This is a genomic window from Chromobacterium haemolyticum, from assembly GCF_002081825.1.
In the GTDB taxonomy this organism is placed as follows: domain Bacteria; phylum Pseudomonadota; class Gammaproteobacteria; order Burkholderiales; family Chromobacteriaceae; genus Chromobacterium; species Chromobacterium fluminis.
The window spans coordinates 1-57,671 of sequence record NZ_MUKU01000008.1; the positions used below are offsets into that span (position 1 = coordinate 1).

The following is a 57,671-nucleotide window of genomic DNA, read 5'->3' on the forward strand; positions in this document are numbered from 1 at the left end:
ATTGAATGTGTTGTGCTTTGCCAGTCTGGCATCAGCAGGTACGTTACCCGCCCAATTGGCGCGCTTACTGGAGCAGTCGAGGCTGTTTGTGCTGCCACCACGCAGACCAGGCCGACATTGCCCGCGAGTCGTGAAGAACAGGGCACACAAATATCCAACGAAAAATGCCAGTCAGCGTTAACTGACTGGCATTACCCGCCAGGGGGCTTTGTTCATCCGCCAGGCGAGCCTTAACCCAGCGGCCAGTTCAATACCACGATCGAATCGTTGTAATCCTGATCCGCGCCGTCTTCCGCGCCCACCAAGGCCAGGTTCAGGCGGTTGGCCAGCACCACCTGGCTGGACACCAGGTCCGATTGCTTGCCGTTCACCGTCACCGCGATCCGCACCGCGCCGGAACCGGAATTGATCACCCGGGTACCCAGGTTGCGGTCGTCCACGCCGCTGCCGCTGAAGGTAGCGCGCGGTTCGTTGTCCACGTACACGGTGATGTTTTGCTGATAAGCCGCATTGGTCAACGCGGTCACGCCGAAGTTGATGCGCGGGGGAAGGGTGAATACGCCTTGTTGTGCCATGATCGTTCTCCTAAGGATTCAAACGTCCAACTCGCGACCGCCGTCATCAGCGGCCGCTGCCTCCATTACCGTAGGCAAGCGCGCCCGCATATTCACCGGACCCAAAGGCCAGCAAGAAAAAACCGCAGCCTGGGCTGCGGTTTGACGCGTATTAGAACGTGTTTACGATCTCGCGAGCTAAGGTGAGACAAGGCGAAAACAGCTGAGAAAGCGGAGTGTACACACGGTACATGAGCATTTCGAAGTTGCACTCACCGAGCCACGTTTCACGACGCGCAGCAGATCGTAAACAGGTTCTTAACGGAAAATCGCGCTTAGTTGCGCGTCACCGCGTCGCCGGGCGCGTAAGCCGCGGCGTCTATGGGCGAATGCGCGGCGATGTATTCGCGCAGCATCTCGGCGTCGACGAAACCGGTGTTGACGTAGCCCGGATGCTTGTTCATCAGCGGGTAGCCGTCGCCGCCGGCGGCGATGAAGCTGTTGATCGCCATCCGGTAAGTCTTGGCCGGATCGATAGCTTGACCGCCGATCAACGCTTGCTGCAACTGGCCGCCGACGATGCGCAGCTTGACGCCGGCAAACTGACCGAAGGCGCCCGCGCCGGGCGTCATGCTCGCGGCGGTCTTCAAGTAGTCCAGCGCCTCCCGGCCGTTCAGGTCCACGTAGGCCAGGGTGCTGCCGAAGGGGAACACCTTCAACACGTCGCGGTAGTTGATCGCGCCTGCCGGCAACGAATCGCGGATGCCGCCGGAGTTGGATACGGCGAAGTCCGCCTTGACCTTGTCCATCATCACCCGGCCGACGAACACGCCCAGATTGGTGGGCTGGCTGCGCACCACGCCGCGGTCGCCGTCCAGCTTGGCGCTGGTCCGGCCCACCGGCACATCCAGCGCCGCCTGGCCCTTGTTCTGATAGCTTTGCAGGAAGTTGCGCAGCTTGCCGTCTTCTTCGATCAGCTGGGTATACGGCACTTTCCGTTCCTTGCCGTCCCCGCCCTTGACGGTTTTTTTCAGATTCACCGGCATCAACTGGTATTTGGAGAGCTTGAGCTTGCCGTTGCGGAACTCGAAATCGGCGCGGCCCACGTATTTGCCCCACTCGTGCGCCTGCACGATCCAGGCGCCGTTCTGACGATCCGGCGCGCAGGGAGCGCCCGGCACGTAGGCGTCGTCGCGCTGATTCTCCGCCTTCATGCACACCGGGTTCTGGCTGTGGCCGCCCACAATCAGGTCCAGCCCCTTCACCGCGCGCGCCATTTCCACATCGCCCGGCGCGTTCACGCCGTGCTGGCCGTCGGTGTAATGGCCCATATGGGTGGCGGCGATGACGATGTCGGCCTTTTGGCGCAACTCCGGCACCAGCATGCCGGCCTCGGCGATCGGGCTGCGGAACTCGATGCCCTTGACCTGCTCCGGGTTCACCATCTTGGCAGTGTCGTCGGTGGTCAGGCCCAGCACCGCCACTCTCACCCCGCCCAGATTGAACATCGCGTAGGGATCGAATAGGCGCTTGCCGTCCTGGTAGATATTGGCGGACAGCATGGGGAAGTTGATCCACTGGCGCTGCTTCATCAGCACCGGCACCGGCTTGTCGAACTCGTGGTTGCCCACCGCCATCGCGTCGTAGCCTATGCGGCTCATGCCGCGGAAGTCCGGCTCCGCGTCCTGCAGATCGGATTCCGGCACCCCGGTGTTGATGTCGCCGCCGGACAGCAGCAGCATATAGCCGCCGTCGGCCTTGACCTCGGCGCGCACTTGATCCACCAGCGTCTTTTGCGCGGCCAGCCCGTATTCGCCGTCGCTATTGGGCCAGAAACGACCGTGGTGGTCGTTGGTGTGCAGGATGGTGATTTTGTAAGTCTTGTCTTCTACGTAATTGCCCTTGCCCGGCGTGGCGGCGCAGGCGGAGAGCAGGCCGGCGGCCAGCAGGGACAGGGCAAGCGGTTTCACGGACAGTTTCATCGTTAATCCTCGTTCTTATGCATGCGGCGGCTTGCGCAAGCCGCAAAAATGGCGGACCCGCGAGCCCGCCATTGCTGGAAGTCATACGCTGGCCGGATACGCAAAGCGCCCAGCCAGGCGCCGGCGCTTATTTGCTCCAGCTGTCCTTCAAGCCCACGGTGCGGTTGAACACCGCCTTGTTGCCGGCCTGGTGGTCGTGGCGGTCGGTGACGAAGTAGCCCAGGCGTTCGAACTGGAAGCGGGACTCCGGTTCGGCCTTCAACACCGCGTCTTCGACGTAGGCGGTGACGACGCTCAGCGATTCGCCGTTCAGGAACTGGCGGAAATCGACATACTCGCCGTCTTCGCCGCGCACCGCGTCCGGACGCGGCTCGGTGAACAGACGCTCGTACCAGCGCACTTCGGCCTGGATCGCGTGTTCGGCGGACACCCAGTGAATCACGCCCTTGACCTTGCGGCCTTCCGGGTTCTTGCCCAGGGTGTCGTGGTCGATCGAACACTTCAGCTCAATGACCTCGCCAGCGGCGTCCTTGACCACTTCCTCGCACTTGATCACGTAGGAGTAGCGCAAGCGCACTTCGCCGCCGGCGGTCAGGCGCTGCCACTTGGGCGGCGGCACCTCGGCGAAATCATCCTGTTCAATCCAGATTTCGCGGGCAATCGGCACTTCTCGCTCGCCGAACTCCGGATGATGCGGATGAAAGGGCGCGCTGCGGCTGGCGGTCACGGCGGCGTCGTAGTTGGTCAACGTCACTTTCAAGGGTTTCACCACCGCCATCACGCGCGGAGAGTCGTTTTCCAGCGTCTCCCGCACCGCGCCTTCCAGCACGCTCATGTCAATGATGTTCTCGCCCTTGGACACGCCGATGCGTTGAGCGAACAGACGGATGCCGGCCGGGCTGAAGCCGCGGCGGCGCATGCCTTCCACCGTGGGCATGCGCGGGTCGTCCCAGCCGCTCACCAGGCCGTCGTGAACCAGCGCCTGCAGCTTGCGCTTGGAAGTCAGCGCGTACAACAGTTCCAGCCGCGAGAACTCGTACTGACGCGGATGGCAGCCGATGCTGATGTTGTCCAGCACCCAGTCGTACAAGGGGCGGTGGTCTTCAAACTCCAACGTGCACAAGGAGTGGGTAATGCCCTCGATGGCGTCGGAAATGCAGTGGGTATAGTCGTACATCGGATAGATGCACCACGCGTCGCCGGTACGGTGATGATGCGCGCGGCGGATGCGGTAGATCACCGGATCGCGCAGGTTCACGTTGCCGGAAGACATGTCTATTTTCAGGCGCAGCGTCTTGCTGCCGTCCGGGAACTCGCCGGCCCGCATGCGGGCGAACAGGTCCAGGTTCTCTTCCACGCCGCGCTCGCGGAACGGGCTGTTCTTGCCCGGCTCGGTCAGGCTGCCGCGGTACTGGCGCATTTCTTCGGCGTTCAGATCGCAGACGAAGGCTTTGCCGCTCTGGATCAACTCCACCGCGTAGCCGTAAAGCTGCTCGAAATAATCGGAGGCGAAACGGACGTTGCCGGCCCAGTGGAAGCCCAGCCACTCCACGCTGTCCTTGATCGACTGCACGAACTCGTCGGACTCTTTCTCCGGATTGGTGTCGTCCATGCGCAGATTGCACTCGCCCTTGTAATCATCGGCCAGGCCGAAGTTCAGGCAAATGGATTTGGCGTGACCGATGTGCAGGTAGCCGTTGGGCTCCGGCGGGAAGCGAGTGACGATGCCGCTGTGCTTGCCGGAAGCCAGGTCCTCGTCAATGATGTTGCGGATGAAATTGCTGACAACCGGCGCGTTGTTTTCCGTGCTCATTGTTTTGTGCAGTGCGATTATGACTAATCGAAGATTGTAACCGATTTCGCCCCGACTGGGAGCGGACCGGCCTCGCCCGCCTCCCGTTTGATCACCTTACACCAAGACCTTGCCCGTCAACTGCTCCAACAGCGCCAGCGGCGACTGTTGCGGCTGCGCCATCTCCGCCACCGGCAACCAGAAAGTCTGCTCCAGCATGAACTGACCGGACATCACCGCGTGAGACGCATGATCGGAGAAACAGACCCAGGCGCAGCCGGGCGGAAACGGCATGGTTTCCTGCGGACATTGGCGCTGGTAATCCAGATCCGCCTTCATCGCGTCGTGCAGATGCAACATGATGTGATCGTAAGCACTGCGCTTGCGCTTGGTGATCTTCAAAGCCGCCAGCAAGGCCGCCGAACCCGGCCATTGCCGCGGCACCCGCGGCAGCATGCGCCGCGCCATATCGGCAAAGGGCTCGCCCACCCGCCACACCCTGGGCTCGCCATGCGGGTTGATGTTGCAGAACACCCGCAGAATGCGTTCGCCGTAATTGGGGCGGGACGGAAACGCGTCCACATGCAGCCGGCTGTCGTCCTTGCGCCAGGACGTCCGGCGGTTCTCCACCCGCATCAACCGCAGGCTGGTGGGCGCAGCGCGCAGCTTGCCCTGATATTCCGGCAACAATCGCGCGGCCAGGTCCGCGGCGGCCCGCTGGTAACGCGAGATCAAGCCGCGCACCTCAGCCTCTCGTGCCGCGCCGCCCGCCACACCATGCAAGGCGCCGTTGTCCGGCTCCAGGCTGATGTTCTTGCGCTTGGGATCGGCGATGGCCGGGTCCAGCAAGCGCTCCTCCTCGGCCTGCAACTTGAAATCGAAACGGGGCAGATACAAAACCTTGCCCTGCTCCAATTCATCCACATAGCGGCCTTGCGCCGCCTCATCCACCAATACGATCTGGCTCGTCATATTGAGCTCCCACCTAATACAATGATTTCCCTCGCGGAAGGAGCGGCGGATATAAGGGACTGGCGCCCAGGCCGGCCCGACTTTACCTGCCTCTCTCCTCCGGCCCCGCCATGGCGGCCGCTCGGCAAGCCGTTTCCGGCCTGGCGAATGGGCCGCTAGGATACGCCTGCGGCAGGGGAATGTCATGCGGGAACCCCGGCGTCCCGTTCCTGCGGCCAGGACGCGCAGCGCCTTGATTTTGATAAGCAAAACCTCCCCTCCGGCAAAACCCTACTGCAACCAAGGCAATTCCCAATAAAAAACAAGCGCTTATTCCACAAGCAAGGCGCAACTATGGCATAATGTCGGGTTGCTCGAACTTCAGTCCATTGCCAGCATGACGACCGCACACGCCGCCAAACCGATCACCTCCTACCGCAAGTACTGGGCCAGCCGCTTCGGCCCCGCCCCGTTCCTGCCGATGACCCGCGCCGAAATGGACCAGCTGGGCTGGGATTCCTGCGACATCATCCTGATCACCGGCGACGGTTATATCGACCACCCCAGCTTCGGCATGGCGCTGGTGGGCCGGCTGCTGGAAGACCAGGGCTTCCGCGTGGGCATCATCTCCCAGCCGGACTGGCACTCCGCGGACGCCTTCCGCGAACTGGGCAAGCCCAATCTGTTCTTCGGCGTCACCGCCGGCAATATGGACTCGATGATCAACCGCTACACCGCGGACCGCCGTCCGCGCTCGGACGACGCCTACACCCCGCACGCCGCGGCCAACAAACGGCCGGACCGCGCCGTCACCGTCTACGCTCAACGCTGCCGCGAGGCCTACCCCGGCGTGGGCGTGATGGTGGGCAGCATTGAGGCCAGCCTGCGCCGCATCGCCCACTACGACTACTGGAGCGAGAAAGTGCGCCCGTCGGTGCTGATCAACTCCAAGGCCGACCTGCTGCTGTACGGCAACGCCGAGCGCGCGTTGGTGGAAGTGGCGCACCGCGCCGCCAGGGGCGAAAAGCTCAGCGAGATCCGCGATGTGCGCGGCACCGCCTTCATCGTGCCGCACGGCTGGCATCCGGACGAAGAATGGCAGGAGATGGATTCCAGCGTGGTGGATCTGCCGGGCAAGGTGGACGCCCACCTCAACCCTTACCAGGAAATCCCGGAACAGGCGGCCGAAGCCACCAAGGACCAGGACCCGTCCAAACCGCAAGTCATCCGCATCGAATCGCGCGAAGAGCGCCTGGCCAAGCGCCGCGCCGAACGCGCCAAGACCGTGATCCGCATTCCGGCCTACGAGGCCGTGGCCCACGACCCGGTGCTGTACGCCCACGCCAGCCGCACCCTGCATCTGGAATCCAACCCCGGCAACGCCCGTGCGCTGGTGCAGATGCACGGCGAGCGCGACGTGTGGCTGACCCCGCCGCCCATTCCGCTCTCCACCGAGGAAATGGACCACGTTTACGGCCTGCCCTACGCCCGCAACCCGCACCCCAGCTACGGCGACGCCAATATCCCGGCCTGGGAAATGATCAAATACTCGGTCAACATCATGCGCGGCTGTTTCGGCGGCTGTACCTTCTGCTCCATCACCGAGCACGAAGGCCGCATCATCCAGAGCCGTTCCGAGGAGTCCATCCTCAAGGAAATCGAGGAAATCCGCGACAAAACCCCGGGCTTCACCGGCCACATCTCGGACCTGGGCGGCCCCACGGCCAATATGTACCGCCTCTCCTGCAAGGACCCGAAGATCGAGCGCTCCTGTAGGAAGCTGTCCTGCGTGTTCCCGGACATCTGTGAAAACCTGAACACCGACCACAGCCACCTGATCCAGCTTTACCGCAAGGCGCGCGCGCTGCCGGGCGTGAAGAAGATCAACATCCAGTCCGGCCTGCGCTACGACCTGGCCGTGCGTTCGCCCGAGTACATCAAGGAATTGGTGCAGCACCATGTAGGCGGCTATCTGAAGATCGCCCCGGAACACACCGAGGACGGTCCGCTGTCCATGATGATGAAACCAGGCATGGGCGCGTACGACAAGTTCAAGGAACTGTTCGAACGCTTCAGCCGCCAGGCCGGCAAGGAACAGTATTTGATCCCCTACTTCATCGCCGCCCACCCCGGCACCAGCGACGAAGACATGATGAACCTGGCGCTGTGGCTGAAGAAGAACAACTTCCGCCTGGATCAGGTGCAAACCTTCACCCCCACGCCGATGGCGATGGCCACCACCATGTGGCACACCCGCCGCAATCCGCTGAAGCGCTTGAGCCGCAGCTCGGAAAAAGTGGACGTGGTGCGCGACGGCTACCGCCGCAAACTGCACAAGGCCTTTCTGCGCTATCACCACCCGGACAACTGGCAGATCCTCCACGACGCGCTGCTCAATATGGGCCGCGGCGACCTGATCGGCCACAGCAAGCACTGCCTGATTCCGCCGACGCCGCCGGGCGACAAGGCCGCCGCCGTGCGCCACCGCATGGGCGCGCCGCTGTCGCGCAACAAGGCCCCAGGCCAGCGCGCCGCCGCCCCCGCCGGACACGGACAGCGCGGCAAGCCCGCGCAGGCCAAAGCCACGGCCAAGCCCGCCGCCGGCAAAGCGCCGGCCGGACGCGGCAAGCCCATGAGCAAACCGGGCGGAAAACCAGCAGGCGCCGGCAAGGGCCGCAGCCGTTAAACCCAGCCGCCCACGGGCGGCTTTTTGCCGGCCGGCGGCCGGGCACTTTGCCCCGCCGCCGGCGTCTCAATCCCATACCCCGCCCAGCGAGCCCGCCATGATCCACATCGACTTCGACCACAGCTACGCCCGCGACCTGCCCGACGCCTGCGCGCCGGTCAAGCCCGACGCCCCGCCCGCGCCGGCCCTGCTGTACTGGAACGCCGCGCTGGCGGAAGAACTGGGCCTGGACAGCGGCCAGGCCGACGCCGCGGAGCTGGCCGCCGCCTTCTCCGGCGCCGCGCTGCCGGCCGGCGCCAAGCCGGTGGCCCAAGCCTATGCCGGCCATCAGTTCGGCGGTCTGTCCCCATCACTGGGCGACGGCCGCGCGCTGCTGCTGGGCGAAGTCATGGACCGCAACGGCCAGCGCCGCGACATCGCCTTCAAGGGCAGCGGCCGCACCCCGTTCTCGCGCCGCGGCGACGGCAAGGCCGCGGTGGGGCCGATGCTGCGCGAACTGATCATAGGCGAAGCCATGCACGCGCTCGCCATCCCCAGCACCCGCGCGCTGGCCGTGGCCGCCACCGGCGAAACCGTCTACCGCGAACAGGCGCTGCCCGGCGCGGTGCTGACCCGCGTCGCCGCCAGCCACCTGCGCGTCGGCACCTTCCAGTACTTCGCCCTCCGCGGCGAGCGCGACATGCTGCGTCGGCTGGCCGATTACACCCTGGCGCGCCACTACCCCGAACTGGCCGACGCCGAACAGCCCTATCTGGCGCTACTGCAAGCGGCGGCGGAACGCCAGGCGGAACTGATCGCCCGCTGGATGCACGCCGGCTTCATCCACGGCGTGATGAACACCGACAATATGGCGCTCAGCGGCGAAACCATAGACTACGGCCCCTGCGCCTTCATGGACGTCCACCACCCGTCCACCGTGTTCAGCTCCATAGACAGCGGCGGCCGCTACGCCTACGGCAACCAGCCGGCCATCGCCCAATGGAATTTGGCCCGGCTGGCGGAAACCCTGCTGCCGCTGCTGGACCCGGACGAACCGAAAAACGCGGTGCCGGCGGCCACCGCCGTCATCGAAGGCTTCACCGAGCGCTACCAGGCCCACTGGCTGCAACAGGCGCGCCGCAAGCTGGGCCTGAACCAGGCTCAGGACATCGACCAGGAACTGGCCGAAGACTGGCTGGCGCTGCTGGCGCGCCAGGACGCCGACCACACTCTGGCCTGGCGCCGGCTGGCCGACGCCGCCGAAGGCCAAGACCAAACACTGACCCAGCTCTTCAACGACCCCGCCGCCGCCGAACCGTGGCTGGCGCGCTGGCGCCAGCGGCTGGACGCCGAACCGCAAGCCGCCGCCGAACGCGCCGCCGCGCTGCGCCAGGCCAACCCGCTCTACATCCCGCGCAACCACCTGGTGGAAGAAGCGCTGGCCGCCGCCAGCGACCACGGCGACATGGGTCCGACGCTGGCGCTGCTGGACGTGTTGCGCCAGCCCCTCACCGAACGCGCCGGCCTGGAGCGCTACACGCTGCCGGCCGCGCCGGAAGTGGCACAGGGATATCGGACCTTCTGCGGTACCTAAGCATTTCCTGACGCGGCAAGGGCAAGCCAGGCGGCTTGCCCTTGTCATGCGTTCACGCCACATCCTTCTAGCCCTGGCTCAAAACGGCCGACACTGCCCCGCGGCATTGACCGTCCTCTAGCACGCTGCTAGATTCGCCATGGTGCTGAACACACCTGTCAGGCGAAACCCGCGCTCGTCAGTCGCGGCTTCTCAGTCCTATTCCGAACGCACCGTTAAAGTGACCCCGGAACGGCATGTCAGGCGTTCATCATGGATAAACATTCCATCCCCGCTGCCCCTCTCTCCAAACTAGAAACCGCGGACGCGCTGGCCAACGGCCTGGAAGCGCTGGATTTGCCGCGCCCGGATCTGGCGCAGCTTAAGGGCCTGTGTCTGGCGGCCGCCTGGATTGCCGACAAGTCCCATAATTATCTGGAGGCAATGTGGCAGGAGGAGACCCGTAGCGGGACCATGCGGTTCTGAACCGGCCGCTGAACGGAAAAGGCGCAAGGCTTGATGCCTTGCGCCTTGCAATTGGCCACTCTTGCAGACTGCTCAACAGCCTTCAAGCCAGCCGTATCTCCATCACATCGTCGTCCATCACAAAGCCGTTGCCAATATCGAACACCGCCTGCTCCCGCAAGGTAAAACCACGCTGCTTATACACCGCGATGGCGCCGGCGTTGTGCTTGTTCACCGTCAAGACCAGGGTATGGCAGCCGCGCTGCCGCGCCGCCTGTTCCACTGCGTCCAGCATATAAGCGCCCAGGCCGCGGCCGCGCGTCTCCGCCAATAAATACAGCTGCTCCAGCTTCATCTCCCCCGGCGTCGCCGTCAGCGCGTAGCTGCAATAGCCCACCGCCCGGCCATCCAGCTTCAATAGCCCAAACCAGCGATCCGGCGCGTCCAGATAGGCGGACAGCTTTTCCGGTACATAACGGCCGGCCAGCATGTATTCGATCTGCTCGCGGCTGATCATGCTGATGAAATGCTGGTGCCAAATCTCGTCGGCCAGCTTGGCCAAGGTGGGAAAATCGGCGGCGGTTAACGGTTCCAGGCAAATGTTTTGGCTCATGCGCGGCACTCTCCAGTTTTCATAGGGTCACTCACTGACAATGCGGACAAATGCCGGTATTCACAAGTCCAAGGCCCGCCAGTTTGGCGCGGCCGTTTCACCCAACCCAACAAGACAGTTGGAATACAAACATCATAAAATGGCGGCCCTTGCCAGCCGCCCACCTTCCCGTAGCGAGACCCCATGCACTTCATCTTCGATATCGACGGCACCCTTTGCTTCAACGGCAGAACCATCAGCCCGGCCATCCAGGACGCGCTGGACAGCCTGCGCCGGCACGGCCACCAGCTCGGCTTCGCCTCCGCCCGTCCCTACCGCGACATCCTGCCCTTGCTGGACACCCGCTTTCACGACACGCTGATCATCGGCGCCAACGGCGCGATGAGCCATCAGCAAGGCCAGCTGCGCCGGCTGACCCCCATCCCGGACCCGGTGTTCGCCGACATCACCCAACTGGCGCAGCGCTTTGCCGCGTCCTACCTGGTGGACCTGTGCTGGGACTACCACTACAGCGGCGACGCCAGCCATCCCTTCCTCAGCAAGGTGGACCCCGGCAAGCTGGCCAAGCGCGTCGGCGCCGAACACATCCGCCAGCCGGCCAAATTGCTGATCACCGCCTGCGCCGACGTCCCCGGCCTGCACCGGGAACTGGACGCCCACGCCGGTGTGGAACTGCACCACCACTCCGACGAACAGATCTTCGACATCACCGCCACCGGCGTTAGCAAGATGGCGGCGCTGCGCCAATGCGGCATCGCCGCCGAGGAACTGATCTGCTTCGGCAACGACAACAACGACGTCAGCATGTTCCTGGAGGCTGGCCACTCGGTGCAGGTGGGCTCCCATCCGCGGCTAGCCGAGCTGGCCAGCGAGCGGCTGCCGCTGGGCCAGGACATCGAAGCGCGGCTGGTGGACACCATCTCGCGGCTGAGCCGCGAGCGCGCGCCGGCGCGGCGGGATTGAAAAAACGCGCTCCGCCGAGGATAAAGAAGGTAAGAGCCGCTCACAAAACGCCTGACGTCGCGTTGTACCGACTTGCCTCAGGTGCTCTGCGCAATTTTGTGAGCGGCTCCAAATAGGTTCCCGCAGTCTCCCTGCCCGCCTCAACCCCGTGGAGCGCCCATGGCCGCCACCTTGAAGCTGTCCGAACTGATCAGCTCGCTCAGCTACGCGCTGGACATCACCGAAGGCCAGCCCGAGGGCCACTGCATCCGCAGCTGCTGGATAGGCATGCATATCGGCCAATACATCGATCTGCCGCCGCAGCGGCTATGGGATTTGTACTACGCCATCCTGCTCAAGGACCTGGGCTGCAGCAGCAACGCGGCGCGCATTTGCGAGCTGTACCAAACCGACGACCGCAGCTTCAAACAAGACTTCAAGCAAGTGGGCGCCAGCCTGCCGCAAATGCTGGGCTTCGTATTCAAGAACACCGGCACCCACAGCGCGGGCTGGACGCGGCGCGCGGCCTCCGTGCTCAAAGTGCTGCGCCACGGCCGGGCGATGGCGGACGAACTGATCAACACCCGCTGCCACCGCGGCGCCGACATCGCCCGCCAGCTGCGCTTCAATGAAAACGTGGCGCGCGGCATCCAATCGCTAGACGAACACTGGGACGGCTCCGGCCGGCCGCTGGGCCTGCGCGGCGACGCCATTCCGCTGAACTCCCGCATCGCCCTGCTGGCCCAGGTGATAGACGTGTTCCACATCACCCACGGCCGCCAGGCGGCGCTGGACCAAGCCTTGCGCCGCGCCGGCGGCTGGTTCGATCCGGAACTGGTGGCCGCCTTCCGTCGGGTGAGCGCCAGGCCGGACTTCTGGCGGCAGCTGGAAGCCGACGACATCGACCAGGCAGTGCTGCGACTGGAGCCGGCCCAATGCGCGGTGCCGCTCGACGAGGACTATCTGGACGAGATCGCCGAGGGTTTTGGCCAGGTGGTGGATTCCAAAAGCCCGTTCACCGCCGGCCACAGCCAAAGAGTGGGCCATTACGCAGACCAGATCGCCGCGGAGCTGGAACTGGGCCAGGCGCGGCGGCGCTGGCTGAAACGCGGCGCGCTCCTGCACGACGTGGGCAAGCTGGGCGTCAGCAACACCATATTGGACAAGCCCGGCAAGCTGGAGGCGGACGAATGGGAGGCGGTCAAACGCCACGCCGGCTACACCGAGGCCATCCTGGGCCGCATCGAACACTTCGCCGAACTGGCCTGGGTGGCCGGCGCCCACCACGAGCGCCCGGACGGCGGCGGCTACCCGCGTGGCCTGTCCGGAGACGCCATCGCGCTGGAAACCCGCATCATCACCGCCGCGGACATCTTCGACGCCATCAACGCGGAACGCCCCTACCACCCGGCCACCCCCGCGCCGCAAACCCTGGACATCATGCGCCAGCATCTGGGCAGCGCCATCGACCCCGCCTGCTTCGCCGCGCTGGAACAAGTGCTGCGCCAGGAAGGCGCCTTGTCTTAAGCGCATGAAAAAACCGCCGGCGCGAAGCCGGCGGTTTTAGTGGCGATCAGCGGTTTTCACTCCAACTGCTCGTTCAGTTTGAGCTTGCCCACCAGCCAGGTGTGATCGTAGCTGACGATCTCGAACGGGTTGCCGAAAGGGTCGACGAAGGACAGCGAGCAGAAGAAGCGATGGTCGCGCACGGAATCCCGAGCTATGGTCTGGCCGTCGCGATTGGTGACGCGTTCGCCGGCCAGCTGGTCTATCCACTCCAGAAAATCCTGGCCGCTCACCACAAAGGCGATGTCGCCCTGATGGTTGGCCGCCCCGCTCTTGTCTTCGCTTACCGCCAGGCGCACCGCCCCGTTGGCGTTGGCCAGCATTACCGCTCCGTGCGGGCCTTCGCGCATGTGCTTATAGCGCGGGTCCGGGGCCATGGCCAGCACGCGCTGATACCATTTCAGGGCCTTGGGCACGTCAGTCACACGAATGTGGATGTGATCGATCTTGCCTAAAGTCAGCATGACTTCCTCATATTGTTTTTGATGCGATGGCCCTTGGGCGACGCGCCGTCCAGCTGGGCGGCGACGCTGTTCGCCCCTTGCCGCCGCCGGTATTTCTTTATAACAGCAAGCTGTCTATCCGCGCATTGTACTTGATTGCCATCAGGCTTGCTCGCGCTGCAACAAGGGCTGCAAATAGCGCCCGGTATGGCTGACCGGATTGGCCGCCACTTGTTCCGGCGTGCCGGTGGCGATGATCTGGCCGCCGCCGGCGCCGCCTTCCGGCCCTAGGTCGATTAGCCAGTCCGCGGTTTTGACCACGTCCAGATTGTGCTCGATCACCACCACGGTGTTGCCGCTTTCACGTAGGCGGTGCAGTACTTGCAACAGCAGATCGATGTCATGGAAATGCAGGCCGGTGGTGGGTTCGTCCAGAATGTACAAGGTGCGGCCGGTGTCGCGCTTGGACAACTCCAGCCCCAGCTTGACGCGCTGGGCCTCGCCGCCGGACAGGGTGGTGGCGCTTTGCCCCAGCCGGATGTAGCCCAGGCCCACTTCCATCAGGGTGCGCAGCTTGCGCGCCACGGTGGGCACCACGCTGAAGAACTCCAGCGCCTGCTCCACCGTCATTTCCAGCACTTCGTGGATGTTCTTGCCCTTGTATTGCACTTCCAGGGTTTCGCGGTTGTAGCGCTTGCCGTGGCAAACGTCGCAGGGCACGTAGACATCGGGCAAGAAGTGCATTTCCACCTTGATCATGCCGTCGCCCTGGCAGGCTTCGCAGCGGCCGCCTTTGACGTTGAAGGAGAAGCGGCCCGGGCCATAACCGCGCTCGCGCGACAGCGGCACGCCGGCGAACAGCTCGCGGATGGGGGTGAACAAGCCGGTGTAGGTGGCCGGGTTGGAGCGCGGGGTGCGGCCGATCGGGCTTTGGTCGACGTTGATCACCTTGTCCAGCTGCTTCAGGCCCTGGATGTCCTGGTAGGCGGCCGGCTCTTCGCTGGCGCCGTTGAGCTCGCTCGCGGTGATCTTGTACAGGGTGTCGTTGATCAGCGTGGATTTGCCGGAGCCGGACACGCCGGTAATGCACACCAACATGCCCAGCGGCAGTTCCAGGGTGACGTTCTTGAGGTTGTTGCCGCTGGCGCCGATCAGACGCAGCATGCGCTCCGGGTCCACCTCGCGGCGCTCTCCGCCCAGCGCGATGCGGCGGCGGCCGGACAAGTAGTCGCCGGTGATGGAATGGCCGCAAGCGGCCACTTCGGCCGGGGTGCCGGCGACCAGCACTTCGCCGCCGTGCTCGCCTGCGCCCGGCCCCATGTCCACCAGATAGTCCGCGGCGCGGATGGCGTCTTCGTCGTGCTCGACCACGATTACGCTATTGCCCAGATCGCGCAGCCGCATCAAGGTGGCCAGCAGGCGGTCGTTGTCGCGCTGATGCAGGCCGATGGACGGCTCGTCCAGCACGTACATCACGCCGGTGAGGCCGGAGCCGATCTGGCTGGCCAGACGAATGCGCTGCGCCTCCCCGCCGGACAGGGTGTCCGCGGAGCGGGACAGATTGAGGTAGTCCAAGCCCACATTATTGAGGAAGGACACCCGCTCGCTGATTTCCTTGACGATTTTTTCCGCCACCGCCTGCTTCTGACCGCTGAACGCCAGTTGGGCGAAGAAGAGCGCGGTGTCCTTCAGCGGCATCTGGTTGATCTCGTACAGGGTCTTGTCGCCGATGAAAACGTGGCGCGCTTCCAGACGCAAGCGCGAGCCCTGGCAATGCGGGCAAGGCTGGTTGTTCTGGTACTTGGCCAGTTCTTCGCGCACCGCCGAGGAATCGGTTTCGCGGTAGCGCCGCTCCAGATTGGGGATGATGCCCTCAAACGGGTGCGCGCGGCTGAACTTGGTGCCCTTCTCCGACATATAGCTGAATTCGATGCTGTCGCGGCCGGAGCCGTGCAGCACCACATTGCGCACTTTTTCCGGCAGGTCTTCAAAGGCGAGCTCCGCCACGGAGAAGCCGTAATGCTCGCCCAGCGACATCAGCATCTGAAAATAGAACTGGTTGCGCTTGTCCCAACCCTTGATCGCGCCGGCGGCCAGGCTCAATTCCGGATGCGCCACCACGCGGCGCGGATCGAAGAAAGTAATTTCACCCAGGCCGTCGCACTTGGGGCAGGCGCCCATCGGGTTGTTGAAGGAGAACAGCCGCGGCTCCAGTTCCGGCAGGCTGTAGGAACACACCGGGCAGGCGAACTTGGCGGAGAACCAATGCTCTTCGCCCTTATCCATTTCCACGGCGATGGCGCGGCCTTCGGCGTGGCGCAGCGCGGTTTCGAAACTTTCCGCCAGCCGCTGCTTCATGTCTTCGCGCACCTTCAGGCGGTCTATCACCACTTCGATGGTGTGCTTCTTGTTCTTGTCCAGCTTCGGCACGGCGTCGATTTCAAACACTTCGCCGTCCACGCGCACCCGCACAAAGCCCTGGGCGCGCAGGTCTTCAAACAGATCAAGATTCTCGCCCTTGCGGCCGACGATGACCGGGGCCAGGATCATCACCCGGCTTTCCTCCGGCAGCGCCAGCACATGGTCCACCATCTGACTGACGGTTTGCGAAGACAGCGGCACGCCGTGCTCCGGGCAGTGCGGCTCGCCCACCCGCGCGTACAGCAGGCGCAAGTAGTCGTGAATTTCGGTGACGGTACCGACGGTGGAGCGCGGATTGTGGCTGGTGGCCTTCTGTTCGATGGAGATCGCCGGAGACAGGCCTTCAATCAGGTCCACGTCCGGTTTTTCCATCAATTGCAGGAACTGGCGCGCATAGGCGGACAGGCTTTCCACGTAGCGGCGCTGACCTTCCGCGTACAGGGTGTCGAAGGCCAGCGAGGATTTGCCGGAGCCGGACAAACCGGTAATCACGATCAATTGGTGGCGGGGCAAATCCAGGTTGATGTTCTTCAGATTGTGCGTGCGTGCGCCGCGAATGCGAATGCTGTCCATATTGGAGCGTAACTCACCGTCGGTCAGGGAACCTGTTAATATACCTGACTTGGCAAGTCTGACTCCACCAGATCTTTAACGCGCGGCGTCATCCGGAACGGCGCCGGACCGTTACTAGAACCATGGGGCGCGGCCCTCAGGCCGCAGCCCGCCAGCAACACAAACGACGCACACAAGAATGAACGCAACAGAACTCCGGGCCAGCCTTGGCCTCGCCGGCATCTACGCCCTGCGCATGCTGGGCATGTTCCTGATCCTGCCGGTATTCGCCCTGTACGCCCAAACCCTGGAAGGCGCGGACAACCACACGCTGATCGGCATCGCGCTGGGCAGTTACGGCCTGACCCAGGCCCTGCTGCAACTGCCGCTGGGCATGCTGTCCGACAAGATAGGCCGCAAAAAGGTGATTTACGGCGGCTTGCTGCTGTTTGCGCTGGGCAGCTTCGTCGCCGCCGGCGCGCACGACATCGCCACCCTGACCGTGGGCCGAGTCATTCAGGGCGCCGGCGCCATTTCCGCCGCCATCACCGCGCTGCTGGCGGACCTGACCCGCGAGGAAAACCGCACCAAGGCGATGGCGATGATAGGCATGTCCATCGGCACCACCTTCGCCGCCAGCCTGGTGCTGGGGCCTCTGCTGGCCAAGTACATCGGCGTCAACGGCATTTTCGCGCTCACCGGCGCGCTGTCGCTGGCGGCGTTGATCGGCGTCTGGCTGATCATTCCGGACCCGGTCAGCTCGCGTTTTCACTCTGACACCGAAGCCAACGCCAAGCGGCTGCCCGCGGTCTTGAAAGACCCGCAACTGCTGCAACTGAATTACGGCATCTTCGCGCTGCACGCGGCGCAGATGGCGATGTTCGTCACCATTCCCTTCGCGCTGATCAAGACCGCCCATCTGGACAAGACCCAACACTGGCAGGTGTATCTGCCGGTAACGGTAATCGGCTTCCTGCTAATGGTGCCGGCCATTATCTACGGTGAGAAAAAAGCCAGGCTCAAACAAGTGTTCGTCGGTGCCATCGCGCTGATGACCGCCGCCCAGATGGGCATGGCGATGGCGCTGGACAGCTTCTGGCAGATCGTGATCTGGCTGGGCTTGTATTTCATCGCCTTCAATATCCTGGAAGCCACGCTGCCCTCATTGATTTCCAAGATCGCTCCGGCCGATGCCAAGGGAACCGCGATTGGCGTGTATAATACCGCCCAATCCCTTGGCCTGTTCTTGGGCGCGGCGGCCGGCGGCTGGTTGTACACCCGCTTCGGTCCGGTCGGCGTGTTCGGCTTCACCAGCCTGCTGATGCTGACCTGGCTGCTGTGGTCGCTGGCCATGCGGCCTCCCAAGCCGGTGCGCTCGGTGATGTTTCACATTGGCGAGGACTGGCGGGGCGACGCCGGCGACCTGTCCCGCCAATTGGCCGGCGTGGCCGGCGTGCATGAAGCCGTGGTCGTGTTGGAAGACCGCGTGGCCTATCTGAAGGTATCGCAGCGGCAGTGGGACGAAGCGACGGTGCAGCGCCTGATCGGAGCCACCTTCTGAACTGCGGCGACAGGCCAAATATTTAGATTTTTATTCGGAGACATCGATGAACAGCATCACCTTTGACGGCCGTCTGGCCGCCGACGCCGAACTGCGCTACACCCCCAGCGGTGAGCCGGTACTGTCGTTCCGCGTAGCCAGCGACATCGGCTTTGGCGAGCGCAAGAGCACCAACTGGTTCAGCTGCCAGGTATGGGGCAAGCGCGGTGAATCGCTGAAGAACTACCTGGCCAAAGGCCAGCAAGTCACCGTTTACGGCCAACTGACCCTGCGCGAATGGCAGGACAAGGAGGGCAACAAGCGCTTGTCCCCGGACGTGCGCGTCAACGAATTGAGCCTGCAAGGCGGCCGCAACGAGATGGGCGGCTCCGGCGGCGGAATGAGCGGAGGCGGCATGGACGACGGCTACGGCTACAACGCCCCGGCCCCGCGCCAGGAGGCCCCGGCCGCGCCGCGCCGCCAAGAACCGCGCCCGGCGCCCAAGCAGCTGGACGATATGGACGACGACATTCCGTTCTGATCCTCCCGGATCGTCAACTGTCGCACAAGACCGAAATGCACGGCGCCCTCAGCGGATGGCGTCGGACTTCGGTCTTTTTCTTTGCGCGTCGAATTCAATTCTCCGCCGCCCCCCGGCCACAGGCGTCAACCGGATGGGGTAGCAGCCCAAGCGCCTTTCTTGCCCGCGCGTCAGCGCCGCCTCCCATTTACCGCCCCGCGGCATAATCGCCCCGCCCGCCTTCCCAGCCAGCACAAGTTTGCTGCAACGCACCGTTTTGCCGTAGAGCTGCCATAGCCTTTAAACGCGCGCATTGAGCAAGATTAATGTTTTGTCGGCTCTCTAAAAATGTGCGTTTGCACAAATGAGACAAATCTCTCTTGCCGACATATGTCGAGTGAATTTTCCTGTGTCAATTTCATGCCGTATTGATATAATTTCCGCGTATTATCAAAACGACATATTCGGCCTGTCTTATACGACATGTGCAGGGCAACCATGAAAAACGCCATAACACGCACCTATCATCCCCGGCCACGCCAATCCACGGCGTCGCCGACAGATCCTCCCTTCCCCGCGCCCATCTGCCGCCAGTAAACCAAGCCATGCACCAAGAACATTTTTACGATCTCGCGAGCTAAGGCGAGACAAGGCGAAAACCGCTGAGAAAGCGGAATGTACACAGGGTACATGAGCATTTCGAAGCGGCACTCACCTTGTCACGTCTCACAACACGCAGCAGATCGTAAACAGGTTCTAAGGGCGGCTAGCAAACCCCTGATGCTACGTTGCGTCGACCTCCCGCACTCAAGTACTGCCTGCGTCGTCGCGCCTTGCCTCAGCCGTGAAACTGACAATGTCTGCCGCTCTAAAGCCGCCATAGCGGAACGCGCGCTTTTTCAGCCTTTGTAACCGCGCCCCTATCCGTCATTAATCTAACTTTAAATATATTAAATCAACTGTAAATACAATATATTGGAAATATCATGCTAGAAGATCAATCAATCTGCCCGCTGAGCGCCGCTCAGCAAGAAGTCTGCCTCGCCATCGGCCAAGAAGGCCGCAACCTTCATTATCACCTGTGCGATGTGATCGAATTCAACGGCGATTTGCAAACGCCCTTGCTGGAACAGGCCATCAGAACCGTGTGCCAACAGGTGGACACCCTGCGCGCCGCTTTCGAAACGGACCCGGCCACCGGGCAATACCGGCAACGCCTCCGCCCCAAACTGCACGACGCCTATTTTTCCTGGCACGACCTGTCCGCCAAACCGGACCCGGAGCAGGCCTACTCGGCCATGCTGGAAGAACTGCTGGCCGACGATATGGATCTGGCCGGGCAACCCCTGATCCGCTATCTGATCGTCAAACTGGCCGATCGTCGCCACCGCATGATAGAGCTGGGCTCCCACCTGGTGGTGGACGGTTTCGGTCACGCCATCTTGTTCAAACACATCACCGACTGCTATGTCCGGCTAGCGCGCGGAGAAGCCATCGAGCCGCTGCCAGCGCAGCCGCTAAGCCAAGTGTTCGAAGCGGAGCAGGCCTACCGCCAGAGCGAGTCCTATCTCAAGGACCAATCTTACTGGCGCCAGTATTGCCTGGATCTTCCCGACCCCACCCAGCTGGTGCCCGGCGACGCGCCCCTGCGCAAGCTGAACCGCCTGCGCAAGGCCTTCTCCGGCGCAGCGGTGGACGGGCTGCGGGAAACCGCCTCCCTGCATCGGCTTCGCCTGTCCAGCGTGCTGCTGGCCGCCTGCGCCGCCTATCTTCACAGAATGACCGGACAAAACGAGCTGGCCGTGGGCATGCCGGTGGCGGCCCGTCAGTTGAAAGCCCTTCGCGAGATTCCGGCCATGGTGGCCAACATCCTGCCGCTGCGCATCTCGTTTACGCCGGAATCCACAGTGCTGTCGGTCGCGGCGGATATCCAACGCCAGTTGCGGCGCCATCTGCTGCATCAGGGCTACCGCTCGGAAGCCATGATCCGCGACCTGTACGCGGAGCGCGGCCACAAGCCGCTGTTCAACACCCTGCTTAATATCGTGGCTTATGACCAGGAAGTGGACTTCGACGGCTGCGAAGCCACGGTTCAGAACGTCGCCAACGGCCCCGCCGATCATCTCGGCATAGACATCTTCGACCGCAACGCCGACGGCCGGCTGGAGATAGGCTTCAACGCCAACGCCGATCTCTACCCGCTCGAAGCGCTGGAGCTGCATTACGCGCGGATGACTTTATTGCTGGAACGTTTCGTCGACGCGCCGGAAACCCTCGCCGCGGACTACCCATTGCTGCTGCCCGGCGAGCGCGAGCGCTGCTACCCGCTGCCGGCGCGCGCCGATGCGCCGCCGGTCTTCGCCGACGCCTTCGCCGCCTCCGCGCGGAGCCACGGCCACCTGCCGGCCCTGCGCCAGGGCGAGCGCGAACTCAGCTACGTCGAGCTGGACGACCGCGCCGACCGCCTGGCCAGCCTGCTGCTGGCGCGCGGCGTGCGGCCCGGCGACGACGTCGCCGTGATCGTGTCGCGCAGCGTCGAATGGGCGGTTGCGGCGGTGGCGCTGTTCAAGCTCGGCGCCGGTTATGTGCCGGTTGATCCCGACCTGCCGGAAGCCCGCATCGACTACATCCTGGCCGACGCCGCGCCGGCCGCGGTCATCGTCGCCGCCGGCGGCGCCGTCAAAACCGAGCTTGCGCCGGAGAAACTGCTGTTCCTGGACGCCGCGGCGCTGGACGCGCTGCCGCCTGCCGCTCTCCCGCTCCCCCGCGTGGCCCCCTCCGCGCCGGGCTATCTGATCTACACCTCGGGCTCCACCGGCAAACCCAAGGGCGTGGAAGTGACTCACCGCAACCTGGTGCCCATCGCGGACACCGCCATCCGGGCGGCTGGGCTGCAAGCCGGCCAGCGCGTGCTGCAATTCATCGCAGCCGGTTTCGACATGTCGGTTCTGGAAATCATGATGACGCTGCTGGCCGGCGCCACCCTGGTCCTCTGCGATAAAGTCTCCAGCGCGCCCGGCAAGCCGCTGGCCTCGCTGGTGAAACGGGAAAACATCAAACTGCTGGTGATGACGCCCAGCCTGCTGGCCTATCACCAGACCGAGGACTTCCCTCGGGACACCGTCCTGATGCTGGGCGGAGAACCGTGCACGCCGGCGCTGCTGGCGCGCTTCTCCCACTGCCGCCTGCTCAATGTTTACGGCCCGACCGAAACCTCCTTCGCCACCTCAATCAACGCCGACTACGGCGACGGCGACCTGTCCATCGGCCCCGCTACCGCCAACACCCGGCTCTACGTGGTGGACCCGCGGCAACGGCTGCTGCCGCCCGGGGCCTGGGGAGACATGTTCATCGGCGGCCCCGGCGTGGCCCGCGGCTACCGCAACAGCCCGGAGCTGACGGCCAAAGGCTTCGTTCCCGATCTGCTGAACCCCGACGACACCATGTACCGAGCCGGCGACCGCGTATTCTTCGACCACGCCGGCCGCATTCACTATCAGGGCCGCCAGGACAACCAGATCAAGCTGCGCGGGCTGCGCATCGAGCTGGACGAGATCAAAAACGCCCTGCTAGGTTGCGGCGGCGTAGAGGACGCCGTCGCCTTGCTGCGAGACCTGCCGCACGGCCCGGCCATCGTCGGCTATGTGGCCAACCAGCAGTTGGAGCTAGACAGCGAGGGGCTGAAACAGGCGTTGAGCCGTCAATTGCCCCATCACATGATCCCCAGCGTCATCATGGTGGTGCCGGCCTTCCCGCTAACGCCCAACGGCAAGCTGGCCACCAGCGAACTGCCCACGCCGACGCGGCAGGACGACGGCGAACAAGCACCGCCGCGCACTCCGGAAGAAGAGATCATGTGCCGCCTGTTCGCGACGGCGCTGGAATGCGGCGAGGTCTACGCCAATCAGAATTTCTTCGCGCTGGGCGGGCATTCGCTGCTGGGTCTGCAGCTGATCAACAACATCAGGGAAACCTTCGGCGTCTCCCTGGGCATCGCCGACTTCCTGGCCGCCCCCACGCCGCGCCAGCTGGCTCAGCGCCTGGAGCGGCCAGCCGCTTTCAGCGATCCCTTCGACGCCATGCTGCCGCTGCGCGTCCAGGGCGGCCGGCCGCCGCTGTTCTGCATCCATCCGGGCGGCGGCATCGCCTGGCCCTATGCCGGCCTGCTGCCCTTCCTGCCCGAGGATCAGCCGCTGTACGCCATCCAGTCGCCGATACTGCGCGATCCGGACCGCGTCATTGAATCGCTGGACGAGCTGGCGGAGGAATACCGGCGGCGCATCCAGGCGGTGCAGCCGCGCGGGCCGTACCAACTGGCCGGCTGGTCGGTGGGCGGCAATCTGGCGCTGCGCCTGGCCACCATGCTGCAGGCAGACGGCCACGAGGTCAGCTTCCTGTGCATGTTCGACAGCTACCCGCTGCAAGGCGGGCCGGCTTCTCTGAAACTGGACGACGCCACCATCATCACCCGGATGACCCGCGCCATCGTCGGCGCGCCGCGCGCCGGCATCAAGGGGCTGAAGAGTGCCATGGAGGAAGTGCTGGGCGGCAGCCAGGTTGGCGATGAGTTTCTGACCCGGTTGGTGAACGACTCCAAGCTGATGCTGGAGCTGCTCGCCCGCTGCCGCTATCAACGCTACGACGGCGACTTGATCTTCATCCGCGCCACCACCGACATCCTGCGCCCCGAGGATCAGCAGCCGTCGCTGTGGCAGCCCTACATCTCCGGCAAGCTGATCGAGTACGAAGTGAACGCGCCGCATGAATGCCTGCTGCAACGCCAGTATCTGGAACAGTTCGGCGCTCAATTCGCCGCCGAACTACAGCGGCGGGCCTCCCTCGGCGTCAGCCAGGCTCAGGCACAGCCTGCGTAACCCCCAGTCTCAGTTTTGGCCCGCGGCTTGCCGCGGGCTTTTTCATTCCGGCAATGGCCGAGCGCGGCGTATGGCTGCTAGCCGCCGGCGCGCTTCACCGTCCAGCCGCGCTGCTTGAGCAGCCCCACTACCTGTTCGCAGTGATCGCCCTGTATCTCGATCACGCCGTCCTTGACCGTGCCGCCGCTGCCGCAGGCGTTTTTCAGCTGCTTGCCCAGTTGCGCCAGCTCCAGCGCGTTCAGCGGCGCGCCCTGAACCACGGTAACCGCCTTGCCGTTGCGGCCCTTGGTTTCTCTGCGCACCCGCACCACGCCGTCGCCGGCCGGCGCCTCTTGCTTGCCGCATTGGCATTGGGCAACGGCGAAGCCGCACTGCGGACACATGCGGCCGTGTTCGGTGGAGTACACCAAGCCGCCGGAAACATTGCGCGATTTCATGATTTCAAACCCTGGGCCATTGACAAAACGGCCTGCATCGTCGCGGTTTTTCCCGGCTTTGGCAAGCCCGCGTCGCCGCCCCCTTCGTCAAAGCGCTGGCAAACCCACCAGTCTTTTGGCATATTTAAAATTCACCCTAGCCCCTCCCAAGACCATGGACGAACTCTACCGCGACCCGGCGCCGGAACGCGCCGAACTGGATGCCCAGCCCGGCGTCACCGTGCTGGAATTCGGCGCGCCCTGGTGCGGCCATTGCCAGGCGGCCCAGCCCTTGATTCAACAAGCCTTGGCGGAATGCCCCGGCGTCCATCATCTGCAAATCGAAGACGGGCCGGGCCGCCGCTTGGGGCGCAGCTACCGCGTCAAGCTGTGGCCTACGCTGATTTTCCTGCGTCAGGGCCAGGAAACCGCACGCCTGACCCGGCCCGCCACGGCGGCGGCCGTCAGCGACGCGCTGCGGCAATGCTTGCCGCCCTGAAACACTGCCGCCCCTCCCCCACCACCAGGAGTCTCTCTGATGAAAACCCTGCTGCCCTACATCAACTTCCACGGCCAGTGCGAACAAGCGCTGGCCTTCTACCGCCAATGCTTCAACGGCGAAATTGTGGCGCTGATGCGCTTCGGCGACGCGGACTTCCCCAGCCCGGACGAAGCCAAGAACAAAATTCTGCACGCGGAGTTCAAAGCCGAAGGCGTTCATTTCATGGCCTCCGACGGCATGCCGGGCCGCACGCCCGTCCTGGGAGAAAACATCACGCTGAACTTCATGCTGGACAGCGAGGCGGAGCAGACGGCGATCTTCGAAGCCCTGGCCCAAGGCGGCCAGATCAACGAACCGCTGCACGACGCCTTCTGGGGCGCCCGCTTCGGCATGCTGGTCGACCGCTTCGGCATACGCTGGATGAGCAACTGTCCGAAGCCGAGTTAAGCCCCCGCTCAATGCGGGCCGCGCGGCGACGAGCGCGGCCCTGAACCCGCTCGGCAGCCCTCCTCGCGCCGCTCCGCCCGCATTTATCTATACACACATAGCTATGTTAGAATAGCAGGATGCCACGCCTTACAATTACTCCCGAGGCCGCGTCCCGGCTGCGTCTGCAGTTGATGGCCTTGACGCGCCGGCTGCGCCTGGAGGCGCAGGACGACGAACTTCCGTTCGCCCAACTGTCCCTGCTCGCCTGCATCGAACGCGCCGACGGCGCAGCAACGCCTTCGGCGCTGGCGCGCGCGGAAAAGCTGCGCAGCTCCAATCTGGCCAGCCTGCTGCGCGAACTCGAGGCCGGCGGCCTGATTCTGCGCGCCGCCGATCCCAAAGACGGCCGCAAGGTCCGGGTCCGCCTAAGCGACGCCGGCCGCCAAACCCTTGAAGTTCACCGCCTGCGCAAAGACGACTGGCTGCGTGCCGCGCTGGCCGGACTGCCGCCGCAACGCCTGGAGCTGCTGCTCGCCGCCGGCGAGGTGCTGGCGGAACTAGCCGCGGCCGAAACGCCGGCCGCGCGCCGGCCTTGATCAATACGCTATTAAGGAATCCCGCGATGAACACCGCTTTTATTGGTTTGGACTACATCCACGACATCATGGGCGACGGCGGCAAGCTTGCCCGCTGCGCCGAACAGGCGCGCCAACGCGGCGTCATCGTCGCCGCCAACCAGGCCATTGCCGAGGCCCGCCGCCGCGGCTGGCTGGTGGTACAGGTGAAAGTGGGCTTCTCGCCCTCCTATGTGGAGCAAGCCAAAAATTCGCCGCTGTTTGGCCGCGCGCACGAATTCGGCGCGCTGGATCTGTCCGGCCCCGGCACCGCCTTCCATCCGGATCTGGATCTGAGGCCGGAAGACGCCATCGTGATCAAGCCCCGCGTCAGCCCGTTTTACGCCACCTCGCTGGAAGCCGTGCTGCGCGCCCATCGCATTGAACGCCTGATCTTGTCCGGAGTCAGCAGCACCTGGGCGGTGCAGGCCGCCGCGCGCGACGCCCACGACCGCGATTATCAGGTGCTAGTGCTGGAGGACGGCTGCGCCGCCGCCAGCGAAGAAGAACATCGGACCTCGATGCGCCAGTTGGAGACGATAGCGCGCATCATTCGCCTGGAAGACCTGGCCACCTTATAAAGATTCAATACAGATAAATGCCCCGCGGCTCCGGCGCCGGCGCGGCCACGTCCTCGCCCTGCATCTCGCGCAGCGAGGCCTCAATGCCGTGGCACAGCGCGGACAACGGCAGGTCGTTGCCCTCCTTGCCAAACGGCTCTTCCAGCTCCTCGCCTATCACTTCCAAGGCCAGATAGGTGTAGGCGATGAAGACGGCGATCGCCGGCGTCAGCCAGCCTATGCTGGTGACCAGGCCGGCCGGCAGCAACAAGCTGTACACGGTGACGGTGCGGTTGAGCAACACCCGGTAAGTGAAAGGGATGGGCGTGGAGGCGATGCGCTCGCAGCCGCCCAGTACTTCGGACAAGGAGTTCAGATTGCGGTCCAGCGCATGCCATTGCATATCGCTCAACGCGCCGTCGCGGCGCATGCGCGCGGTCAATTGTCCCAACCAGGCCAGGATCAACGCCGGCTTGAAGCGTCCCGCCAACGCCTTGTCCAGGATCTCCTCCGGCAGCAGCCGCCGCAAATGCGCGTCGGCGTCGTCGCCGCGCAGCTGCGCCTTCAACGCGTAAGCGAAGGCGCAACAGCCGTCTATCAAGCGCCGCGCGTCGGCGTTGTCCGGCGCCAGCGACAAGGCCTGCCGCGCCAGCGAGCGGTTGACGATCAGCAAGCTGCCCCATAGCTTGCGCGCTTCCCAGAAACGTTCGTAGCTGACCGAGTTGCGAAAGCCCAGGAAGATGGCCAGCGACACCCCCATCAGAGTAAAGGCGGGAATGCTGAGCGCCGAATCCGCGTGCTCGCTCAGCCACCAGCCGCGAACCGCGGCGGCGGCGATGGAAATGAAGAAAACCAGCAATAGGCGCGGCATGATGCGCGGCAAGACCGAACCGTGCCAGACAAACAACAAGCGCAGCCAGGAAGAGGTGGATCTAACAATCATGGTGGGAATATGACGAAGTAAGAACGTGTTTACGATCTCTCGAGCTAAGGCGAGACAAGGCGAAAACCGCTGAGAAAGCGGAATGTACACCCGGTACATGAGCATTTCGAAGGGGTTTTCAACGCCGTATCGCCAACGCGCAGCTGATCGTAAACAGGTTCTAAAATGGTTGACCGGCCTCCATGATAGGGCAGCTTGGCCCCGGCCCGCCATGTTTGCGCTGGATTCAGAGCAAGTGGGGCGCCAGCGCCTCCGCCAGCCAATCCATGAATACCTGCGCGCGGCGCGGCAGGTTGCGGCGATGGGCGTACAGCAAGCTTACCGGCATCGGCGCGGCGCGGTATGCCGGCAGCACTTCCACCAGCTCTCCGCTGTCCAGCAAATGGCGCACGCCGGACTCCGGCGCCTGAATCAGGCCCAGGCCGGCCAGGCAGGCGGCCTGGTAGGCCTCCGCGTTGTTGACGATGACGCTGCCGGCCATGGCCAGCCAATGGCTGCCGTTGCCGTCCCGCCATTCCCAGCCGGCCGGACGCGCCCCCAGGACGGACACATAGTGAACCAGCCGGTGCCGCGCCAGGTCCTCAAGGCCGGCCGGCGCGCCGTAGCGCGCCAGATAGGCCGGGCTGGCGCAATTGAGCTGCCGAAAGCGCCCCAGCGGCCGCGCCACCAGGCTGGAATCGCTGAGCTCCCCCACCCGCAATACGCAATCGAAGCCCTCGCGCACAATGTCCACCTTGCGGTCGGTGCTGCTCAATTCCAGCTCCAGCCGCGGGTGACGTTGCAGGAATTCGTCCAAGCGCGGCAACACCTGATAGCGCGCCACGCCGCTGGGCATATCCACCCGCAGCCGCCCGCTCAGCGCCTCTTCGCCGCGCTGAAACATGCCCTGCAACTCGTCCATCTCCGCCAGCACATCCTTGCAGCGTTCGTAAAAAGCCTGGCCGTCCTGGGTCATTTGCACTTTGCGCGTGGTCCGATGCAGCAGGCGCGCCCCCAACCAGGCTTCGGTCTGTTTAACCGCCACCGAGATGCTCGCCTTGGGCAGGCCCAGGCTGTCCGCCGCCTGGGTAAAGCTGGACAGCTCGGCCACCCGAACAAAAATCTGCATCGCTTCCAGCTTGTTCATATTCCACCGCCAATTGTTATGAATATACGAACACTATAATTAAAATACTCATATTTGTTTATCAAAAAACATACAATAAACTGAGCTCATCGGGTCCAAGCCTGCACCCGCCCCCTATAGGAGATTCCCATGAGCAAGAAGATCGCAGTCATCACCGGCGGCAGCCGCGGCCTGGGCAAAAGTGCGGCCCTGCACCTGGCGCGCCAGGGCATGGACGTGGTCCTCACTTATCAAAGCCGCGCCGCCGACGCCGAGGCGGTGGTTGCCGAGATCCGGGCCTTGGGCGGCAAAGCCGCCGCGCTGACGCTGGACGTCGGCCAGAGCGCGAGCTTCAACGCCTTTGCCGCCAAGCTGCGCCAGACGCTGACCGAACAATGGCAGCGCGCCGACTTCGACTTTCTGGTCAACAACGCCGGCATCGGCATTCACGCCGCCTTCGCCGACACCAGCGAGGCGCAGTTCGACCAATTGATGAACATCCAGCTCAAAGGACCGTTCTTCCTGACCCAGACACTGCTGCCGCTGATCGCCGACAGCGGCCGCATTCTCAACGTTTCCACCGGCCTGACCCGCTTCGCCCTTCCCGGCTACGCCGCCTACGCGGCGATGAAGGGCGGCGTGGAAGTGCTGACCCGCTACCTGGCCAAGGAACTGGGGCCGCGCGGCATCGCGGTCAACGTCATCGCCCCCGGCGCGATTGAAACCGACTTCGGCGGCGGCCTGGTGCGCGACAACGAACAGGTCAACGCCCATATCGCCGCGCAAACCGCGTTGGGCCGCGTCGGCCGGCCAGACGACATCGGCGGCGCCATCGCCACCCTGCTCAGCGACGGCGCGGCCTGGGTCAACGGCCAACGCGTGGAAGCCTCCGGCGGCATGTTTCTGTAAAAGCCCACCCCATATCGGCGCATGTCAAGCGGCGGCGTCAGGTTTTGTCAGCGGGATAAGTGGAAGTACTTAGCGCACAACCCGCCCCCGCGTAAGCCTTGCCAGGCAAGGCTTACGCGGGGAGCGCTGCGCCACGCAGCCCCCTGGTTACGCACTTGACATAATCGCGGCTTGCCCCCTCCGGCGGCAGGAACTAATTTTCGAGTATCCCCTGTCCCCCGAAAGTAGCCGCCACATGCGCGCAGGCCTCAACCGCACTCTGTCCGCCGTTAGCGGGCTGGGCCTGCGTGCTCAATTGCTGCTGTTCGCCCTGGCCTGCCTGCTGCCCGCCGCCATGCTGATCGGCATCGGGGCCTATGAATCCGCCCGCGATCTGCGCGACGCCGCGCACATGCAAACCCGCGTCGTGGCCGACCAAGTGGATCAAACTCTGGCGGACAAAATCGTCGAACTGGAGCGGCTAATGGCCCAACTGAGCCAGAGGCCGTCTCTACGCCGGCTCGACGCCGCCGAATGCGCCGACACCTATCGCGATCTCACGCTGAGCTTTCCCTCCGTCATCCAGTTAACGCTCAGCAACGCCGCGGGGCAGCCGGTCTGCCGACATGCGCAAAACCTCGCCATGCACGCGCCCCCGCCCAACCACGGCTGGTTCTCCCGCGCGCTGGACGCCCCCGGACTAATGCTCAGCGAACCGCTGCAAGAGCCCGCCACTCGGCGTTGGATCATCATGCCCAGCTATCCGGTGCGTGATGAACAAGGCCGACGCGTAGGGCTGCTGACGCTGCAACTGGACCTGCTGGCGCTACAGTCCCATGTGCTGCCGGCCACGCTGGACCGCAGGCTGATCATCGCGGTGCTCAGTTCACAAGCGGCCTTTTTGCTGCGCTATCCGGACCCCTCGCTCTGGCACGGCAAAACCTCGGTCAATGTCGTCCGCACCATCTCACGTATCCACAGCAACGCCTCCGGCTTCGAACTGGGCGTCGGCCGCGACGGCGTGTCGCGCCTCTACTCCTATCGCAAGTTCTCCCAGGCGGACTGGCTGATCATCGCCGCCTTGCCGGAACAGGATGTCTTCGCGCCCTACTACAACCGCTTGCGCTGGGGCGCCTCCAGCGGCATCGCCACCTTGCTGCTCTGCGGCTTGTTGGCGCAAAGCTTCAGCCGCGCGCTGACCCGCCCGGCGCGACAACTGGCGGAGACGGCGCAAGCCGTGGCCAGCGGCGCCTCTCAGGCGCGGGCGCAGGAACTGGGGCCGCGCGAACTACGCGCAGTGTCTCGCCAGTTCAATCACATGCTGGACCAGCTGCAAGCGCACGAAGCCGCCATCCGCCTCAGCGAAATGCAACGCGCCGGCATCATCGACACCGCGATGGACGCCATCGTCACCATCGACGCCGACTTGAACATCATCCTGTTCAATCCCGCCGCGGAACGAGCCTTCGGCTACCGCGCCGAGCAAGTGCTGGGCAGACAGGTCGACATGCTGGTGCCGGAATCATTTCGTTCCCACCACGCGCGGCTGATCCGAGACTTCGGCCGGAACGGCCCGGTCAGCCGCAGCCTTGCGCCGGCCGGCGGGGTACGGGGCCTGCGCGCCGACGGCAGCGAATTCTACGCCGAAGCCTCGGTGTCCCAGCTGGAGGTGGGCGGCCAGAAATATTACACCGCCATCATGCGCGACATCACCGAGCGGCTGAAAACCGAGCAAGAGCTCAAACGCCATAGCCAGCAACTGGAGTCGCTGCGCGATATGGGGCTCACCCTGTTATCCGCCGCCAGCCCGCAACAAACCGCTCAGAAAGCGCTGCGCATGCTGGCGCAATTGGTGCCGTTCTGGGGCGCGTCGGCCACTATGTTCGACTGGCGACACGAGGAGATCATCTTTTTGGCGCTGGAATGCGACGCCAAAGACGAAATCCCGGTCGACAGCCGCTTCCCTTTCTCCAGCTATGGTTTAAGTGACCTGGAGCAGCTCAAGCGCGGCCAGCCCAGCTTCATGCACGACATCACCACGCAGGCGCAACCGCCCGCGTTGGTCAAATGGCTGCGCAGCCACGGCGTGCGCGCCTATCTGCGGCTGCCGCTGATGGCGGAAGGACAGTTGCTGGGCTCCTTGAACCTCGCTTTCCAGACCATCGCCCGCCACGACTTCGAACACATGGAGGTCTCGCGGGCCTTCGCCCAACAACTGGCCATCACCTTGCAGCACTCCTTGCTGCGGCTGCGCATAGAACGGCTCAACCGCGTCTACGCCATCCTCAGCGGCATCAATATGTTGATCGTGCGCTGCCACGACCGCCAGGAACTGTTCCAGGAAACCTGCCGCATCGCCACCCATAGCGGCGCGTTCAAGATGGTCTGGATCAGCACGCTGGATCAGAGCGACGGCCAACACCGCCTCGACGCACTGCAAGGGCAAGCGGAACCGTCCCCCAATCCCGAGGCGCTGCTGCAGTTGTCCGCCGTTGCCATCAACAGCGGCGACATCCTCGTCTGCAATCAGCTTGGCGCGCAGCTGCCCTACACGGCGCGCGAACCATTGCTGGCTCAAGGCATCCGCTCGCTGGCCTGCCTGCCCTTGCCGCTGCCCGGACAACGCGCCGCCTCGCTGACGCTGTGCTCCAACGAAGCCAACGCCTTCGATCACGAAGAAATGCAACTGCTATCCGAACTAGCCGGCGACATCGCTTTCGCGCTGGACCACATCGAAAAAGAAGAGCGGCTGCATTTCCTGTCCTACTACGACGAGTTGACCGGCCTGGCCAACCGCAGCCTGTTCCACGAGCGCCTGGCGCAACAGATCAGCGCCAATCACAACGAGCAGCGGCGCCTGGCAGTGGTCTTCCTCGACATCGAGCGCTTCAAATCCATCAACGATGTCTATGGCCGCTGGGCCGGCGACCAGGTACTGCGCCTGCTGGCGGCGCGGCTGGAGTCTTTTACCGAGGAAGCCAGGCTGCTGGCCTGCGTCAAGATAGACCGTTTCGCGCTGATGATCCCCGAAGTCAAAAGCGAGGAGGACATCGCGCGTCAAGTGATGCAATTGCAAGATCGCTGCGTCGCCCAACCCATCGCCATCCTGGACAAACAGCTGCGCGTTTCCGCCAAATTCGGCATCGCCATCTATCCGGAAGACGGCACCGACGCGGAAAACCTGCTGGAGAACGCGGAAGCCGCGCTCAAGCTGGCGCAAAACACCAATGAGCGCTATTTGTTCTACCGCCAAGAGATGAGCGAACGCGCCGCCGTGACGCTGGAGCTGGAAAATCGGCTGCGTTTGGCGCTGGAGCGTCAGGAGTTCGTGCTTCACTACCAGCCCAAGGTGGACGCGGTGTCGCGGCAGATCATAGGCGTGGAAGCGCTGTTGCGCTGGCAAAGCCCGGAGCGCGGCCTGGTGTCGCCGGCGCAATTCATCCCCTTGCTGGAGGAAACCGGACTGATCCTGGAAGTGGGCGCCTGGGCGCTGCGGCAAGCCGCGCGCGACCATCTGCGCTGGCAACAAGCCGGCTATCCGGCGCCGCGCATCGCGGTCAACGTTTCGCCGCTGCAATTACGCCAGGTCGATTTCTCCGAACAGCTGCAGAATGCCTTGAGCGAAGGCGCCGCCGTGCCGGGCATCGACATCGAAATCACCGAAACCGTGGTGCTGGACAACCTGGACACTTGCGGCGAAACGCTGCGCCGCATCCGCGATATGCAGGTGGGCATTTCCATCGACGATTTCGGCACCGGCTACTCCTCGCTGTCCTACCTGGCCAAACTGCCAACCCAGGAACTGAAGATTGACCAGTCCTTCGTGCGCGCAATGCTGGAAGATCCGGACGCGATGACTTTAACCGGCGCCATCATCGCGCTGGCCCATTCCCTGCAACTCAAAGTGGTGGCGGAAGGCGTGGAAACCGATGAACAAGCCACCGCCTTGACTTATATGTTCTGCGATACCCTGCAAGGCTACCTATTCTGCAGGCCTCTGCCGGCCGCGGAACTGGAGCGCCGCTTCTGGCTGGATCGGCCCGACCCGCGCGCGCCGCTGCTCAATATCGTTCAGGAGCCCGCCGCCACGCCGGCCACCGGCTAGAACCTGTTTACGATCTCCCTAGCGATGAAGCGCTAGCTGAAACCGCCACGCCGCCTTGACCCCGTCCCCGCTCTCGGCAACAATCCCCACGTTGCCGCCCAAACAAGCGGCACACGGGATTGGCGTCCCGTTACTTAACTATCGATTAGCTTGCGCGGAGCACTGTGCAAGCAGTTTTCCTATGCCTACGCACTCTTGGCAGGTGCGTGGTGGGGGAGTGTCATGCACTCGCCGGTTTGATAGTTAAGTCCGGTACGCCAATCCTGCCACGCGCCTGCCTTATACCTCAGCCTTACCCGGCAGGTGGTTTATCTTGTGTCACAGCAGGAGAAACACCATGTCTTACACCCTACCTCCCCGTCGCCGCTACAAACTGGCCGCCCGCGAACAGCAGGAAACCCTGCTTCCCTTCGTCCGTTATCTGCCCTCGCGCAACCACCCCCACTACTGGCAGATGCCCGCCGCCGCCGAAAACTACGCTCTCGCCTGCGCTTACGGCCGCGAATGCGCCGCCCACTTGCTGCAATGGCTGAAGGACAATCCGGAATACGTCGGCTCCGGGCTGCTCAGCCGCGTCGCCCGCGACATCGATTTCGACGACCACAGCCAGCGCGGCCACTGGATGGGCTTCTTCAATTATTTGGAGCATATGCTGTGGCTGGGCGCGCGCCGGGTCCAGGTCTACCGTCACTTGGACAACCAACACCAGCTGCATGACGCTCAAACCCTGCGCGCGTGGCTTGAGGCGCGCCGGCAGCGACGTCAGAAACGTCCTCGCTAAAAACGTGTTTACGATACGTGCTGCATAAGCGTTGAGAAGGAGTGCGCCTCACGACGCACAGCAGATCGTAGACAGCCTCCAAGCACGCAAAAAAGGGAGGCCTAGGCCTCCCTTCATCCCCGTTTGGGCCGCGCTGCGCGCGCCCTTGTTCTTCAGCTTACTTGGCTGCGGAAGCCGCGGCTTTCTTGTGGGTTTTCTTTACGGCGTGCTTCTTGTGCTGAGCCGGCTTCTTGGCGGCTTTGGCCGGAGCGGAGGCTTCCGCCTTGGCGGCTTGGGCCTTTTGAGCCGGAGCCGAAGCAGCCTGCTTGTGGGTTTTCTTAGCGGCGTGCTTCTTGTGCTGAGCCGGCTTTTTGGCGGCCTTGGCCGGGGCGGAGGCTTCGGTCTTGGCGGCTTGCGCTTTCTGCGCCGGGGCGGAAGCGTGCTTCTTCACGGCCTTGTGCTGCGCTTTCTTGGCGGCGGGCGCGGCTTTGGCAACCGGGGCGGAAGCCGGCTTGGCGGCTTCGGCGGCGAAGCCGGCGGCGGAGCTCAGGGCGAAAGCGGCGGACAGTACGATCAGGCTCAGTTTTTTCATGGTGACATTCTCCAGTCGGGTCAGGGGGGCGTCCGTCTGCTTAAGTGCTGCCGCGACGCCGGGGCTTTGGTGTTTCCTTGCTGCGTATCCTAGGCGCCCCGGCTCGCCCCCGTCTGTGAGTCAGTTGTAAAGGCATGTAACGCAAAGTAGCCTTCCTACTGAGTCTGCACCTCAAGCTCGCTGATCCGATACTCTCCATCCAGCCAGGCCACCACCTCCCGCGCGCAGGGATGATCCACCGCCGCGTAACGCGCGCGCAGCGCTACGGCGCGTTCGCCCAGTTGATCCAGCCCCACGTCCTGCAAGGTCAGCACATCTCGCCACAACATGTCGGCCAGTTCCTCGCCGGCCACCACCTGGGCGGCGCGACGCATCGAGGCGCCGTATTGATAGCGCGGCCCCAACCTGTAGCTGTCCGCCAGCGTCAGCGCGGGAATCAGGCTGAGCGCGGCTTGCTGCGCCGGATTGATCCCGTGCGCCGCCAGCAGTTCGGCGTTGGCCGCGGACCGGCCGGTGAAACCGCGCACATGCAGGTATTGCGACATCCGCGCGCCGTCGTTCACCGGGTAGTTGTCCCACAGCACCGGCTTGCGGCCCAGCCATTTGCCCACTTGCAGCAAGTGTCCTGGCGAGATTTCACGCGAGCACACTTCTTCGCCGGTCCAGAAAATATCGATGTCCGGCGCCAGCCACTGGCCCAGTTGTTGCAGATAGCCTGCTGGACGCTGGCCGAACACCCGGTCCAGCACCGGATCGCTGGAATAGTAGCTGGGGCAAACCAGCAAGCGCTCCACCTTGCAGCGCTGGCTCACCCAGGCGACGATCTCCGCCTGGCGCTCCGCCAGATCAGGCAGATCGCCGCGCATATCGTCGAACAAGATGGCCAATTGGCGGACGCCGATGCGTTGCAGTTGTTCCAACTTGCGCGCCAGCGCCCGGCGGGCGTCGTCGTTGAAGTTCAGATACGCTTCGTACGGACTGAGCCCCATGCCGAAGCTGACCTCCTGCCGCTGGCAATGGACGGCGAACGCCGCTAGCCGCGCTTCCTGCTCCGCCGGATAGTCCTGCTGCCACTCGCGGCGCAGATACGCGTCCGCTTTCGGCGCGTACAGATAGAAACGATAACCGTGCGCCGCCAGCGTGGTGACCAGCAGCTCCCGCTGCGCCCAGTTCCATGGCTTGCCGTAGAAGCCTTCGATAATGCCTAAAGGGATGTTCATTGAGAGAAACCTTCCGCGTCCTCGACGCATCGGGGCCAGGCTGGCTCTTCGCGCCCGACCGGCGGCCAGGATGGCCGCCAGCCATCGGAAAATGATGACTTCATGCTATTGATTGACTCAATAAACTGCGTCAAGTTGCATTAAAAGTCGAGAACATGGCTCGCTTATGCCATAGCCGGCAATGCGTCCAAGGCCGCGCACAAGGTTGTCAGTTCGCGGCCCAGCTTCTGGATGCGCGCCGGCGTCGCGTCTTCGGCCAGCCCTTGTCTCAAAATGGCTTCCAGCGCGGCGGCCTCGGCTTGAACGCGGACCAGCCCCAAGGACCCGGCGGCCCCTTTCAGCGAGTGGGCGATACGGCACGCCTCCTCGCCTTCTTCCGCGCGCGCCGCGTCCTCCAACCTGGCCGCGTCGTTGCGATGAAGGTCCGCGAATTTGCGCAGCAGGCGTTCAAAACGCTCCAGATCGTTCCCAACGGTGCGCAGGCCCGCCGCCAGATCCACCCCGGGCAGGCCCATCAACTGCTCGCGGCGCCCGGCGGCCGGCGCCGGATCGGGCGGCATGATTCCAGACGACGCAAGCGATGGCAGCCATTTCAACAGCAATCCGAACAGTTGCTCCGGGTCCACCGGCTTTGCCACGAAGTCATTCATGCCGGCGGCCAGACAGCGTTGGCGGTCCTCTTCGAAAGCGTTGGCGGTCATGCCCAGAATAGGGATTTGCTCCCAGCGCGGCAGAACCCGGATCCGACGCGTCGCTTCCAGTCCGTCCAGTTCCGGCATCTGCACGTCCATCAGCACCAGATCGTATACGCCGGCGGCGGCGCACTCCACGGCCTCCCGGCCGTTGCGCGCCAGTTCGGCCTTTAGGCCAACACTGCCCAGCAGCCAGAGCGCCACCTCCTGATTGATAAGATCGTCCTCCACCACCAGCACCCTCGCGTCCACGCGCAGCCGTAATTCGGCCTCAACCTTGTCAGGCTCCACACCGGCCGGCTCGGCGGCAACGCTGTCCCCCTCCGTCAGCCAGGCCGTCAGCCAAAACACGCTGCCATGCCCTTCCCGGCTTTCCGCGCCGACTTCGCCGCCCATCAGCGCGGCCAGGCGCTGGGTGATCGCCAAACCCAGGCCGGTGCCGCCGTATTTGCGGGTGGTGGAATCGTCCGCCTGCTGAAACGCCTGGAACAGGCTGGCTAGTTTGTCGGTGGGAATGCCGATGCCGGTGTCACGCACCTCGAAACGCAGCAGCAGACGCTCGCCCTCGCTCCGCAACAGCCGCGCACGCATGACTATCGTTCCCCGCTCGGTGAATTTGACCGCGTTGCCCGCGTAATTAAGCAAGGCCTGGCGCAAGCGGGTGGAGTCACCACGCAGACACGGCGGCACGCCGGCGTAATCGATCTCCACGCGCAAACCCTTGGCTTGCGCCGGCTCATCGATCAGCGAACGCACATGATCGAACAGCCCGCCGATGGAGAAGTCGGTCCGCTCCAGCGACAACTTGCCGGCTTCGATCTTGGACAGGTCCAGAATGTCGTTGATGATGCCCAACAGATGCCCGCTGGCCACCAGCACTTTTTCCAGCTTGGCCTGCTGCTCCGGCCGCGGCTGGGTGCGCATCAGCACATGGGTGAAGCCGATGATGGCGTTCAAGGGCGTGCGGATTTCATGGCTCATATTGGCGACAAAGGCGCTCTTGGCCAGATTGGCCGCTTCCGCGTCCTCCTTGGCGCGAACCAGCGCCTGCTCGGTCTCCTTGCGCCGGGTGATGTCGGTGACGAAGCCGATGATTTTGTCCGAGGCTCCCGGCTTGTCCGGCAGGTAGTACAGAATCATCTCCACCGCCACCAGCCGCCCGTCCCGTGTTCGTTGCTGGGTTTCGAACTGCGCCCGGCTTTGCTGCCGCAGGCGCTCCACGGTGTGCGCGTAGATTTCGGGCGTGGTGTTGGGCACGATGTCCGACACGTTCAGGCGCAGCATGTCATCGACGCCGTAGCCCAGCAGCTCCGCCGCGTAACGGTTGACGTAGATCAGCCGCCCGCTCGCCGCATCCACCCAGTGGATGCCTATGCCCACGCTGTCCATGGCGAACTGAGTGGTTTGCAGCTTGGCGCTGGTGGCGCGCACCTCCGCGGTGCGCACCGCCACCAGTTCCTCCAGGTGATGGCGGTGCTGATCCAGCTCCATGGCCAACCGTTTTTTCTCGGTGATATCCTCTTGCAAGGACAGGTAATGACTGATCCTGCCGTCCGGTTGACGGATAGGCGAGATATGGGCGAAGTCAACATAATCGCTGCCGTCCTTGCGCCGGTTGAACAACTCGCCTTTCCATGGCTGACCGGCCCGCAGCGCGCCCCACAACTCGGCATAGGTGTCCGCCGGAGTCAGGCCGGACTTGAGCAAATTGGGCGTCTGCCCCATCACCTCTTCCCGGCTGTAACCGGTGTTGCGGACAAACGCTTCGTTGACGTATTCAATCCGCGTTTCCAGATCGGTGATAACGACGCTCTCCGGGCTCTGCTCCACCGCCATGGACAGCTGGCGAATCCGCTCCGCCGCCTGCCGCCTCAGGGTGATGTCGCGGAAAGCGCCGTAGACGCCGCCGTCCGGCAGGCGGATCGCGTTCACCTCCACCGGCACCTCGGCGCCGTCCTTGCGCCGCAGCAGCATCTCGGCGCTCAACTGCTCGTTGGACAGCAGCCGCCGGAACAAAGACTGCGCATCGTCCGCCGCGGAGCCCGCGCTGAAATCGCCCACCCGCATCGCCAGGATTTCCCGCTCGTCATAGCCCAGCAACTGACAGGCCTGCAAGTTAGCGTATTGATAGCGCCCTTCCGCATCCGCCACCAGCACCGCGTCGGCGGCATGATCCAACACGCTGCGATAACGTGCTTCGGCGCTGGCCAGCGCCTGGATTTTTTCGCGCAGCGGCCGCAAATCGTTATAGGTGCCGAAAAAGCCGCAGAACGCGCCGGACAGATCGTGCATGGCGGTGACGCACGCGTAAACCGGGATGATTTCGCCAGTGCTGGCGACGCGCGCCTGCTCGCCGGTCCAGCGCCCCTGCTGTTTCACCTGCTGCTCCAGGGCCGCCTGCTCCGCCCGCCTGACCGGATCATCCGGAATGAAGCGGGAGATCGAGGTGCCCAGCAGCTCGCCGATCGAATACTCCATCAACTCGCCAAACGCGGCGTTGACGTACAAGATGGTCATGGCCGCATCGGTCATCACCACCGGCTGCGCCGACTGATCCAGTGCCTCCGCCAACTGGTGACGCTCTTCTTCCATCGATTTGCGCGCGGTAATGTCCTCGGTGAAGATCACGATGCCGCCGATGGCGCCGTCTCGCGCGTGCCATGGCCGCACTTCCCAACACAGCCACTGCGCCGCGCCGTTCTGACGCAGAAAGCGGTCTTCCTCTTCGCGCACCACCTCCCCGGCCAGCGCCCGGCGATGAATTTCCCGCCAAGCTTCGGGGATTTCCGGAAATACCTCGTAATGGGATCGGCCGATGATGTCCTGACCGTCCAATTGGTAATCGTCCAGCCAACGGCGGCTGGCCGCCAGATAGCGCATATTGCGATCGAACATCGCCAGCGCCGCCGGCGCGTGCTCGATGAACAGCAATAGTCTTTCCTCGCTTTCCAACAGGGCGGTTTCCATGGCTTTTCGGTCGGACACGTCCTGCATTGCGCCCCGCACCGACACCACCTTGCCGCCCGCCAACACCGGCCTCCCGGACACCCTCACCCACTTGCGCCGGCCGGTGGCACTGAGCAATTCCAGCTCCAGATCATAGGGCTCGGCCTCCGTCACGACGCGGCGCACCGCTTCCTCTATCCGCCGACGATCTTCCCCATGAAAAAACCCCAAGCCAATGCAGGTGTTGGCCGGGGCATCGGCCGGCAGGTCATGGATGCGGGCCACTTCAGCGGTCCAGCCGCAGTCCCCGCTTGCAGGATCGAACCACCAGCCGCCCACCCGGGCGATAGCGCTCATTTCCTGCAGCAATTGCTCCCGCTTCCCCTGCTCCGCTTCGGCGCGCTTGCGCGCACTGATGTCCGACGCGATGCCGCACACCGCGTAGGCGCGCCCCTCTGCGTCGAACAAGGGGAATTTGTACACCAAGTAGGTATGCGGGCCATCGTCATGCGGCACGGTTTCCTCGTATTCGCGCGCCTGGCCGCTGCTCAGCACTTCCAGATCGGCGTCGCGCAACTTGGCCACCACCTCGGGCGGAAACAAGTCTTCGTCGCGCAGGCCGCGCATGGCCTCTACGCTGATATGGAACAAATCGGGATAGCGTTGATTGACCAGCAGATAGCGGCCGTTCATGTCTTTGACAAAGATTACCGCGGTGGAGTTGTTGATGATGGCGTGCAATAAAGCTTGCTGACGCGTCAGCTCATTCTCCGCCCAGCGCGAGCGGCGGCTGATGAGGCGCTGACTGAACAGGCTAAACATCAAGCCGCACAAGGAGAACAAGACGATGGAGGCGGCATCGGCCGGCCGAGCGACGGCAAAGCTCCATTGCGGGGGAATGAACAGATACCAGACCAGCGGCACAGACAAGGCGGTGGCGACCAGGCCGCCAGTCAGCCCGCCCAGCATGGCGGAGAGGAAGACCGCTGGATAGAACAGGAACCAGACGTAGGGGCGGACCCAGTCCCACAACCACCACTGAGCGGCCAAGGCCAGCAAGGGCACCAAGATGCCCACTCCGCACGCGCGCCACGAAAGTGCGACGAGAAAAGCCCGGAAACGCCCTTGCCGCGCCCCTTGTTTAGAATCCGTCAATTCTCGGCCTCGACTGGAAAGCTGGCTTGGTTTTGTCAGTTCTCACGATAGACCATGCCCCTACGCCGAACAAACCGCCTACTGCCGCCGCAGGCTTCTGGCCTCCCCCTCGGCGTCGCGCCATTGCAGCGTTCCGCCCTCAATCAGCAGAGTCTCCGGCAGCACGGCGCCGCGCGCCAGTTGCGGCGTATGCGCCTCCACGGTCAGCGGATAGGCGATTGGCACGCCGTAACGGCGCGGGCTGCGCGCATAGCAGCCATGCTCGTTGTAAAACAACTCCAGCCAAGCGCCTTCTCCATTCTCATAACGCCCCGGAGCAAACAACTGCTCGTCCGGCTGCTGCCGTCCCGGCGTCGGCAGGGCTTCCAACTCCTCTCCGCTGGCGATGCGCGCCAAATCCCGTCCCAGGCGCTCCACCGGCGAACCGAAGGCATTGGCCAACACCACCACGCCGCCTCCGCCGGGCAAGACGCTCATAAACGAAAAAAAGCCGTTGACGTCGCCAAAGTGCTGGGCCAGCCGCAGCCGACGGCCGGCCAGCGTCCAGTCCTCGCCGTAAAACCCGTAGGCGTACTCCAGGGCGCCCACGTCCAGCATCAACGCGGCCAGCCTGGCCGGCAAAGCCTCGCCCCGCTGCAGCGCCTCCAGCCAGCGGCACAGATCCCCCGCGCTGGAGGCCAGATCGTAGACGCCCCAAGCCACCGACATGTCCATCGGCTCCGCGTAGCGCCACGGCGCTCCGGGATGCAGGCCGCGCGCGGCCTGCGGCAGAATAACGCGGCCATCGTCGACGTAAGTGCGCTCCAGACCCAGCGGCCGAAACAGATATTGCTGCCGATAGCTGGAGAAGTCCTGATCCGCAACCCGCTCCACAATGGCTGCCAACAATAAATAGCCGGTGTTGCTGTACGCGTGGGCAATGCCCGGCGGGCAAGCCGGCGGCAAAGCGTGCGCCCAATCCAGCAGTTCCTGCGGCCGATGCGCCAGCCGCATCCGCGTCGGCCAATACTCCGCCGCGCTGGTGAAGTTGGCGGTGCCGGCGCTGTGATTCAGCAACTGATGCAGGCTGATGCCCGCCGCGTTGGGAAAGTCGGGAAAAAACCGCTCCAGGCTGTCGCTCAGCTCCAGCCGCCCCTGGGCCACCTGCTGCAGCACCGCGGCGGCGGTGAAGCTCTTGCTCAACGAGCCGATGCGAAACACCGTGTCCGGCTCGTTGGCCACGGCCAGGCCCGGATCGGCCATGCCGCCGGCCACCGCCACCCGCTCTCCGTCGGCCAGGCCGACGGCCGCCACGCCGTGCAGACAGCCCGCCGCGTTCCAGGAGCGCAGATACGTGTGCAACGCGGCCACCGTGCTCATGCCCATGCCCATCCCCTCTGTTCAGGATCGTTTCGACGTCAAGCAGCGTTTCTCCGCCTCATCATCACTATGGTTTGTTTCCCCGCCGCTCGCTATGCGATCCTCGCCGCGGCGTCGGCGTCGCCTTGCCTCCCCCGAACTGGTTCGCGAACTCAGTAAAAGTAGTCGACCAGCAATTGCCAGACCCGCCGCGCCGGGCTGGCGCCGTAGCGGCTGTCCGGCGCTCCGTCAAAACGCTGCCACTGCAAGGCCAGGTCCGCCGCGCCCAGGTGATAGCGGACTTCAGCCCAATTCATGCCGCTGTGATCCACCAAGTCGAAACTGCGCATCGCGGTCAGATCCAGATCGTCCACCAGCGCGTCCTGCCAATACGCACGCAGCAAGGCGGCGCGCCGGGTGGGCAGACCGCCCCCGGCGCCGACCCCAGACCGGTAAGCGCCGTAGAGCGCCGGCTTCTCGCGCAGCGCGCGCCATTCATCGTTATCCGGCGCCGCCCCGTCCTGCTGCCCCTCCAAGGTCAAGCTCAGTTTGTTGGCGCCGGTCCAGGTCAGACCGCCGGCCAGACGATTGCGCCAAGCAGAATCCGACAACCCCAGGCTTTGCCTCCAAGCGGTCTGCTGCCGCCCGCCGGCCCATTCCAGATAGATCACGGTGGCCTTGCCGAGCACGCGCGACACATTGAATCCCAGTTGCGGAGAGCGGCCTTGCTCCTGCAGCAGCAGCCATTGCGGATTCAGGTTTTCAGCGAAGCGATAGCTGCCGGCCAGCAGCAGCCGCTGCCGTGGATTGCTGGCGCCCCAGTCCAGGCTGGCGCCGTCCGGATTAGGCCCAGAACCCAGCTTGGGCGACCAAATCGCGGTCAAGGAACCGCGGTCCCACAGCTGCTGCCAGCGCAACATGGCGTTGCCGAGGCGATTCTGACGCAGGCTGTCCGGGTCAGCCGACACCACCGAGCGCACGGTGCCGGCGCCGAGAAAATCAGTGGGGTTGTAGCCCACGGCCACGCCGTAGCGGGTATTGACGCGCCCTAAATCCAGCATCGCGTCGACGCCGAACTCGCGGCTTAGATAGGCCTCCTTCAGGGTATTGACGCCGTGGTCCCGCTGCGGCGAGCCGGCGAAGCGCCAATCCAGCCGGTTGGCCAGCACGCCGCGCCAGGCCGGGCTTAGCCGACCATCCCAGCGCAGATCGAAAGACAGCCGCTGGCTATCGTCCCCCGGCCGCGGCGACAGCGCGGCCGCCTCCAGTTGAAGCTTCAGATCCCGCGGTCTCTCCTCCTCCATCCGGGTTTGATCCGCCAGCCGCAACGCCTCCTCGTCCGGCGGCGCATCGGCGCCCCGCGCGGCCGCGCACGCCAGCGCCAACAACAGCCCAAGCGCCAGCTTCCGCATCGTCATTCGGCCCGAAAGCGCGGCAGATAATCGCGTTGCAACCAGGCTTCCGGCACCTCGCGCCAAGCGAACTGGCTATTGCGCATCACCGTTATCCAACGCGGGTTGAGGCCGTCGATGATCACGGTTTCCGTCGGGCGCTCACGTCCCAACACCGGCTGGTAAGCACGGTAATACGCGGTCTTCAGCAGGCTTCCGCTCTCGGCGTAGAACTGCGCCTTGCGGCTGCGATAGCCGTCGCGGTCCACCCACAGATCGATCGCGTGATAGGTGACGCCGGGATTGCGCGCGGTGAGCCGCAGCTTGTAACAAAGCCGCGTCTGGCGGTCGCCGTCCTGGATTGACTCCTCCCCGGCCAGCGCCGCCCGATAGTCCAACGCCAGATTGACGGTGACCACGTCACCGTTGGCCGCCTGGCCCAGCAGCCGCTGCTGCGGCGAAATCGGCACGCTGGCCTTGCTCGCCGGGTCGAAAAACCACAGATCGTTGCCGCTTTTGAGCATCAGTTTGCCGGCGTCGCGTTTGGGATTGATGAAGCGCAGCAAGCTGCGGAACTGCCCGCTGCCGGCGTCCGCCCGTGAATACACCGCCAACGCGCTGGCTTCGTTCTGCTTGCCGTCCTTGTAGCTGACCAGCGACACCACGAGTCCGAAGGAGCGCTCCGGATTACGCACCGCGTCGCTGTTGGCCAGGATAGTCTGCGCGTCCGGCGCCGCCAGCGTTGTCGTCGCCCACAGCGTCGCGCCCAGAGCGGCCCAGCGTGCCGCCCTCACTCCCTTGAAGATTCCAAGCGTTTCACGCATGACGCAAAGCCTCCACGATATTGGCCGCGGCCGCGCGCCGCGCCGGCCACCACGACGACAGCAAGGCCATCCCCATCAAACCGCCGGCGGTCACCGCCATCATCCGCCACTCGCCCCATACCCGCACCAGGATGGGACTGGGGTCCACCTGCCCCGGCGGTAGCCAGGTCAAACCGGCATGGTTGATCAGCCAGGCGGCCAGCAGGGCCAGCGCGATGCCCAGCGCGCCGCCGGCCAGGCCCAGCAAGCAGCCTTCGCACAGGAACAGCCGCTGAATGCCGCGGCGGCGCAGCCCCATCGCCCGCAACGTGCCGATCTCCACCGTGCGCTCCAGCACCACCATATTCATGGTGTTGCCTATGGTGAACAGCGCCACGCAGGCGATCAGCACCGCCAGAAAGCCAAAAATCGTGCCGAACATGCCAGTGATCTGACCATATTGCGGCTGCAAGGTGGCGAAGTCGTGCGCCGCCAGCGGCTGGCCGCTCAAGGTGGTGGCGAACAGCTGACGCAAACGCGTCTCGGCCGCCGGAATCTGCTCGGTATGCCTGAGCTGCAGCACGATGGCGGTGGCCATCGGCCCGCCCTGGCCGTACACCAGCTGCTGAGCCTGGCGCAGATGCAGGCCGACATACATGTCGTCCAACTCCTTGATGCCTTGGCTCTCCACCTTGGCCACTTTCAAGCGGGCCACATTGGGCGCGCCGGCGGCGGTGGCGGCCAAGAGTTCAATCTGATCGTCGCGGCCGCCGGCCAGCGGCGCCGCCGCGGACAAGGCAGCCAGATCGGCCGGCAAATCACCGCCGCCGGCCGGGGCCGGTGGCGGCGCGCAATCCTTGAGCTTGAACGCCGCGCACAATTGCAGCACTCGCGCCACACCAGTGCCGATCACCGCCGCGTTCGGCGCGGTGCCGGTCAGCGCCACCGGCTTGCGCTTGTCGTTGAAGCCGTAATCGTCCCAGCGCCGCAGCCGGTTCTGCGCGTCCACTTCGCTGCCGCGCGCGATCACCGTTCGCGAGGCGCCGGCCGCGTAATGGCCGGCGATGCCGCCCAAACTCAGCGTGGGCGTCACCACCGTCAGCATCGGCCGCAGCACCGGGTCGTTCTCGATCAGCCGCATCACCTTCCGGTAATCGCGGATGCCGTAAGCGGCGGGGTTGCCGCTGCCGTACAGGAAATAGTCACGGTGCTGCACCTGCAGATGACCGCCGGCGCGCACCATGCCGGTTTGCAGCCCGTATTGCACCGTGCGGTTGTAACCGCCGAACAGCAATACCGCCACCAGGCCGATGATCATGGTGGACAAGGTCGCCAAGGTGCGGCGGCGATTGCGCAGCAGATTGCGCCAGGCCAGCTTCAAGGTATTCACAAGGCCTCCTCTGCGTTCAGCGCGCCCACCCGGCCGTCGCTGACCTGATAGCGGTCATCCGCCGCCGCGATCACCTGCGGATCATGCGAGGAAAACACCACCGCCACGCGGCGTTCGCGCTGCAATTGGCGCAACAAGGCCAGGATGGACGCCCCGGTATGGCTGTCCAGATTGGCGGTGGGTTCATCGGCCAGCACCAAGGCCGGTTCGTGCACCAACGCGCGCGCAATCGCCACCCGCTGGCGCTGACCGCCGGACAGCTGTCCGGGCCGGTTCGCCGCCTTGTCCGCCAACCCCACCGCCGCCAGCATCTCCAAGACCCGTTCGCGCCGCCGCCGCGCCGGCACGCCCTGCAATTGCAACGGGTACTCGACGTTCTCAAACGCCGACAGTACCGGCATCAGATTGAAATTCTGGAAGATGAAGCCGATGTGGCGCGCGCGAAAATCGCTGAGCGCGTCGTCGCTCAAACAGCCCAAATCCTGATCCGCCACCATGATCTTGCCGGCATCGGCGCGGTCTATGCCGCCGATCAGGTTCAGCAACGTGGTCTTGCCGCTGCCGGACTGGCCGGACAGCACGGTGAAGCGCGCCGCGGAGATGTTGAGGCTGACTTCCGCCAGCGCCGGCACGCGCACCTGCTCCATCCAATAACTCTTCGACACCCCATTCAACTCCACCGCCCACATAGCTCCCCCCATTGCTTAAATCCAACGGCATCAATATGCATGAAATCAGCATAAAAAGCTTTGCCTTGCGACAAAACGCCCATGACGGGCGCCAAATGCGTGCCATCCACGCCAAGCAATGCGCATCGACACCGGTTTTCCATGGGAGTAGCATGGTTTTATCCCCCGCAAAGGAGCTTGCATGACACAAGACAAAACCCCGCCCCAAGCCCCCCTGCCCTCGGAAGCCGTCGCCGACGCACACCCTCCGGCCGTCAAGCCGCCGCCGCGTCGAGCCGCCGCCCACCGCCGCACCAATGTGGAACGCGCCCACCAAGAATCGGTGCAAGCCATCGAAACCGTCAGCCAACAGCCGGTGGCCTTGCAAGTGGCCGCCGCGCCGCAGGGCAGCGCGGAGGACAGCGTCAGCGCCGAGCTGCCGGCCAGCTATCCTTACCGCACGCGGATGCGCCGCCCGGAGTACGAGCAGCAGAAACAGGCGCTGCAGATCGAGCTGCTGAAAGTGCAGAACTGGGTCAAAGAAAGCGGCCAGAAAATCGTGATCCTGTTCGAAGGCCGCGACGCCGCCGGCAAGGGCGGCACCATCAAACGCTATATGGAACACCTGAACCCGCGCGGCGCGCGCGTGGTGGCGCTGGAAAAGCCTTCGGACCGCGAGCGCGGCCAGTGGTACTTCCAACGCTATATCGAACATCTGCCCACCGCGGGCGAGATCGTGTTCTTCGACCGCTCCTGGTACAACCGCGCCGGCGTGGAGCGGGTAATGGGCTTTTGCCATCCGCACGAGTATCTGGAGTTCATGCGCCAGACGCCGCAGCTGGAACGCATGCTGGTCAATAGCGGCATCCGCCTGTTCAAATTCTGGTTCTCGGTCAGCCGCGAAGAGCAGCTGCGCCGCTTCATCTCGCGCCGCGACGACCCGCTGAAGCACTGGAAATTGTCGCCTATCGACATACAGTCGCTGGACAAATGGGACGACTACACCGCGGCCAAGGAAGCGACCTTCTTCCACACCCATACCGGCGACGCGCCGTGGACGGTGGTGAAGTCAGATGACAAAAAGCGCGCGCGGCTTAACTGCATCCGCTACTTCCTGTCCCGGCTGGACTACCCGGGCAAGGACGCGCACGTCGCCAGAGCGGCGGACCCGCTGTTGGTGGGTGAACCGCACAGCATGGACGCGGAGGACAGCGACGCCCTATTGCGGATTTGAGCCAGCGGCCGGGTTCCGGAGAAAAAGGGACCCGGCCCGCTAATGCCGGATCAGGCTTTTTGGCGTTTCCACACCCGCCTGGCGTCGCAAGCGGCGCGCAGGGGGGTGGACGACAGGCTAGTGGCGGCGAAATGCCCCACTTGGCGTGAAACCTTGGACAAGGCGGAACCGGACAGGCTGCCTACCTGCCAGGCATGGCGCAGCGGGTGCAGCGAGGGCGAGTCGTCGCTGGCCGCGTCCAACCGCGCCTGCACGTCGCGGTTCACCTCGGACAGCCAGCGCTCGGTCAGCAGCATCCAGTCGCGCTGAGTATCCGCTTGCGCTTGCAACAGATTGGCGCCCACCAACAAGGTGTCATCCAGCCGGCGCTCCAGATCGCCCTGCGATATCGGATAAGCCGGCGCAAAAGCCGACCACCAGCCGACACAGGCTTCGTGCTGCGCTTCCAACAAGCGCTGCTGGCCGCGCTCCACCGCGTTGCGGTAGCTCTCCATCGCGCCGATCAACCAACTACGGGTCATTGCCACTCCTTCGGTCAAACCAGGCGGCCAGCGCGCTTTCGCGCGGCAACCGCCTCAGGAGCCTGCTTACGGAGACAAAGCGTTGCGGCTGAGAAAAAGACGCGCAGCGTCGTAAACAGGTTCTTAAGCCGCAACAGCGGGCAAACGCCACACTTGCAGCAATTCTTGCAACAAGGTTTCCAGCACCGGGTCGCCCCCCCGGTCCGATGGGTAAACAAATTGCAACTCAGCCAATTTGCGCACATCCGGCAGTACTGTCAACCTGCCTGCGTCCCGCCAGGCTTGCGCCGCCTCTTCCCGCGCCAGCGCCACCCCCACTCCGGAGGCCACCAGTTCCAGGATAGCGTCGAGATGATCGCACTCCGCTACCTTCTTAGGCGAAATGTTAAGTTCTCGCCACAACTCCGCGGTGATTTTGGAAAGGCTGGAGAATTGCGAAATGCCTATCCACGGCAATTTGCCCAATTCCTTCAAACCGCCGGCCAAACGCGGCGCCCAAGCGGTGGGCAAAACGATGCGGAACGGCAACTCCGCCAACTTGACGGTGGAGACATTCACATAAGGGTTCTTACCCAGGTAGAAGCCGGCGTCCAGCTCCTTCTTGCGCACCAGGTTCAGCACATCCACCGTCACGCCGTGGCGCAGCTGGATGTCCAGCAAGGGATAGCGCCCCACCAAACCCGCCACCCAAGGCCCGATTTTCAGCGTGTCCGGCGTCAGCGTGATGCCTATCCGCGCCTTGCCGGACAACTGGCCCTTCAATTGCCTGGCATGGTTGATGATGCCGCTGGCCGCGCCCAGTATCGCCTGCGCCTGCGGCAACAACTCTTGGCCGATGCGGGTCAGCGACACGCCTCCCGCGCTGCGCTCGAACAACTGCATGCCCACTTCTTCTTCCAGGGCCTTGATTTGCGCGGTGACCGCCGGCTGCGACAGATGCAGCAATTCGGCGGCCTGTGTCAGGTGCCCTTGCTGAGCGACGGTGACAAAGGTGCGCAATTGATAGATTTCCATGTTCTCCCCTGACTTGGATGCCTGACGGCGGGCCGGATCGCCGCGTGCGACGGTCATGGGCGACATGACGGCAGGGCTCCGACGCCCGTTTGAGCACGGCCGCGCAATGCGGCTGCATGGCGGCCTGAGGCCGATGGCGGGTTTTTCTTGTGCGAGCCATTTTCAGCATAATGCCGGCTAAATAACAAGCGTTTTGTGCCTCGCCGCCACTCTGTCCAAGCCGTTGCGCCAAGGCGTTCGGCCACCAAGACAAGTAGGACAAACCCCGGCCGCACAAACAACAGCACAACAATTTCACACCGAATAGAGAGCAAAAATTCTAATGCAACATATTGATTTAATTTGATTTTTGCACCGCACCATCGGTCTGAATAATTTTACGCATCAAAAAAAGCGATTAGATTCGCCGCCACAGCCTCCCTTATGTTTTTAGCAGCGGCACCCTAAGTCGCGACCACAAAGGAGGATGCAATGAACGAGGACATACTCAAGAAAGTGCAGTCCAATCCCAAATTCAAGGAACTGGTGCACAAGAAAACCAGCCTGGGTTGGCAGCTCACCCTGATCATGCTGGTCATCTATTACGGTTTCATCCTGGTGCTGGCGTTCTCGCCGGCCACGCTGGGCCATCCGATCAGCGCCGGCGCCACCATGACCATAGGAATACCCATCGGCGTGCTGATCATCCTCTCGGCCTTCGTGCTGACCGGCATCTACGTCCGCCGCGCCAACACCGAATTCGACCTGCTCAACCAGCAAATCGTCGAGGAGTCCAAACAATGAAGCAACGCGTCTCGCAACTGGCCTGCGTCGCCGGCGTTCTACTGCCCTCCTTGGCCGTGGCGGCCGGGACCATTGAGGGCGATGTCAAACAACAGGCCACCAACTGGCACGCCATCATCATGTTTCTGCTGTTTGTGGCGTTTACGCTATGCGTCACCTATTGGGCAGCTCGCCGCACTAAGTCCGCCAGCGACTTCTACGCGGCAGGCGGCGGCATCACCGGTTTTCAAAACGGCCTGGCGATCGCCGGCGACTATATGTCCGCCGCGTCCTTCCTCGGCATTTCTGCGATGGTGTTCGAAAAAGGCTACGACGGCCTGATCTACTCGATGGGCTTCCTGGTGGGCTGGCCGGTGATCCTGTTCCTGGTGGCCGAACGCCTGCGCAACCTGGGCAAATACACTTTCGCCGACGTCGCCTCCTACCGCCTGCAACAGACGCCGGTGCGCAGCTTCGCCGCTACCTCCACGCTGGTGGTGGTGGCCATCTACCTGATTGCGCAGATGGTGGGCGCCGGCAAGCTGATCCAGCTCTTGTTCGGCATGAGCTACACCTCCGCGGTGCTGATGGTAGGCGTGCTGATGGTGTGCTACGTGCTGTTCGGCGGCATGCTGGCCACCACTTGGGTACAAATCATCAAGGCGGTGCTGCTGTTGTCCGGCGCCACCTTCATGGCCATCATGGTGCTGGCCACCGTGGGCTTCAGCCCGGAACTGATGTTTGAGAAAGCGGTGGCCGCGCATAGCAAGGGCATCGCCATCATGGCCCCGGGCAAAACAGATCCTATCGACTCGATCTCGCTGGGTCTGGCGCTGATGTTCGGCACCGCCGGCCTGCCCCACATCCTGATGCGCTTCTTCACCGTGTCCGACGCCAAAGAGGCGCGCAAATCGGTGTTCTTCGCCACCGGCTTCATCGGTTACTTCTACATCCTCACCTTCATCATCGGCTTCGGCGCCATCATGCTGGTGCTGAACCAGCCGGGCATGATGGAAACCGTGGTCAAGAACGGCAAATCCGTCACCCAGCTGATCGGCGGCAACAATATGGCCGCAGTGCACCTGGCCGAAGCCGTGGGCGGCGACATGTTCCTGGGCTTCATCTCCGCGGTGGCCTTCGCCACCATCCTGGCGGTGGTGGCCGGCCTGGCGCTGTCCGGCGCCTCCGCGGTGTCGCACGACCTGTACGCCAGCGTGATCAAGAAAGGCAAAGCCAACGAGGCCGACGAAATCCGCGTGTCCAAAATCACCACCGTGGTGCTGGGCGTGGTGGCCATCGTGCTGGGCCTGGTGTTCGAGAAGCAGAACATCGCCTTCATGGTGGGCCTGGCCTTCTCCATCGCAGCCTCGGCCAACTTCCCGGTGCTGTTCCTGTCCATGTTCTGGAAAGGACTGACCACGCGCGGCGCGGTGATCGGCGGCTTCATCGGCCTCTTGTCCGCAGTGGTGCTGATCGTGCTGGGGCCGACGGTCTGGGTGGAGGTGCTCAAGCACGAACACGCGGTGTTCCCGTACAAAAACCCGGCCATCTTCTCGATGACCCTGGCCTTCGTGTCCACCTGGCTAATCTCGGTGCTGGACAAATCCCGTCAGGCCGACGAGGAAAAAGCCAAGTTCGAAGCCCAGTTCGTGCGCGCGATGACCGGCATCGGCGCATCCGGGGCCTCCAAGCATTGACATTGACATAAGACCGGGCCGAGGATGTCGGCCTGCCTTAAACACCCACCGCGCCGCTCCAGCGGTTCAGGAGCGGCGGCATGACAATAAAGCTAATCCAGGAGAAGTTTATGTCCACGCTAGAATCCGTCCTTAAGGAAACCCGCAGCTTTCCGCCTTCCGACGATTTCCGCCAGAAAGCGGCGATCTCCGGAATGGAGGCGTACAACACGCTGTGCGAGCAGGCGGACGCAGATTACCTGTCGTTCTGGGGCGACCTGGCGCGCGACCTGATCACCTGGAAAAAACCGTTCACCCGCGTACTGGACGACAGCCAAGCGCCGTTCTTCAAATGGTTCGACGACGGTGTGCTCAACATCTCCTACAACTGCCTGGACCGCCACCTGGCAGTCAACGCCAATCGCATCGCGCTGATTTTCGAGGCCGACGACGGCGCTGTCACCCGCGTCACCTATGCCGAATTGCACCGCCGCGTCTGCCAGTTCGCCAACGGCCTGAAGAGCCTGGGCGTGTCCAAGGGCGACCGCGTGGTGATTTACATGCCGATGGTGATCGAAGCCATCGTGGCGATGCAGGCTTGCGCGCGCATCGGCGCCATCCACTCCGTGGTGTTCGGCGGCTTTTCCGCCGGGGCGGTGCGCGACCGCGTCCAGGACGCCGGCGCCAAGCTGGTGATCACCGCCAACGAAGGCCTGCGCGGCGGCAAAAGCGTGCCGCTGAAAGCCACGGTGGACGAAGCGCTGGCGATGGGCGGCTGCGACAGTGTCAAACACGTCGTCGCTTATCAGCGCACCCAAAACGCGGTCGCCTGGAGCGAGGGCCGCGACGTATGGTGGCACCAGCTGACCAGCGGTCAGCCGGAACAATGCGAACCGGAATGGATGAACGCGGAGGACCCGCTGTTCATCCTCTACACCTCCGGCTCCACCGGCAAGCCCAAGGGCATTCAGCACAGCAGCGCCGGCTATCTGCTGGGCGCCGCCAACAGCTTCCGTTGGGTGTTCGACTACAAGCCCAACGACGTGTTCTGGTGCACTGCCGACGTGGGCTGGATCACCGGCCACAGCTATATCTGCTACGGCCCTTTGGCCAACGGCGCCACTCAGGTGATTTTCGAAGGCGTGCCCACCTATCCGGACGCTTCCCGCTTCTGGCGCATGATAGAGCAGCACAAAGTCAGCATTTTCTACACCGCGCCCACCGCCATCCGCTCGCTGATCAAGCTGGGCGGGGACCTGCCCAAGCAGCACGATCTGTCCAGCCTGCGCCTGCTCGGCACCGTGGGCGAGCCGATCAACCCCGAAGCCTGGATCTGGTACCACGAAACCGTGGGCGGCGGCCGCTGCCCCATCGTGGATACCTGGTGGCAGACCGAAACCGGCTCTATCCAGATTTCGCCGCTGCCCGGCGCGGTGGCCACCAAGCCCGGTTCGTGCACGCTGCCGCTGCCCGGCATCATGGCCGACATCGTCGATGAGTCCGGCGCCCAGGTGGACCCAGGCCGCGGGGGGTTCTTGGTGATCAAGAAACCCTTCCCCAGCTTGGTGCGCACCATCTGGAATGATCCGGAACGCTTCAAGAAAACCTATTTCCCGGAAGAATTCAACGGCCAGTACTACCTTGCCGGCGACTCCGCCAACCGCGACGAGAACGGCTATTTCTGGATCATGGGCCGCATCGACGACGTGTTGAACGTGTCCGGCCACCGCCTGGGCACCATGGAGATCGAATCCGCGCTGGTGGCCAACCCGCTGGTGGCCGAGGCCGCAGTGGTCGGCAAGCCGCATGAGGTGAAGGGCGAGGCGGTGGTCGCCTTCGTGGTGCTCAAGGGCGCTCGCCCGCAGGGCGAGGAAGCCAAGAAAGTGGCGGCCGAGCTGAAAAACTGGGTGGCGCACGAGATTGGCAAGATTGCCCAACCAGACGACATCCGCTTCGGCGAAAACCTGCCCAAGACCCGCTCCGGCAAGATCATGCGCCGCCTGCTGCGCTCCATCGCCAAGGGCGAGGAGATCACCCAAGACGTGTCCACGCTGGAAAACCCGCAGATTCTGGAGCAGCTCCAACATCCGCTGTGATCAAGCCATCGTCGGCCTCACCCGCAGGAGCCGTCGCGAAAGCGACGGCTTTTTCATTCCTTTCGCGCCCTCATCGGCCATCCGGGTGTTGAAGCCATTCGCCGTAGCGTCGATAATTAGCGGTTTTTCAAGTGGAATCCGACAGCATGCCCGCTATCCCCCTGGTCGAAAGGATCGACGCCCTGCTGCCCCAGACCCAATGCGGACAATGCAGCCACGCCGGCTGCCGACCGTATGCGGAGGCGCTGGCGGAAGGCCGCGACCCGATCAACCGCTGCCCGCCGGGCGGCGACGACGGCATCCGGGCGCTGGCGGAGCTGCTGGGCCGGAACGTCATTCCCTTCGCCGCCGACGGCCCGCAGCCCAAACCGCGCGCGCTGGCCGTGATACGCGAAGACAGCTGCATAGGCTGTACCCTATGCATCCAGGCCTGTCCGGTGGACGCCATCGTAGGCGCCGCCAAGCAGATGCACACCGTCATCGCCGACGAATGCACCGGCTGCGAGCTATGCCTCGCGCCCTGTCCGGTGGACTGCATCGACTTGGTTCCGGTGGCCGACCCGGCCGACGGCGAGCGCGACCGCGTGATGGCGCGCGCCGCCCAGGCCCGCATGCGCTACGAAAGACGCCAAGCGCGAAAAACGCGCGATCAAGAGGACAAGGCCAGACGCTTGGCCGAGCGCGCCGCGGTAAGCGCCGCGCCGCCATCCCCGACCGCAACGCCGGTCGCCGCGGCAGCCCCCGTGCAGGCGGCCGACAAAAACGAATTGATCCGCAAGGCGATGGAACGCGCCGCCGCGATGCGCGCCGCCCGCGAACAAGCACACAAGGACAAGCCGTGAACGCCGTCAAACGCAAAGAAATATTCGCCCGTCTGCGCGACGCCAACCCTCACCCCACCACCGAGCTGGAGTACAGCAGCCCGTTCGAACTGCTGATCTCGGTGCTGCTGTCGGCACAGGCCACCGACGTCGGCGTCAACAAGGCCACGCGCCGGCTCTACCCCGTGGCCAACACCCCGGCGGCCATGCTAGCGCTGGGAGAAGAATCGCTGGCGGACTTCATCAAGACCATAGGCCTGTACAAAACCAAGGCCAGAAACGTGATCGCCACCTGTCGCCTGCTGCTGGAAAAGCACGGCGGCGAAGTGCCGCAAACCCGCGAGGCCTTGGAGGCTCTACCCGGCGTCGGTCGCAAAACGGCCAACGTGGTGCTGAACACTGCTTTCGGCCAGCCCACCATCGCAGTGGACACCCATATTTTCAGGGTATCCAACCGCACCCGGATCGCGCCCGGCAAAGACGTGCGAGAAGTCGAGGATAAGCTGGTAAAATACATCCCCGACGAATTCAAAATCGACGCGCATCACTGGCTGATCCTGCTCGGACGCTATGTCTGCAAAGCCAGGAAGCCGGAATGCGAGCGCTGCGTCATCGCCGACCTCTGCGAATATCCGGCAAAAACCGTTATGATTAAAGACAACTGAATCAAATACTGGAAAAACTCCGGTTCCGCCCTTATTTTCCGCATAGACATCAACCTAAAAGGATAGCCTGTGACAACGTATCTGCGCACCCTGGTTGGCGCCTTGCTCGCAGCCTCGTTGCTGTCCGGCTGCGACAAGGTCGAGCGCTTCTTCAAAGGCAACTCCCAACCCGCGCCGGTCGCCATTCCCGCACAACAGGATGGCCGCGTCGCCATGCTGCTGCCGGACTTCACTCAATTGGTCACTCGCGACGGACCGGCGGTAGTGAACATTCAGGCCAGCCGCGAAGAGAGCGGCGCCGCCCAAGCCAGCAACCTCCCGATTCCCGTGCCGGAAGACGACCCGCTGTACGACTTCTTCCGCCGTTTCATCCCCAATCATCCACCTCAGCGCGAACAGCCGCAGGAAGAAAGCGTCTCCTTCGGCTCCGGCTTCATCATCAGCGCCGACGGCTACATCCTGACCAACGCCCATGTGGTGGCGGACAGCCAGCAGGTCAAGGTGATGCTGACCGACAAGCGCGAACTGCGCGCCAAGCTGGTCGGCGTGGACAAGCGCACCGATGTGGCCTTGCTGAAAGTGGCGGCGGCGGACCTGCCGGTGGTCAAGATCGGCAGCCCGGCGGACTTGAAAGTCGGCGAATGGGTGGCCGCCATCGGCGCGCCGTTCGGCTTCGACAACACCGTCACGGCCGGCATTGTTTCCGCCAAGGGCCGCAGCTTGCCGGACGAGAACTTCGTTCCCTTCATCCAGACCGACGTGGCGATCAACCCCGGCAACTCCGGCGGCCCGCTGTTCAACCTGCGCGGCGAAGTGGTGGGCATCAACTCGCAGATTTACAGCCGTTCCGGCGGCTTCATGGGCATTTCCTTCGCCATCCCCATCGATTTGGCGATGAGCGTGGTCGACCAGCTCAAGGCCAAGGGCAAGGTCAGCCGCGGCCAGCTGGGCATCAATATCCAGGAAGTGACTCAGGAGCTAGCGCAGTCCTTCGGTCTGCAGCGCCCCAGCGGCGCGCTGGTGGTTCGCGTCGATCCCAAGGGGCCGGCCTCTCGCGCCGGCCTGCAAGCCGGCGACATCATCCTGAAGCTGGACGGCAAAGCGATAGAAAGCTCCAAGGATCTGCCGGTGCAGGTCGGCTCGTTGCAGCCGGGCACCAAGATCAAGCTGACGGTGTGGCGCAAGGGCGTGGAAAAGGAGCTGGAGGCCACGCTGGCGGAACTGGCGCAGGACGCGCCAAGCACGCAACAACCTCAGGAGGAAAGCTCGCCGCAGGGCTTCCAGTTCGGCAAACTGGGCCTGACGCTAAGCGAACTAACGTCTAATCAGCGCTCGGAGCTGGGCGTTCGCGGCGGCTTGCTGGTCCAGAAAGCGCAAGGCCCCGCCGCCCGTTCCGGCCTGCAGGCGGGCGATGTGATCCTGGGCTTGAACCAGGTCGAAGTGTCCACCATCGCCAACTTCGAAAAAGCCTTGGCCAGCGCCAAAGGCCATATCGCCCTGCTGGTGCGACGCAACGAGGCCGTATTGTTCGTGCCTCTGCGGCTGGAATAAACCCCCGCCTCAATACGCAACGCCCAAAGCCGCCGTCAGGCGGCTTTTTCATTTCTCCGGCATATCGCCCGCGCACCCGCGCTGCTAGGATTAAGCTTTCGCCATCCGCCCACAGGAGAGCCGCCATGGACTTTCACACTGCCGATCTATGCGATCAGTTCGACGAGCAACTTCAGGTATTGATGCCCTCCCTGCAACGCTACGGCGGCCAGGCCCGCTTTTTTGGCCGCATCGAAACCCTGAAGCTGTTTGAGGACAACAGCCTGGTCCGGGAAGCGCTGAGTCAGAACGGCGCCGGCAAGGTGCTGGTGGTGGACGGCGGCGGCTCGCTGCGCTGCGCGCTGCTGGGCGATCAACTGGGCGTGCTGGCGGTGGCCAACGGCTGGGCCGGCGTGGTGATCAATGGTTGCATCCGCGACTCCGCCGCCTTGAACAAACTGGCGCTGGGCATACGCGCGCTAGGCGTCCATCCGCGAAAATCGGTGAAGCGCGGCGAAGGCCAGCGTAATCTGAGCGTGGAGTTCGGCCAGGTGCGCTTCAGCCCCGGCCACTGGTTGTACGCCGACGAGGACGGCGTGGTCGTCGCGCCGGGCGCGCTGCACCCTGCGCCGTGACGCGCGGGCTCATAGCCTGTTTACGATCCGCCTTGGGCAGGTAAACGCGCCCCGCTCAAGAGGGCTGGTCTAGCGGATGCGCACTCCGCTTCCTCAGCCCTCTTCGCTCTTGCTCGCGGGATCGTAAACGCGCTGTTCAAGCCTCGCTGCGTTGATAGATGGGCAGTTCTTGCTGCGCGGCGGGGCTGCCCCAGGGCAGGTGATGTTCCCACCAGATATGTCCGGCCGGCGCCACCCATTCAGGATGGTCCAGCGAAGACACGGTGATGTCGAGCTCCTCAGGATCAGACTCATGGCGATAAGTCAGAGTGGAGCCGCAATGCGGACAGAAACCGCGGCTGACCGCCGCCGAGGAGTGATAAAGCACCGGCTTTTCACCACGCCAATCCAGATCGGCCACGCGAACGGTGAACCAGGTAACGAAGGCAGCGCCGCTGGCTCGGCGGCAGCTTTTGCAATGGCAGTGCACCACATCGTAAGGCTCGGCGCGCAAACGGTAGCGCACCGCGCCGCACAGACAACCTCCAGTCAGATTCTGGCTCGCGCTCATGATGCTTCCCTCGCTGCTGGGTTGACGATGGATTCAGAAACGGCTGTCCCCGCCAGCCCAAACCGGCAGTCAGACACCTCCGCTTTTTAAATATGATTCACTGCCGCCGCCAGCGACAAGCCCAACCGCCAAATTAAGCGGACCACCGCCGCCAAGCTGATGTTGTGCCGCAACAAAAAAACAACGGCCGCCCTGGG

44 protein-coding genes are annotated in these 57,671 nt (G+C 63.9%); 23 read left to right on the top strand and 21 right to left on the bottom strand.

What is annotated here, in order from left to right:
- Positions 1-230: 230 nt before the first annotated feature.
- From B0T39_RS07390 to B0T39_RS07405, 4 genes are all read right to left on the bottom strand, one after another.
- Entirely contained in the window at positions 231-575 is a 345-nt protein-coding gene (locus B0T39_RS07390; protein WP_019102018.1) for a fucose-binding lectin II, read from the bottom strand.
- Between the two features lie 314 nt (positions 576-889).
- Positions 890-2,536 carry a bifunctional UDP-sugar hydrolase/5'-nucleotidase UshA gene (gene ushA, locus B0T39_RS07395; RefSeq protein WP_081545496.1) on the bottom strand — a complete coding sequence of 549 codons (1,647 nt, stop codon included), beginning with the start codon at positions 2,534-2,536 and terminating at the stop codon, positions 890-892.
- A gap of 127 nt (positions 2,537-2,663) precedes the next feature.
- Complete coding sequence (locus B0T39_RS07400) at positions 2,664-4,349, bottom strand: glutamine--tRNA ligase/YqeY domain fusion protein (protein WP_081545497.1); 1,686 nt, start codon at positions 4,347-4,349, stop codon at positions 2,664-2,666.
- 96 nt (positions 4,350-4,445) lie between these two features.
- Positions 4,446-5,300 carry a Kdo hydroxylase family protein gene (locus B0T39_RS07405; RefSeq protein ID WP_081545498.1) on the bottom strand — a complete coding sequence of 285 codons (855 nt, stop codon included), beginning with the start codon at positions 5,298-5,300 and terminating at the stop codon, positions 4,446-4,448.
- A gap of 376 nt (positions 5,301-5,676) precedes the next feature.
- Between B0T39_RS07405 and B0T39_RS07410 the strand changes: the two genes are divergently transcribed.
- The 3 genes from B0T39_RS07410 to B0T39_RS07420 all read left to right on the top strand — a co-directional run bounded on the left by B0T39_RS07410 (position 5,677) and on the right by B0T39_RS07420 (position 10,003).
- Complete coding sequence (locus tag B0T39_RS07410) at positions 5,677-7,965, top strand: YgiQ family radical SAM protein (RefSeq protein WP_081545658.1); 2,289 nt, start codon at positions 5,677-5,679, stop codon at positions 7,963-7,965.
- Between the two features lie 97 nt (positions 7,966-8,062).
- Positions 8,063-9,538 (top strand): protein adenylyltransferase SelO, encoded by a 1,476-nt coding sequence (locus tag B0T39_RS07415; protein ID WP_081545499.1) that lies wholly within the window; start codon positions 8,063-8,065, stop codon positions 9,536-9,538.
- Positions 9,539-9,790: 252 nt separating this feature from the next.
- On the top strand, positions 9,791-10,003 hold the full coding sequence (locus B0T39_RS07420) for a hypothetical protein (protein ID WP_081545500.1): 213 nt from the start codon (positions 9,791-9,793) through the stop codon (positions 10,001-10,003).
- Positions 10,004-10,085: 82 nt separating this feature from the next.
- On the opposite strand, the gene B0T39_RS07425 is transcribed toward B0T39_RS07420, so the two are convergent.
- Positions 10,086-10,595: a GNAT family N-acetyltransferase gene (locus tag B0T39_RS07425; RefSeq protein WP_081545501.1), complete on the bottom strand. Its 510-nt coding sequence runs from the start codon at positions 10,593-10,595 to the stop codon at positions 10,086-10,088.
- 183 nt (positions 10,596-10,778) lie between these two features.
- Between B0T39_RS07425 and B0T39_RS07430 the strand changes: the two genes are divergently transcribed.
- Together B0T39_RS07430 and B0T39_RS07435 are read left to right on the top strand one after the other, a co-directional pair.
- Complete coding sequence (locus B0T39_RS07430; protein ID WP_081545502.1) at positions 10,779-11,558, top strand: HAD family hydrolase; 780 nt, start codon at positions 10,779-10,781, stop codon at positions 11,556-11,558.
- 159 nt (positions 11,559-11,717) lie between these two features.
- The gene (locus tag B0T39_RS07435; protein WP_081545503.1) at positions 11,718-13,064 is read left to right on the top strand and encodes an HD-GYP domain-containing protein; all 1,347 of its coding nucleotides are present in this window, start codon (positions 11,718-11,720) and stop codon (positions 13,062-13,064) included.
- 56 nt (positions 13,065-13,120) lie between these two features.
- On the opposite strand, the gene B0T39_RS07440 is transcribed toward B0T39_RS07435, so the two are convergent.
- Positions 13,121-13,567 carry a VOC family protein gene (locus tag B0T39_RS07440; protein ID WP_081545504.1) on the bottom strand — a complete coding sequence of 149 codons (447 nt, stop codon included), beginning with the start codon at positions 13,565-13,567 and terminating at the stop codon, positions 13,121-13,123.
- 141 nt (positions 13,568-13,708) lie between these two features.
- Positions 13,709-16,540 (bottom strand): excinuclease ABC subunit UvrA, encoded by a 2,832-nt coding sequence (gene uvrA, locus B0T39_RS07445; protein WP_081545505.1) that lies wholly within the window; start codon positions 16,538-16,540, stop codon positions 13,709-13,711.
- A gap of 178 nt (positions 16,541-16,718) precedes the next feature.
- Between uvrA and B0T39_RS07450 the strand changes: the two genes are divergently transcribed.
- The 3 genes from B0T39_RS07450 to B0T39_RS07460 all read left to right on the top strand — a co-directional run bounded on the left by B0T39_RS07450 (position 16,719) and on the right by B0T39_RS07460 (position 23,453).
- On the top strand, positions 16,719-18,080 hold the full coding sequence (locus tag B0T39_RS07450; protein WP_081545506.1) for an MFS transporter: 1,362 nt from the start codon (positions 16,719-16,721) through the stop codon (positions 18,078-18,080).
- Between the two features lie 46 nt (positions 18,081-18,126).
- On the top strand, positions 18,127-18,600 hold the full coding sequence (locus B0T39_RS07455; RefSeq protein ID WP_019102147.1) for a single-stranded DNA-binding protein: 474 nt from the start codon (positions 18,127-18,129) through the stop codon (positions 18,598-18,600).
- A gap of 965 nt (positions 18,601-19,565) precedes the next feature.
- Positions 19,566-23,453: a non-ribosomal peptide synthetase gene (locus B0T39_RS07460; RefSeq protein WP_081545507.1), complete on the top strand. Its 3,888-nt coding sequence runs from the start codon at positions 19,566-19,568 to the stop codon at positions 23,451-23,453.
- A 77-nt stretch (positions 23,454-23,530) separates the two neighbouring features.
- Here B0T39_RS07460 and B0T39_RS07465 read toward each other — a convergent pair whose 3' ends face one another.
- Positions 23,531-23,890: a translation initiation factor Sui1 gene (locus B0T39_RS07465; protein ID WP_081545508.1), complete on the bottom strand. Its 360-nt coding sequence runs from the start codon at positions 23,888-23,890 to the stop codon at positions 23,531-23,533.
- A 154-nt stretch (positions 23,891-24,044) separates the two neighbouring features.
- Here B0T39_RS07465 and B0T39_RS07470 point away from each other — a divergent pair, with 154 nt between their 5' ends.
- The 4 genes from B0T39_RS07470 (at position 24,045) to B0T39_RS07485 (ending at position 25,995) form a co-directional block, all read left to right on the top strand.
- The gene (locus B0T39_RS07470) at positions 24,045-24,368 is read left to right on the top strand and encodes a thioredoxin family protein (protein ID WP_081545509.1); all 324 of its coding nucleotides are present in this window, start codon (positions 24,045-24,047) and stop codon (positions 24,366-24,368) included.
- Between the two features lie 39 nt (positions 24,369-24,407).
- On the top strand, positions 24,408-24,818 hold the full coding sequence (locus B0T39_RS07475; protein ID WP_019102151.1) for a VOC family protein: 411 nt from the start codon (positions 24,408-24,410) through the stop codon (positions 24,816-24,818).
- A gap of 119 nt (positions 24,819-24,937) precedes the next feature.
- Complete coding sequence (locus B0T39_RS07480) at positions 24,938-25,396, top strand: MarR family winged helix-turn-helix transcriptional regulator (protein ID WP_081545510.1); 459 nt, start codon at positions 24,938-24,940, stop codon at positions 25,394-25,396.
- Between the two features lie 26 nt (positions 25,397-25,422).
- Complete coding sequence (locus B0T39_RS07485; protein ID WP_081545511.1) at positions 25,423-25,995, top strand: cysteine hydrolase family protein; 573 nt, start codon at positions 25,423-25,425, stop codon at positions 25,993-25,995.
- Between the two features lie 4 nt (positions 25,996-25,999).
- On the opposite strand, the gene B0T39_RS07490 is transcribed toward B0T39_RS07485, so the two are convergent.
- On the bottom strand, positions 26,000-26,917 hold the full coding sequence (locus B0T39_RS07490) for a bestrophin family protein (RefSeq protein WP_081545512.1): 918 nt from the start codon (positions 26,915-26,917) through the stop codon (positions 26,000-26,002).
- Positions 26,918-27,143: 226 nt separating this feature from the next.
- Positions 27,144-28,043 (bottom strand): LysR family transcriptional regulator, encoded by a 900-nt coding sequence (locus tag B0T39_RS07495; protein ID WP_081545513.1) that lies wholly within the window; start codon positions 28,041-28,043, stop codon positions 27,144-27,146.
- A 129-nt stretch (positions 28,044-28,172) separates the two neighbouring features.
- Between B0T39_RS07495 and B0T39_RS07500 the strand changes: the two genes are divergently transcribed.
- The 3 genes from B0T39_RS07500 (at position 28,173) to B0T39_RS07510 (ending at position 33,796) form a co-directional block, all read left to right on the top strand.
- The gene (locus B0T39_RS07500) at positions 28,173-28,931 is read left to right on the top strand and encodes an SDR family NAD(P)-dependent oxidoreductase (RefSeq protein ID WP_081545514.1); all 759 of its coding nucleotides are present in this window, start codon (positions 28,173-28,175) and stop codon (positions 28,929-28,931) included.
- A gap of 235 nt (positions 28,932-29,166) precedes the next feature.
- A complete protein-coding gene (locus tag B0T39_RS07505; protein WP_081545515.1) occupies positions 29,167-33,015 on the top strand; it encodes an EAL domain-containing protein in 3,849 nt (1,282 codons plus the stop codon).
- Positions 33,016-33,352: 337 nt separating this feature from the next.
- Complete coding sequence (locus B0T39_RS07510) at positions 33,353-33,796, top strand: hypothetical protein (protein ID WP_081545516.1); 444 nt, start codon at positions 33,353-33,355, stop codon at positions 33,794-33,796.
- Positions 33,797-33,953: 157 nt separating this feature from the next.
- Here the strand turns inward: B0T39_RS07510 and B0T39_RS07515 are convergent, their stop codons facing one another.
- From B0T39_RS07515 to B0T39_RS07550, 8 genes are all read right to left on the bottom strand, one after another.
- Entirely contained in the window at positions 33,954-34,367 is a 414-nt protein-coding gene (locus tag B0T39_RS07515; protein WP_019103898.1) for a hypothetical protein, read from the bottom strand.
- Positions 34,368-34,522: 155 nt separating this feature from the next.
- A complete protein-coding gene (locus B0T39_RS07520; protein WP_081545517.1) occupies positions 34,523-35,587 on the bottom strand; it encodes a beta-N-acetylglucosaminidase domain-containing protein in 1,065 nt (354 codons plus the stop codon).
- 164 nt (positions 35,588-35,751) lie between these two features.
- Complete coding sequence (locus B0T39_RS07525; protein WP_141111119.1) at positions 35,752-40,302, bottom strand: PAS domain S-box protein; 4,551 nt, start codon at positions 40,300-40,302, stop codon at positions 35,752-35,754.
- 156 nt (positions 40,303-40,458) lie between these two features.
- Positions 40,459-41,745 carry a serine hydrolase domain-containing protein gene (locus B0T39_RS07530; protein WP_176219510.1) on the bottom strand — a complete coding sequence of 429 codons (1,287 nt, stop codon included), beginning with the start codon at positions 41,743-41,745 and terminating at the stop codon, positions 40,459-40,461.
- A gap of 146 nt (positions 41,746-41,891) precedes the next feature.
- Complete coding sequence (locus B0T39_RS07535) at positions 41,892-43,136, bottom strand: hypothetical protein (protein WP_176219511.1); 1,245 nt, start codon at positions 43,134-43,136, stop codon at positions 41,892-41,894.
- Entirely contained in the window at positions 43,133-43,933 is an 801-nt protein-coding gene (locus B0T39_RS07540; RefSeq protein ID WP_081545521.1) for an outer membrane lipoprotein-sorting protein, read from the bottom strand. Before B0T39_RS07540 ends, B0T39_RS07535 begins: the two co-directional genes overlap by 4 nt.
- Complete coding sequence (locus tag B0T39_RS07545; RefSeq protein ID WP_081545522.1) at positions 43,926-45,302, bottom strand: ABC transporter permease; 1,377 nt, start codon at positions 45,300-45,302, stop codon at positions 43,926-43,928. The genes B0T39_RS07540 and B0T39_RS07545 overlap by 8 nt, the downstream gene beginning before the upstream one ends.
- The gene (locus B0T39_RS07550) at positions 45,299-46,003 is read right to left on the bottom strand and encodes an ABC transporter ATP-binding protein (protein ID WP_254894509.1); all 705 of its coding nucleotides are present in this window, start codon (positions 46,001-46,003) and stop codon (positions 45,299-45,301) included. Before B0T39_RS07550 ends, B0T39_RS07545 begins: the two co-directional genes overlap by 4 nt.
- A 349-nt stretch (positions 46,004-46,352) precedes the next feature.
- Here B0T39_RS07550 and ppk2 point away from each other — a divergent pair, with 349 nt between their 5' ends.
- Positions 46,353-47,204: a polyphosphate kinase 2 gene (ppk2, locus tag B0T39_RS07555; protein WP_206119000.1), complete on the top strand. Its 852-nt coding sequence runs from the start codon at positions 46,353-46,355 to the stop codon at positions 47,202-47,204.
- A gap of 50 nt (positions 47,205-47,254) precedes the next feature.
- Here the strand turns inward: ppk2 and B0T39_RS07560 are convergent, their stop codons facing one another.
- A complete protein-coding gene (locus B0T39_RS07560) occupies positions 47,255-47,725 on the bottom strand; it encodes a hypothetical protein (RefSeq protein WP_081545525.1) in 471 nt (156 codons plus the stop codon).
- Positions 47,726-47,848: 123 nt separating this feature from the next.
- The gene (locus B0T39_RS07565) at positions 47,849-48,805 is read right to left on the bottom strand and encodes a LysR family transcriptional regulator (protein ID WP_254894510.1); all 957 of its coding nucleotides are present in this window, start codon (positions 48,803-48,805) and stop codon (positions 47,849-47,851) included.
- A gap of 405 nt (positions 48,806-49,210) precedes the next feature.
- On the opposite strand from B0T39_RS07565, the gene B0T39_RS07570 reads away from it, so the two are divergent.
- From B0T39_RS07570 to rraA, 7 genes are all read left to right on the top strand, one after another.
- Positions 49,211-49,522 carry a DUF485 domain-containing protein gene (locus B0T39_RS07570; protein ID WP_081545527.1) on the top strand — a complete coding sequence of 104 codons (312 nt, stop codon included), beginning with the start codon at positions 49,211-49,213 and terminating at the stop codon, positions 49,520-49,522.
- Entirely contained in the window at positions 49,519-51,198 is a 1,680-nt protein-coding gene (locus B0T39_RS07575) for a cation acetate symporter (protein ID WP_081545528.1), read from the top strand. Before B0T39_RS07570 ends, B0T39_RS07575 begins: the two co-directional genes overlap by 4 nt.
- Before the next feature lie 110 nt (positions 51,199-51,308).
- On the top strand, positions 51,309-53,273 hold the full coding sequence (acs, locus tag B0T39_RS07580; protein ID WP_081545529.1) for an acetate--CoA ligase: 1,965 nt from the start codon (positions 51,309-51,311) through the stop codon (positions 53,271-53,273).
- A 146-nt stretch (positions 53,274-53,419) separates the two neighbouring features.
- Positions 53,420-54,115: an electron transport complex subunit RsxB gene (gene rsxB / locus B0T39_RS07585; protein WP_081545530.1), complete on the top strand. Its 696-nt coding sequence runs from the start codon at positions 53,420-53,422 to the stop codon at positions 54,113-54,115.
- Positions 54,112-54,759, top strand: coding sequence for an endonuclease III (gene nth / locus B0T39_RS07590; protein ID WP_081545531.1), 648 nt, complete (start codon positions 54,112-54,114; stop codon positions 54,757-54,759). Before rsxB ends, nth begins: the two co-directional genes overlap by 4 nt.
- A 69-nt stretch (positions 54,760-54,828) precedes the next feature.
- Entirely contained in the window at positions 54,829-56,310 is a 1,482-nt protein-coding gene (locus tag B0T39_RS07595; RefSeq protein WP_254894511.1) for a DegQ family serine endoprotease, read from the top strand.
- Positions 56,311-56,435: 125 nt separating this feature from the next.
- Positions 56,436-56,924: a ribonuclease E activity regulator RraA gene (gene rraA, locus B0T39_RS07600; protein ID WP_081545532.1), complete on the top strand. Its 489-nt coding sequence runs from the start codon at positions 56,436-56,438 to the stop codon at positions 56,922-56,924.
- A gap of 136 nt (positions 56,925-57,060) precedes the next feature.
- Here the strand turns inward: rraA and B0T39_RS07605 are convergent, their stop codons facing one another.
- Positions 57,061-57,474, bottom strand: a complete 414-nt coding sequence (locus B0T39_RS07605) for a GFA family protein (protein WP_240937481.1) — start codon at positions 57,472-57,474, stop codon at positions 57,061-57,063.
- Positions 57,475-57,671: the final 197 nt, after the last annotated feature.

Excerpts from the sequence above, each read along its gene's own strand:
- B0T39_RS07390 (WP_019102018.1), bottom strand. The coding sequence starts at position 575 with ATGGCACAACAAGGCGTATTCACCCTTCCCCCGCGCATCAACTTCGGC.
- ushA (WP_081545496.1), bottom strand. The coding sequence starts at position 2,536 with ATGAAACTGTCCGTGAAACCGCTTGCCCTGTCCCTGCTGGCCGCCGGC.
- B0T39_RS07400 (WP_081545497.1), bottom strand. The coding sequence starts at position 4,349 with ATGAGCACGGAAAACAACGCGCCGGTTGTCAGCAATTTCATCCGCAAC.
- B0T39_RS07405 (WP_081545498.1), bottom strand. The coding sequence starts at position 5,300 with ATGACGAGCCAGATCGTATTGGTGGATGAGGCGGCGCAAGGCCGCTAT.
- B0T39_RS07410 (WP_081545658.1), top strand. The coding sequence starts at position 5,677 with ATGACGACCGCACACGCCGCCAAACCGATCACCTCCTACCGCAAGTAC.
- B0T39_RS07415 (WP_081545499.1), top strand. The coding sequence starts at position 8,063 with ATGATCCACATCGACTTCGACCACAGCTACGCCCGCGACCTGCCCGAC.
- B0T39_RS07420 (WP_081545500.1), top strand. The coding sequence starts at position 9,791 with ATGGATAAACATTCCATCCCCGCTGCCCCTCTCTCCAAACTAGAAACC.
- B0T39_RS07425 (WP_081545501.1), bottom strand. The coding sequence starts at position 10,595 with ATGAGCCAAAACATTTGCCTGGAACCGTTAACCGCCGCCGATTTTCCC.
- B0T39_RS07430 (WP_081545502.1), top strand. The coding sequence starts at position 10,779 with ATGCACTTCATCTTCGATATCGACGGCACCCTTTGCTTCAACGGCAGA.
- B0T39_RS07435 (WP_081545503.1), top strand. The coding sequence starts at position 11,718 with ATGGCCGCCACCTTGAAGCTGTCCGAACTGATCAGCTCGCTCAGCTAC.
- B0T39_RS07440 (WP_081545504.1), bottom strand. The coding sequence starts at position 13,567 with ATGCTGACTTTAGGCAAGATCGATCACATCCACATTCGTGTGACTGAC.
- uvrA (WP_081545505.1), bottom strand. The coding sequence starts at position 16,540 with ATGGACAGCATTCGCATTCGCGGCGCACGCACGCACAATCTGAAGAAC.
- B0T39_RS07450 (WP_081545506.1), top strand. The coding sequence starts at position 16,719 with ATGAACGCAACAGAACTCCGGGCCAGCCTTGGCCTCGCCGGCATCTAC.
- B0T39_RS07455 (WP_019102147.1), top strand. The coding sequence starts at position 18,127 with ATGAACAGCATCACCTTTGACGGCCGTCTGGCCGCCGACGCCGAACTG.
- B0T39_RS07460 (WP_081545507.1), top strand. The coding sequence starts at position 19,566 with ATGCTAGAAGATCAATCAATCTGCCCGCTGAGCGCCGCTCAGCAAGAA.
- B0T39_RS07465 (WP_081545508.1), bottom strand. The coding sequence starts at position 23,890 with ATGAAATCGCGCAATGTTTCCGGCGGCTTGGTGTACTCCACCGAACAC.
- B0T39_RS07470 (WP_081545509.1), top strand. The coding sequence starts at position 24,045 with ATGGACGAACTCTACCGCGACCCGGCGCCGGAACGCGCCGAACTGGAT.
- B0T39_RS07475 (WP_019102151.1), top strand. The coding sequence starts at position 24,408 with ATGAAAACCCTGCTGCCCTACATCAACTTCCACGGCCAGTGCGAACAA.
- B0T39_RS07480 (WP_081545510.1), top strand. The coding sequence starts at position 24,938 with ATGCCACGCCTTACAATTACTCCCGAGGCCGCGTCCCGGCTGCGTCTG.
- B0T39_RS07485 (WP_081545511.1), top strand. The coding sequence starts at position 25,423 with ATGAACACCGCTTTTATTGGTTTGGACTACATCCACGACATCATGGGC.
- B0T39_RS07490 (WP_081545512.1), bottom strand. The coding sequence starts at position 26,917 with ATGATTGTTAGATCCACCTCTTCCTGGCTGCGCTTGTTGTTTGTCTGG.
- B0T39_RS07495 (WP_081545513.1), bottom strand. The coding sequence starts at position 28,043 with ATGAACAAGCTGGAAGCGATGCAGATTTTTGTTCGGGTGGCCGAGCTG.
- B0T39_RS07500 (WP_081545514.1), top strand. The coding sequence starts at position 28,173 with ATGAGCAAGAAGATCGCAGTCATCACCGGCGGCAGCCGCGGCCTGGGC.
- B0T39_RS07505 (WP_081545515.1), top strand. The coding sequence starts at position 29,167 with ATGCGCGCAGGCCTCAACCGCACTCTGTCCGCCGTTAGCGGGCTGGGC.
- B0T39_RS07510 (WP_081545516.1), top strand. The coding sequence starts at position 33,353 with ATGTCTTACACCCTACCTCCCCGTCGCCGCTACAAACTGGCCGCCCGC.
- B0T39_RS07515 (WP_019103898.1), bottom strand. The coding sequence starts at position 34,367 with ATGAAAAAACTGAGCCTGATCGTACTGTCCGCCGCTTTCGCCCTGAGC.
- B0T39_RS07520 (WP_081545517.1), bottom strand. The coding sequence starts at position 35,587 with ATGAACATCCCTTTAGGCATTATCGAAGGCTTCTACGGCAAGCCATGG.
- B0T39_RS07530 (WP_176219510.1), bottom strand. The coding sequence starts at position 41,745 with ATGGGCATGAGCACGGTGGCCGCGTTGCACACGTATCTGCGCTCCTGG.
- B0T39_RS07535 (WP_176219511.1), bottom strand. The coding sequence starts at position 43,136 with ATGACGATGCGGAAGCTGGCGCTTGGGCTGTTGTTGGCGCTGGCGTGC.
- B0T39_RS07540 (WP_081545521.1), bottom strand. The coding sequence starts at position 43,933 with ATGCGTGAAACGCTTGGAATCTTCAAGGGAGTGAGGGCGGCACGCTGG.
- B0T39_RS07550 (WP_254894509.1), bottom strand. The coding sequence starts at position 46,003 with ATGGGGGGAGCTATGTGGGCGGTGGAGTTGAATGGGGTGTCGAAGAGT.
- B0T39_RS07560 (WP_081545525.1), bottom strand. The coding sequence starts at position 47,725 with ATGACCCGTAGTTGGTTGATCGGCGCGATGGAGAGCTACCGCAACGCG.
- B0T39_RS07565 (WP_254894510.1), bottom strand. The coding sequence starts at position 48,805 with ATGTCGCCCATGACCGTCGCACGCGGCGATCCGGCCCGCCGTCAGGCA.
- B0T39_RS07570 (WP_081545527.1), top strand. The coding sequence starts at position 49,211 with ATGAACGAGGACATACTCAAGAAAGTGCAGTCCAATCCCAAATTCAAG.
- B0T39_RS07575 (WP_081545528.1), top strand. The coding sequence starts at position 49,519 with ATGAAGCAACGCGTCTCGCAACTGGCCTGCGTCGCCGGCGTTCTACTG.
- acs (WP_081545529.1), top strand. The coding sequence starts at position 51,309 with ATGTCCACGCTAGAATCCGTCCTTAAGGAAACCCGCAGCTTTCCGCCT.
- rsxB (WP_081545530.1), top strand. The coding sequence starts at position 53,420 with ATGCCCGCTATCCCCCTGGTCGAAAGGATCGACGCCCTGCTGCCCCAG.
- rraA (WP_081545532.1), top strand. The coding sequence starts at position 56,436 with ATGGACTTTCACACTGCCGATCTATGCGATCAGTTCGACGAGCAACTT.
- B0T39_RS07605 (WP_240937481.1), bottom strand. The coding sequence starts at position 57,474 with ATGAGCGCGAGCCAGAATCTGACTGGAGGTTGTCTGTGCGGCGCGGTG.